Below are 57,671 nucleotides of genomic sequence, written 5' to 3'. Positions count from 1 at the left end.
CTCGATCGTCGAGACGATCTTGTAGCCGCGGGTCTCCAGCTCGTCCTCCGAGACCGGCGACCGGTCGAGGATCTCGCGGCGGACCATGTCGACGAGGTACCCGCGCGGACCGGCGAGGCGGTCGTCCTGCACGTACTCGATCGTCTGCGGGAACACGAGCGCGTCGCGCTCGGCCTGCTGGAGCCGGCCGATCTCGACCATGCCGTCGAGCACGTAGTTCCACCGCTCCTCGGCCCGCGCGGGGTCGTTGCGCGGGTCCCAGTTGTTCGGCGAGGGGATGATCCCGGCGATGAGCGCGGCCTGCGAGACGTCCAGCTCGGCGGCCGGGACCCCGAAGTACTCCTGCGCCGCGCGCTCGATGCCGTACGCGCCGCGGCCGAGGAAGATCGTGTTGAGGTAGTTCTCGAGGATCTCGTCCTTGTCCTGCGCCTGGTCCAGCTTCACGGCCAGGAGCGCCTCGCGGATCTTGCCCCGGTAGTCGTCCACGGTGGCACCGAAGTAGTAGCGCTCCGCGTACTGCTGAGTGATGGTCGAGCCGCCCTGGCGGCTGCCGCCACGCAGGTTGTTCCACAGCGCGCGCGCCATGCCGGTCGGCGAGATACCGGCGTTCTCGTAGAACGTCCGGTCCTCCGCGGCGACGACGGCGTCCTTGACGTGCTGCGGGATGGTGTCGCCCGCGACGATCTCCCGGTTGGCCTCGCCGAACGTGCCGAGCACCGTCTCGCCGTCGGCGTAGTAGACGGTCGTCGTCTGCGCCTGGGCGAACTCGTCGGGCTCGGGGATCTCCGTGGTCGCGTACGCCCACGCGGCGAGGCCGACGAGCAGCGCCAGGCCCAGCAGGACGAGGCCGAGGACGAGCTTCCACGACGGCACCCAGCGCCGCCAGCCGGTCTTGCCGTGGCGCGGGTAGTCGATGAGCCGACGACGGCCCGCGGCCGCGCCGCCTGCGCGACCGCCGCCCGAGCCGCGACCACCGTCACCGGGACCACGCCCGCCGCCACCGCCTCCGCGGCCGCCGCCCGAGCCGCCCGCACCACCGGCACCACCGCCCGTCGTCGGGCGCTGCGGCGCCGCCGCACCGGTCGCGCCCCAGGGCGCGGCCGACGGCGCCGGGCCAGCCTGCCCGCTGCGGACGCTGCGGCGCGGGGGGGTCGCCGGCATGGAGCCCGCGGGGCGGGAGGTGGGGGAGGATCCCGTTGCCACGCTGTGCCTTTCGTCGGACGGGGCCGTGATCGCGGCCACCGGTCAGGGTACGGACGCCCGTCCGGCACGGCGCCCTGAGGGCGGGCCGACGACGTCGATCTGCCGCCCAGTATGGCGAGCGTGCCGTGGACGGACCGTGACGCTACGTGCGGATCCTGGGCAGAACCGCGGTGCGGGCTGGACGTCTGCTGGGTGCGACACCGCCGCCGGGCCCGCTCCGGTGAGCGTCGGGCGGGGATACGACCACCTGGGGCGCCCCCGCGCGGCGCGCCCGCGGCGTAGGTCGCTTGCATGCTGTGACGAACCGACCTAATCTTACGATGTATCAGTTCGATACATCGAGCCGTCCACCGGGGCGGCGCAGACACCATAGCGGGACCGGTCCGGCGCAGCACGCCGCCCGGTCACGGGCCGGGAGAGGCGGAGCGGTGCGCAGTCGGGCGGACGTCCTCGAGCTGGCGATCCTCGGGTCGCTGCACGAGACGCCCATGCACGGCTACGAGCTGCGCAAGCGCCTCAACCTGCTGCTCGGCTCGTTCCGGGCGCTGTCGTACGGCTCGCTGTACCCGGCGCTGAAGTCGCTCGAGGGACGGGCGCTCATCCAGGGCAGCGACGCCTCGCAGACGCCGCCGCCGCACGCCCTGTCGGGCAAGCGCGCGCGGATCGTCTACGAGCTGACGGCGGAGGGCAAGGAGCACTTCGCTGACCTGCTCGCCGAGGCCGGCCCGGCGTCGTGGGAGGACGAGGGGTTCGACGTGCGGTTCGCGTTCTTCGCGCAGACCGACGCCGAGACCCGGCTGCGGATCCTCGAGGGGCGCCGCACGCGGCTCACCGAGCGTCTGGAGAACGTCCGCCAGGCGATGGCGCGCACCCGCGAGCGCCTCGACGAGTACACGCTGGAGCTGCAGCGCCACGGCCTGGAGCAGGTCGAGCGCGAGGTCCGGTGGCTCGACGGACTGATCGACAACGAGCGTGGCCTCGGCCGCGACCGCGACGACGCGCCCCGGCGCGCCGCCGGCACGAGGGCCGCGAACCGGCCCGCCACGCGTGGCCCCCACGGTCGCGCCGACCGAACCGACGGTGGTCGACCGACCACCAACGACACCGCTGACGACGCCCCTGCGCCGCAGCACTGAAGAGATATCGAGGAGCCAGGATGAGTTCGATCCGCGTCGCCATCGTGGGCGTCGGCAACTGCGCCGCGTCGCTGGTGCAGGGCGTCCAGTTCTACGCGGACGCCGACCCGCAGAGCACGGTGCCGGGCCTGATGCACGTGCAGTTCGGCCCGTACCACATCTCTGACATCGAGTTCGTGGCGGCGTTCGACGTCGACGCGAAGAAGGTCGGTTTCGACCTCTCCGAGGCGATCGTCGCCAGCGAGAACAACACCATCAAGATCGCCGATGTCCCGCCGCTCGACGTGACGGTGCAGCGCGGCCCGACGCTCGACGGGATCGGCAAGTACTACGCCGAGACGATCGAGGAGTCCGACGCGCCCGCCGTCGACGTGGTGAAGGCCCTCAAGGACGCGGAGGTCGACGTCCTCATCTGCTACCTGCCCGTGGGGTCGGAGGAGGCCGCGAAGTTCTACGCGCAGTGCGCGATCGACGCCGGCGTCGCCTTCGTGAACGCGCTCCCGGTCTTCATCGCGTCCGACCCTGACTGGGCGGCGAAGTTCGAGGCAGCCGGTGTGCCGATCGTCGGCGACGACATCAAGTCGCAGGTCGGCGCCACGATCACGCACCGGGTGCTCGCGAAGCTCTTCGAGGACCGCGGCGTCGCGCTGGACCGCACCTACCAGCTCAACGTCGGCGGCAACATGGACTTCAAGAACATGCTCGAGCGCGAGCGCCTGCAGTCCAAGAAGGTCTCCAAGACGCAGTCGGTCACCTCGAACCTCGAGGGCTCGCTGGCGAACAAGAAGGAGGACCGCAACGTCCACATCGGCCCGTCGGACTACGTCGCGTGGCTCGACGACCGGAAGTGGGCGTACGTGCGCCTCGAGGGCCGCGCGTTCGGCGAGGTACCCCTGAACCTGGAGTACAAGCTCGAGGTGTGGGACTCCCCGAACTCGGCCGGCATCATCATCGACGCCCTGCGCGCCGCGAAGATCGCCAAGGACCGTGGGATCGGTGGCCCGATCATCTCCGCGTCGACGTACTTCATGAAGTCGCCGCCGGTGCAGATGGAGGACACGAAGGGCCGGGCACAGCTCGAGGCCTTCATCGCCGGTGACACCGAGCGCTGAGCCGGAACGCAGCAGAGGTTGAGGGCGTCGTCGCGCAGCGGCGGCGCCCTCGGCCGTCGCGGAGTGCAGGCTCAGCGCGAGCAAAGGCACCAGCGCTGAGCCGGAACGCAGCAGAGGTTGAGGGCGTCGTCGCGCAGCGGCGGCGCCCTCGGCCGTCGCGGAGTGCAGGCTCAGCGCGAGCAAAGGCACCAACGCTGACTCGAAGCCCTCCCGCCCGCCTCCCCTCGCCTCCCGCCTCCCCTCCCACCTCCCGGCCTCCCGCCGAAGCGTTTGTTGCCGTTGCCGCGACAAAGGCTTCGCCCGACGTTCGCGGCGGCCTTTTGGGTCGCCACCGGGGTCTGTGTAGGACCGCCGGAGCTTTCTTCGTCCACAGGGCTGCTGGGCCGTCTGGCGCTCCGCGGCGCGGCGCGCTCACGCTCGACGGATGAGCACCTCCCGCGATGCCGCTCGAGCCGCCGTGGTCCGCGCGGACCGTCAGGCCGGCGTCCTCCCCACGGCACAGCTGCTCCACCACGGCGCCCTCCGGTCGTGGGTGGCGCACCAGGTCCGGACCGGCCGATGGCAGCGTCTCCACCAGGGTGTCGTCCTCACGCACTCGGGTCCCGTCGGCTGGCACTCGCGCGCGTGGGCAGCCGTGCTCTACGCCGGTGCCGGCGCGGCGGTGTCCCACGAGTCCGCCGCACGGCTGTGGCGCTTCACCTCTCGAGAGCCCCGCACCATCGAGGTGGTCGTCCCCGCGCACCGACGCGTGCGCCCGACTCGCGGCGTCCGGATTCACGTCCGGCAGGTCATGCCCGAGGTCAGCGGAGGGCTGCCCACCGTCACGCGTGCCGACACCACCGTCGACCTGGTGGCGGCGAGCGCGACGGTGGACGACGCCGTCGGATGGCTGGCGCGTGCGGTTCGTGCCGGCGCCCTCGCCGAGGCCGTCGCCGAGGCGGCGCGCCGGCGCAGTCGTTTCCGCCATCGGGGTCTGGTCCTGGACCTCCTCGACGACGGCGTCCTGACGACCGAGTCACCGATGGAGCACCGGTACCACCGCGACGTCGAGCGCGCGCACGGTCTTCCACGCGGGACGCCCCAGGCGCGGCACCGGGTGGGGGGCCGCTGGATCAGGGCCGACCGCTGGTATGCGTTCGGCGTCCGCGTGGAGCTCGACGGCCAGGTCGCCCACCCCGGTGGCCGGACCGACGCCGACGTGTGGCGGGACAACGCCGTCGCGCTCGAACGGACGGAGCTGACGCTGCGCTACCGGTGGCGGCACGTGGCCGTGACGCCGTGCACCACAGCCGCGCAGGTGGCGGCGGCCCTCCGCGGCCGCGGCTGGTCCGGCGTGACCCGTGGCTGCGGGAAGGCCTGCCCCCTCGGGCGGTCGTCGTAGAGCGGGAACCCCCAGCGAGTCACGTTCACCGAAGCGTTCGTCGTCCGTGGTGCGACAAACGCTTCGACGCAGGGAGCGAGACGGGCCGGCGGACGGCGGGGGACGGGGGCGGGAGCGGGGCGGGAGCCCCGGACGGCACCCCGCCGGTAGCCTCGGCGGGTGAGCGTGCTCGGGGACCTGCGGACGGTCGCCGTCCACCGGGGCTTCCGGCGGCTGTTCGCCGTCCGCCTCGTCTCGCAGGCCGGGGACGGCATGTTCCAGGTCGGCCTCGCGACCCTGTTCTTCTTCGCGCCCGAACGGCTCGCGACCGCCGCCGACGTCGCCGCGGCGTTCGCGGTCCTGCTCCTCCCGTTCACGGTCGTGGGTCCGTGGGCCGGCGTGCTGCTGGACCGGTGGCGGCGCCGTCAGGTGCTGCTGGTGGGGAACGCCGTCCGCGTCGTGCTCACCGGCGTCCTCGCCGCGCTCCTCGTGACCGTCGGCGTGGGCCCCGCCGTGTACGTCGTCGCCCTCCTCACCCTGTCGATCAACCGGTTCCTGCTCGCGGCGCTCTCCGCCGGACTCCCACGCGTCGTCCCCCGGGACCAGCTGCTCATGGCCAACGCGATCACCCCGACCCTGGGCGCCGCCGCTGCCGGCGTGGGGGCGGCCCTCGGTCTCGTCGGCCGGCTCGCCCCGACGGGCGAGGCGCGCGACGCCGTCGTCCTCCTCGGTGCCGCGGTGCTCTTCGCCGGGGCATCGGCCCTCGCGCTGCGCCTGCGCGCCGACCAGCTCGGCCCGACGCACCGCGCCGCCGCCGGGGAGCTGTTGTCGCGGGTCCGGGAGGTCGGCCGCGGGCTGGGCCAGGGCATGCGCTACCTGGCGCGCCGCCGCACCCCCGCGACGGCGCTCGGCGTCATGGCGACGCACCGGTTCATCTACGGCGTGACGTTCATCGCGGCCATCCTCATCTCCCGCAACCTCCTCGCCGACCCCGCCGACGCCGACGCCGGCCTCGCCGTGTTCGCCACGGTCCTCGGCGCCACGACGCTCGGCTTCGCGCTCGCCGTCGTCCTCACGCCCCTCGCGCACGAGCGGATGACCCCGGCCACGTGGGTCGTCGTCTGCCTGGGGGTCGGCGCGGCGAGCCAGCTGCTCCTCGCGGCGTCGTACGCGCTCGCCGTCCTCCTCGTCAGCGGCGTCCTGCTGGGGCTCGCGGCCCAGGGCGCGAAGATCGCGGTCGACACGATCGTCCAGCGCGACACGCACGACGACTTCCGCGGCCGCGCCTTCGCCCTCTACGACGTCCTCTACAACGCGGCGTTCGTCGGCGCCGCCGCCCTGGCCGCCGTCGTCCTGCCAGACACCGGGTGGTCGTCCGGGGCGTTCCTCGGGCTGGCGGCGGCGTACGTCGTCGCGGCCGTGCTCTACCGGACCGGCCCGTCCCAGCCGGTGCACCTCGACGACGTGGCCGACCCCGCCGACGACGGCGCCGCCCCGGCCCGCGCCTGACGTGCAGCGGGCCGCCCGGCACCCGCGCGCCCGGGACCGGAGCGGCACGCACACGCCCGCGGGCGCGGCCCGCACCGTGCCCGGTGGGTGATCTACAGCGCGACTCCGTCGTGGGGCTCACTTAAAGTTGAACCATGCAGCAGGACCCCGTCGCCGCCCCCGCAGGCTCTCCGAGGGCGTCGGACCCGCGCGCGAGGAGCGCGCTGCCCGCCCTGGTCCACGACCGCCCCGCCGCGACGCTCCTGGTGGACCTCGACCAGGGCACCGTCGTCTTCGCCAACCTCCTCGCCGTCGAGCTCGCGCCCGACCTGGCGCTCCCGGTGAGCCTCGAGGACTGGTCGCGGAGGGCGTCCCTGCAGACACCGGACGGCACGCTCCTCGAGGACGGTCCCCGCACGCTCAGCCAGATCGCTCACGGCGAGCCGGCTCGCGGCATGCAGGTCGACGCGGAGCGCGCGTCGGACGACTCGGCCGCTCGTGAGGCGCTGTGGATCATGGGCATCCCGCTGTCCGAGGCCCCGGCGCCGCTGTCCCACCAGGCGCTCGTCATCCTCATGCCGCTGCGGCAGGAGGACGCGGTCCGTGCGCTCCAGGACGCCGCGGGCGACCTCCACGCACGCGCCGCCTTCGCCAGCGAGCTGTCGTTCGCCATCTCCGACCCGCGTCTGCCGGACGACCCGCTGGTCTGGGTGAACCCGTCCTTCACGCGGGTGACCGGGTACGCCGCGGCCGACGTCCTCGGCCGGAACTGCCGCTTCCTCCAGGGTCCGGACACGGACCGCGACGTCATCGACCACATGCGGCGGGCGCTGCGCGAGGGCCGCACGGTCGCCGACACGGTGCTCAACTACCGCAAGGACGGCACGCCGTTCTGGAACCAGGTCGTCATCAGCCCGGTCGTCGACAGCAGTGGCAACATCACCCATCACGTCGGCATCCAGGCGGACGTCACCGAGCGCATCCAGATGCAGATCTCCCGCGACGAGGCGCTGGCGGAGGCACGGCAGGTCTCCGAGCGCCTCCAGCTGCTCGCACGCGTCAGCGAGGAGCTCGCGCAGCACCTGGACTACCACGACGCCGTGCGGGCGCTCGCCGAGACCGTGGTGCCGCGGCTCGCCGCGTGGGGCTACGTCACCGTGACCAGCGACCGCGGCAAGCACGAGCGTGTGCACATCGTCCCCCGAGACCCGGCCCGCCGGGAGGACGCGGTGTGGATGGAGGAGAACGGCGCGCTGGACTGGATCCAGAGCTCCAGGGTCCTGGAGCAGGTCATGGCGTCGGAGTCGGCGGATCCCACCACGGCGCTCGACGTCGACGCCGAGGCGGCCCGGAGCAAGACGCCGCCGCAGATCTGGGAGCGCATCGAGCGGCTCGGCCACCTCGGGCAGGTCCTCATCGTGCCGCTGCGCGCGCGGGACCGGGTCATCGGCGCCCTCGTGCTGCTCGACGACCAGTTCTCCGACCAGACCATCGAGACCGCGTCGCACGTCGGGGGCCGTGCCGGCCTCGCCCTCGACAACGTCAGGCTCTACCTGCGCGAGCGAGCCGCCGCCCTCACCCTCCAGCACAGCCTGCTGCCGGTCATCCCCCACGTCCCCGGGCTCGACCTCGCCGCGTCGTACCTGCCGGCGCTGCACCGCGCCGAGGTCGGCGGGGACTGGTACGACGTCCTCCCCCTGCCCGACGGCGCGATCGGCCTCGCCGTCGGCGACGTCGTCGGCCACGACCTGCAGGCCGCCGCGTCGATGGGCCAGCTGCGCTCGGTGCTGCGCTCGTACGCGTGGAGCGGGGAGTCGGCGAGCCGCGTCATGGGTCGCCTCGACGAGCTCGTGCAGGGCCTCGACATGGCGGACATGTCAACGTGCGTCTACCTGCGCCTGGAGGGCTCCCGCCTCACCTACAGCCGCGCCGGCCACCCGCCGCCCCTCCTGCGCCAGCCCGACGGCCGCGTCCGCTACCTCATGGGGGCCCTGAGCACGCCCGTCGGCGTGACGAACCTCGAGGAGGCCCCCCAGGAGGAGCTCGAGCTGCCCCTCGGCGCGACCCTCGTCATCTACACGGACGGTCTCGTCGAGCGCCGGGACCGGTCGCTCCGCACGGGCATCGACGCCCTGGCGGAGACGCTCGCCGCGCTGCCGGAGGGCATGAGCTCCGCCGAGGTCCGCGACGTCCTCGTGGGGGCCATGGTCGGGGAGGACCAGGAGGACGACATCTGCGTCCTCGTCGTCCGTCGCGTCGAGGTGCCGGACCTGACCGACTGACGCGGCCTCGCGCTCGGGCGGGCCCGGGCGGTCGGCCCACACCCCGTGGTCACCCGCCGACGACGGCGTCCTGCCGCACCTCCCAGGCCGCCACGGGACCGGGGACGACGACGAGCAGAGGGTGCGGGTCCGGCAGGTCGACGTCGCGCCACCGCCGCAGGACGTCCGGGGACCGTGCCCGCAGCTTCTCCCGCAGGTGCCACCACTCGTGCCGCAGCTGGCCGGTCGTCACCTCGAGACGCAGGTCGGCGTCCGGCGGCGCGAGCACCTTGGACCGGTCGTACGCGTAGCCGCGCGCGACCGCCTCGTCGACGATGCCGTGCAGGTACGTGGTGATGGGCCCGCCCGGCGGCCACGGCGGGTCGGCGGGCGGAGAGGGCACCCGGAAGCGCTCGAGCTGCGGGTGGCTGCGGTACCCGCGCGTCTTCCCGGTGAGGACCTTCTGCGCCAGCAGACCCTCGCGCCAGCACGCCGTCAGGCCCTGCCGGTCCAGGTATCGGGGGTGCACGGACCAGAGCCTCACCGGACCACCCTCACCGACGACGACGCCCCACGCACCCGCTCGGCCCCGGCCCGCCTCACCGCGGGGTGACGCCTACGACGCGCCCTGCTCCGCCCACCAGTCCCGCAGAGCGCGCTCGACGACGTCCTTGCCCAGGGGGCCCTGCTCCATGCGCAGCTCCATGAGGAAGCGGTAGGCCTTGCCGACCTCCGGCCCCGGCCGAAGCCCGAGGACAGCCATGATCTCCTGCCCGTCGAGGTCGGGACGGATCGAGGCGAGCTCCTCGGCCTCGCGCAGCTCGGCGATGCGGCGCTCGAGGTCGTCGTACGCCGCCGAGAGCCGCGCGGCCTTGCGCCGGTTCCGGGTCGTGCAGTCGGAGCGGGTCAGGCGGTGCAACCGCTCCAGCAGCGGCCCGGCGTCCGTGACGTAGCGCCGCACCGCCGAGTCGGTCCACTGCGCGTCGCCGTAGCCGTGGAAGCGCAGGTGCAGCTCGGTGAGCCGCGCCACGGCCTTGACCGTGTCCTTGTCGAGGTGCAGCGCCCGCAGCCGCTTGGCGACGAGCTTCGCCCCGACGACCTCGTGGTGGTGGAAGCTCACGCCACCGCCCGGCTCGAACCGCCGCGTCGCCGGCTTGCCGATGTCGTGCAGCAGCGCCGCGAGCCGCAGCACGAGGTCCGGCCCCGGCACCGGTCCGGTCGGGGCGTCGTGCGTGCCCGTCTCCAGGGCGATCGCCTGGGCCAGCACCGTGAGCGAGTGCTGGTAGACGTCCTTGTGCCGGTGGTGCTCGTCGATCTCGAGGCGCAGCGCGGGCAGCTCGGGCAGGACGTGGTCCGCCAGCCCGGTGTCGACGAGCACCTCGAGCCCGGGCCGGGGGTCTGGGGCGAGCAGGAGCTTGACGAGCTCGTCGCGCACCCGCTCCGGGGACACGATCGCGATCCGTGACGCCATCTCCTCGATCGCCCGCCGCACGTCGTCGTCGACGGTGAAGCCGAGCTGGGCGGCGAACCGGGCGGCGCGCAGCATGCGCAAGGGGTCGTCGTCGAAGGACTGCGTCGCCGTGACGGGGGTGCGCAGCACGCCGCGGGCGAGGTCGGTGAGCCCGCCGAAGGGGTCGACGAACGTCAGGTCCGGCACGCGCACGGCCATCGCGTTGACCGTGAAGTCCCGGCGCGACAGGTCCCCGTCCAGGTCCTTGCCGAACGCCACCTCCGGCTTGCGCGAGGTCGGGTCGTACGCCTCGGTCCGGTAGGTCGTCACCTCGACGACGACGTCCTCGGCCGCGGGGGCGCCCGACCGGCCGGGGCGCGCGTGCCGCTTCGCGCCGATCGTGCCGAACGCCCGCCCGATGTCCCACGTCGCGTCGCCCCACGCCGCGAGGATCCGCTCGGTGCTGTCGGGGTCCGCCGACGTCGCGAAGTCGAGGTCGGTGCTCGTGCGCCCGAGGAACGCGTCACGCACCGGTCCGCCGACCAGCGCGAGCTCGTGGCCCTCGGCCGCGAACGCGGCGCCCAGCTCGAGCGCGGCCGGCGCCATGCCGGACAGGACCTCCGCCGCGCGGCGCTGGAGGGCCGCGGCGTCAGGTCGGGCGGCGCGCGGCTGGGGCGCGGCGGCGGAGGAGGGGGGCTGCGTGGACACGACACACCAGCGTGCCAGATCCCTGTGACACCGCCGCTCCTGGTCCCTGCCCGGGCGGGCACCGGACCTTCACGGTCCGGTCGTTACAGTGGCCGCATGTCCACCGCCGTGCCTCACCCGCGGCGCGGCGCCGTGCCCACGCCCCCGGGCGGGCACGCCCTGCACATCGACCCGCTCGCGCGGCTGCGCCACGCCACGCCGCTGCCCGTCGTGGACGAGACGTCCGCCGGCGGGCTCGTCGTCTCCACGGTCCACGGCCGGCCCCACGCCGCGGTCATCGCGCGACGCAACCGTGCCGGTCGGCTCGAGTGGTGCCTGCCGAAGGGCCACCTGGAGGGTGACGAGACACCTGCCGAGGCCGCGGTCCGCGAGATCGCGGAGGAGACCGGCATCCACGGCGTCGTCCTCCAGCAGCTGGGCACGATCGACTACTGGTTCACCGGTGACGACCGGCGCGTGCACAAGGTCGTCCACCACTTCCTCCTCAGCGCCACCGGCGGCGACCTCAGCGTCGAGGGCGACCCCGACGGCGAGGCGGAGGACGTCGCGTGGGTCGCCGTCGTCGACCTCGCGGACCGCCTCGCGTACCCGAACGAGCGTCGGCTCGCGATCGCCGCGCACGCGGTGATCGCCCGGGCATGAGCCGCAGCTCCCGGTGGCGCGCCGCGGCGGCCGCCGTCGGGGCGTGCGTGCTCACGGGGCTGACGGCCGCGACCGGCGCGGCGGCGACGGGCGGCATCGCCCCGATCGCCCCGGTCGTCGCGGACGGCGTCCCGGCGGTCTCTCCCGCCACCGCCTCCGTCCCCGCGACGAACCACGCCGACGACGCCGCCCTCCCCGTCACCGTCGAGATCACCGCCGTCACGCCGCAGGTGCTCCGGCCGGGACAGGACCTCACCGTCACCGCACGCCTGACCAACACCTCGCAGGGCGAGGTGGCGCAGCCCCGCGTGTTCCTGCACGTCGACGGCCGGTCCTACATCAGCCGGACGTCGCTGGACGGCTGGCGCACCGCACCGCTCGACGGCGCCCTCGGCGGGATCGTCGCCCAGGGCGACACCGGCGCACCCCTCCCGCCCGGCGCCGCCACGACCGTCACCGTCACCGTCCCCGCCGACGGCCTCGGGCTCGCCCGCGGTGAGCGGGCGTGGGGGCCGCGCGGCCTGGCGGTGCAGGTCGTCGACGCGGCAGACCCCGCCCGCGTCCGCCTGGGGGCCGCCCGGTCCTTCGCGCTCTGGTTCCCCGTCGAGGAGGTGACGGCGACCCGCATGAGCGTGCTCGTGCCGCTCGTCGGGCCCGCCTTCGACCCCTACGACAGCCAGTGGGTGGCGGACCTCGGGGCGCTGACGACCGACGGTCGCCTGGCGCGCGTCCTCGAGGCGACCGAGGAGCAGTCCGACGTCACGTGGGTGCTCGACCCGTGGCTCGCTGAGGCCGCCGCCGTGCGGGCCGAGGAGCCGGCCGCCGGCGACCCGGCCCCCGAGGGGCCCGACGCGGGCACGCCGGAGGGCGACCCCGACGACGACGCCCCGACGGACAGCGCGACGGACAGCGCGGCGGACAGCGCGGCGGACGGCACGGACCCCACGCCGAGCCCGAGCCCCACGCAGGGAGCCGGCCGCAGCATGGGGGCGATGCCAGGCGCCGTCGGCGACGACGACGGCGCGGCGTCCGGCGCGGGCGGGGTGACCGCACCCGAGGCGGTGACCACCTGGGCCACGCGCCTGCTCGACGGCGTCACCGACCGCGACGTGCACCTGCTGCCGTACCTCGACGCCGACGTCGAGGCGCTGGCGCACGCCGGTGCGGAAGACGTCCTGGCGCTCGCCCGCGAGCGAGGCGCCGAGGTCGCCGACGACGTCGGCCTGCCCGCCTCCGGCGCGGGCCTCCTGTCCTGGCCCGCGACGGACCTGCCGGATCTCACGACCGCGTCGTTCGTCCAGGCCGACGGTGCGCGCGCCGTCGTCGTCGGCCCGGGTGAGCTGGCGCCGCCGGCGGTGCTCACGTACACACCGTCCGGTCGGACCACGGTCGACACCGCACGCGGGGAGATCACGGCGCTCGTCGCCGACGAACGCCTGTCCGACGCCCTGCGCACGGGCTCGCTCACCCTCGACGACGACGGCGACGCCCGCGACGACGAGGCGCAGCGCACCCCGGCGACGGCGGCGCAGGACCTCCTGGCCGAGCTGGCCGTCATCACGCGCGAGCGACCGACCGACGGCCGGCACGTGCTGGCCACGCTGCCCCGGGAGTGGTCGCCCGACGTCGCGGTCGTCCAGGCGCAGCTAGGGGCTCTCGCGGACGCCCCGTGGGTACGGATGGAGCCCGTCACCGCGCTCGTGGGTGCGCCGGACACGGACGTGGACCGCGGGACCCTGCCACGTCGGGTGGTCGGCGAGCGCGAGGTCTCCGCGGACCTCCTGGACGCGGTCGCCGAGGCGGTCGCCGACCGTGCGGCTTTGGCGACGATGGTCGACCAGCCCGACCGGCTCGCCGGAGACGGGGCCCTGGAGGTCCTCGCTCCGACGTCGGTGGCGTGGCGCGAGCGGCCGCGGGACCGCGCCGACCTGGCCGACAAGGCGCGCGCCCTGACCGCGGCGCTCGAGGAGGCCGTCGCGGTGGTGCCCGGCAGCGACCTGACGATCATCGCCTCGAGCGCCGGCATCCCGGTCCGGGTGACGAACGCCCTCGACCAGGACGTGTCCGTCGTCGTGGACCTGCGACCGGACAGCGCCCGGCTGCGGTCCGACGGCGGCGTGCCCGTCACGGTCCCGGCGAACGGCGAGGAGGTCGTCCAGGTCCCCGTGCACGCGATCCAGAGCGCCGACGTCGCCGTCGCGGTGGAGGTCCGGACACCCGCCGGGGTCCTCGTCGACGACGACACGGTCATCGCGGTGCGCGTCCGTGCGGACTGGGAGGGCATCGGGACGGCGGGCATCGGTGCGCTGCTCGCGCTGGGTCTCGTGGTGGGTCTGGTCCGATCGATCCGTCGTGGCCGCACCGGCCGACGCGCGCAGCCGCAGCCGTACACCGGCCCCGACGCGCTGTCCCCGGAGCAGGTGGCGGAGCTCGAGGGCGCGACGGGCCGATCCGCAGGCGGCGACGGTCCGTCCACAACTGAGACCGTCCACGACCGTGCTGGCGCGGGCGCCGTCGACCACACTGGTGGCGACGCCGCCGCGGTCCGCGGCGCACCGCACGGCGACGCCCCCGACGGAAGAGGACCCGGATGAGCAGCGACGGCCGCGGCCTGGGCGCGAGCCTGGGGCGGAGCACCGCCGTCATGGCGGCCGGGACGGCGACGTCCCGCGTGTTCGGGCTCCTGCGCGTCGTGGTCCTGGTCGGTGCGATCGGGTCCATCACGATCCCCGCCACGTCCTTCGCAGCGGCGTACTGGCTGCCGACGGCGATCTACATGCTCATCGCCGGCGGCGTGCTCAACGCCGTCCTGGTCCCGCAGATCGTGCGCGCGGAGAAGCAGCCGGGTGGCAAGGCCTACGTCGACCGGCTCCTGACCGTCAGCATCCTGGTCCTGGGTGGCGCGACGGTCCTCCTCATGGTCGCGGCACCGCTCGTCGTGACCGCCGTCGGCGCCAACCGCAGCCCTGAGTACCTGGCTCTGACCACGGCGTTCGCGGTGTGGTCCTTCCCCCAGGTGTTCTTCTACGGTCTCTACACGCTGCTGGGACAGATCCTCAACGCGCGCGGCGTCTTCGGCCCGTACATGTGGGCCCCGGTCCTCAACAACCTCGTGGCGATCGCCGGCCTCCTCGTGTTCATCGGCATCCACGGGCGGTACGAGGCGGGGGCGCCGGTCGAGGCGTACGGCTTCTGGACCACGGGTCCGATGGCGCTCCTCGCCGGGACCGCGACCCTGGGCGTCGTCGTGCAGGCGCTCGTGCTCATCGTGCCGTTGCGCCGCATCGGGTTCACGTTCCGCCCACGACGCGGGTGGCGCGGGGTGGGCCTGGGGTCTGCGGCGCAGGTCGCGGGATGGACCTTCGCCGCGCTCGTGGTCGGGCAGGTCGGCGTGTGGATCGTGACGCGCGTGGGCCTCGAGGCGGCTCAGGTCGCCGAGGAGCAGGGGCTGGGCGCGGTCGCGACGAACAACCAGTACACGATCGCCTTCACGATCTTCATGCTGCCGCACTCCCTGGTGACCGTCTCGCTCGTGACCGCGCTGTACACGCGGCTGGCCAACCACGCCGCCGCCGACGACGTCGCGGGTGTGCGCCGGGACCTCGCCGGCGGCCTGCGGACGGTCGGCATCTTCACGGTGTTCGCGACGGCGCTCATCCTCGTGCTCGCGCTGCCCGTCTCCCGGCTCATCGTCATCAACGACGTGCCCGAGGCCGCCGCCGTCCTCGCCCCGGTGGTCGTCGCGCTCACGCTCGGGCTGGTCGCGCTCGGGGCCTGGGCGCTCGTGCAGCGCGTCTACTACGCCTACGAGGACGCCCGCAGCCTCTTCTGGGTGCAGGTGCCCATGGCGGTCGTCGTCGTCGTGGTGACGCTCGTGGGGCGGCTCGTGCTCGAGCCCGGGTGGTGGACGGCGACCGCGGGCGCGGCGATCGCGGCGTCGTACTGGCTCGGCGCCGTCCGCGGCGGTGTCGCGGTGCGGCACCGGCTCGGCGGCATCGGCGGCGGCGTCGCCCGCACGTACCTACGGTGCGCCGCGGCGGCCGTCGCGGCGGCGGCCGTGGGGTGGCCGCTCAGCCTGCTGTTCGGCGACCTCTCCCGGGCGGGGCTCCTGCGGGCCCTGCTGGCCTGCGTGGTCGTGGGGTCGGTCATGCTCGCGGTCTACGTCGTACTGCTGCGTGTGCTGGGCGTCCGTGACCTCGAGGACCTCCTCGTGCCCCTGCTCCGGCGCGCGCGGGTGGGCCGTACCATGAGCACCGACGACGGCGTCCGCACCGACGGGGTGCAGGTGGCCGCCGCGGCGTCCGACGCCGCTGCGCCGGTCCAGGAGGCGGAGCTGGCCGGGCAGACGGTCGAGACCTCGGCCGATCGACACGGAGGTGGTCTTCTGGAGTCCGCGACCATCGGCCGGGGTGCCCTCGTGGCCGGCCGGTACCGCCTGGAGCACCCAGACCGGTCGGACCTGCCCGGCGTCGAGGTGTGGGCCGGCCGCGACCAGATCCTCGACCGGCCCGTGCGCGTCTCCCTGCTCGTCTCCGGCCGGGTCGCCCAGGCGCAGGACGCGGCCCGCCGCGCCGCCCTGGTCGCCGACCCGCGCCTGCTGCGCGTGCTCGACGTCGGTGAGCACTCCGACGTCGCCTACGTCGTGAGCGAGCCGCCCCGCGGGCGGGACCTGCTGGAGCTGACCGCTCACGGGCCCCTGCCGCCGGACCAGGCGCGCGCCGTCGTCGGGGAGGCCGCCGTGGCCCTCGAGGTGGCGCGCCGGCGAGGCGTGCACCACCTCGCGCTGCGGCCGTCCTGCGTCCACGTCGCCGACGACGGCACGGTGCTCCTCTCCGGGCTCGGCATGGACGGCGAGCTGGCCGGCCACGGCCTCGGCGACGCCCGGTCGACGACCCGCGCGGACACCGTCGGGCTGGTCGGCCTGCTCTACCTGGCGCTGACCGGCCGGTGGCCGGCACCGGCCGGCGTGGAGACCGACGTGCCGACGGCCCCGGTGGTCGCGGGCGCTCCCGTGCCGCCTGCCGACCTCCTGCCGGGTGTGCCGAACGACCTCGACACGCTCTGCACCGTCACTCTCGGCCCGCACGACGACGGCCCGCACAGCCCCGCCGAGCTGGTCCGCGAGCTCGAGCCGTGGGGCGAGGTCGACCCCGGACGCGTCACGGGCGTGTCCGACGACGCGACCGCCTGGCAGCGCCACCTCGGCACTGCGTCCGCGTCTGCGGGCGCGGCCGGCGTCGCCGCCGCCGTGGCCGCGCCGGTCCTGCACGCCCCCGAGGCGCCGGCCCGGACCGCGGCCCCGGCCGGCGCGGCCCCCGCGCAGGTCACGCAGACCGGCGCTCCGGTGACCGAGGCGCAGCCGACCCAGGCGGGCGAGGCGCCCCCGACCGGGGAGGGCGACGCGGCGTCGGCTGACGCGCCGGAGGCTGAGCGCACCAAGGGTGTCGGGGACGAGCGCCACGCCGAGGGCGGCGCGGCTGCCGGTTCATCGGTTGCCGGTGGTCCACCGGCTCCCGTGACGCGGCACCCGGTGCGCGCCACGTTCGACGAGCAGGCGCTCCCCGCAGCCGCGCGCCCGGGCACGCCCCCTCCGGCCATCCCGCCCGCCCAGCGGGTCCGCGCCGGACGTCCGACCCACCGGCCGCCCGCCCGTACCCGCCGCCGCAGCGCGCAGCAGCGTGACGTCGCCCGTCACCGGCGCGTCGTCGGCGTTCGCGCCGGTCGGCGCCTCGGCGGCAGCCGGTGCAGCGCTCGGGTCCGTGGGGACGTCGGGACCGGCAGCTGCGCCCGCGGGCGCGACGGCCCGGCCCTCCGGGCCAGGTCCTCGCGGTCGGGACGGTGCCGGCCGTCCGCCCGTCCAGCGCGAGGAGGTCCCCGTCCAGGTGGGACCGTCCCAGCGCGGTGGCTCCCGGCTCTCCTTCGACCCGACGCCCTGGGTGCTCGTGATCCTCCTGCTGGCGGTGGTCCTGGGCCTGTGGACCGCCTGGCGCACCATCACGTCGCCGTTGCCCCCGGTCGGGGGCGGTGAGGTGATCGACGTCGTGGAGACGCCTGCGGAGCCCGAGGCAGAGGCACCCGCCGAGGAGGCCCCTGCCGAGGGGGCCGAGGGCGGGTCCGCCGAGGCAGAAGCCGGACCTGTTCCTCCGCAGATCGCGTCGGCCCAGCAGCTCGACCCGCCGCCCACGGGCGACAACAACGAGCACCCCGAGGCGGTGCCGCTCGCCCACGACGGTGACCCCAGCACGTTCTGGTACACGCGCTGGTACGCCAGCCCCGACTACGGGATGAAGCCGGGGGTCGGCTACGCGGTGACGCTGGCCCAGCCGACCGCGGTCGCGTCCGTCACGCTGCAGACGTCCGTCAACGGCGGGGTCGTCGAGGTCCGGGCGACGGACCCCAGCACTCCGACGGAGGGTCCCGTCCTGGCGTCCGGGCCGCTCGGTCCCGAGACCGTGCTGACGTTCCCCGAGCCCGTAGAGGCGGCGCACATCGTCCTGTGGTTCCCGCAGCTGCCGCAGGACTCCGACGGCCGCAACCGTGTCGTGCTCAACGAGGTCGTTCTGAACGGGCCGGCGGCCGGCTGAGCCAGCGTGCAGGGCCGTCCGTGACCGTGGGTCGTCCGTCCTGTGTCCGGGCGGTGACCACCCGGGGGCGACGTCCTCGTGGGTGCCCGGCGCGCCCGCTCGTGGAACAGATCGCCCCTAGGATCGGTTCCTGGCTCTCGGAAGCGCAGTGACGTCCGCGGACGTGGCTCCTGGGTCCGGGACCGTCCGGGCGAGGGCCGTCCCCGCGCCACGTGCTGCACCACCCACGAACGAAGGAAGTCAGTGTGAGCGACACCGTCCACGACGTCGTCATCATCGGATCGGGTCCGGCCGGGTACACCGCTGCCGTGTACGCCGCACGGGCCGGCCTCGCGCCCGTCGTCGTCGCCGGCTCGGTGACCGCTGGCGGGGCGCTCATGAACACGACCGAGGTGGAGAACTTCCCCGGGTTCGTCGACGGCATCATGGGCCCCGACCTCATGGAGAACATGAGGAAGCAGGCGGAGCGCTTCGGTGCCGACATCCGGTACGACGACGTCACCGAGGCGGAGCTGGCCGGCCCCGTCAAGACCGTACGAACCGGCAACGGCGACGTGATCCGTGCCCGCGCGGTGGTCCTCGCGACCGGGTCCGCCTACCGGGAGCTCGGCCTGCCGCGGGAGAAGGAGCTGTCCGGGCACGGGGTGTCGTGGTGCGCCACCTGCGACGGGTTCTTCTTCCGGGACCAGGACGTCGCGGTCATCGGCGGCGGGGACTCCGCCGTGGAGGAGGCGACCTTCCTCACCCGGTTCGCACGCAGCGTCACGATCGTCCACCGCCGTGGCGAGCTGCGGGCATCGAAGATCATGGCCGACCGCGCGCACAGCGACCCCAAGATCCGTTTCGCGTGGAACAGCGTCGTGTCGGAGATCCACGGCGACCCCAAGCTCGAGGGCCTCACTCTCACCGACACCGGGACGGGCGAGCAGCGGCGTCTCGACGTGACGGGCATGTTCGTGGCCATCGGGCACGTCCCGCGGTCGGAGCTGGTCAAGGACCAGGTCGCCGTGGACGAGAACGGCTACGTGCTCGTCGGCGGCGAGGGTGCTCGCGGCACCGGGACGACCCTCGAGGGCGTCTTCGCGTGCGGCGACCTCGTCGACCACGTGTACCGCCAGGCGATCACCGCCGCCGGCACGGGCTGCGCCGCCGCGCTCGACGCGCAGCACTACCTCGCCGACCTCGCGGACCTCGCGACCGGCACCCTGACCGAGACGATCGAGGAGACCCTGTGAGCACCGTTCCTGTCACCGACGCCACCTTCGCCAGCGAGGTCCTGCAGTCGGACATCCCCGTCGTGGTCGACTTCTGGGCCACGTGGTGCGGTCCGTGCCGCCAGGTCGCGCCGATCCTCGAGGAGCTGTCGACGACGTACGAGGGCCGCGTCAAGATCGCCAAGCTGGACACGGACGCCAACCCGCAGACCACCGCGGCGTACGGGATCACGTCGATCCCCACCCTGAACATCTACAAGGGCGGGGAGCTCGTGAAGCAGATCGTCGGCGCTCGGCCGAAGCCGGCGCTGACGCAGGAGATCGACGCCGTCCTCGCCTGAGCACGGCCCGTCGCGACGGCCCCCGACCCGCCGGTCGGGGGCCGTCGTCGTCCCGGCGGCGACCGAGCGACGGTCGCCGCCGGAGTCGAGCCGGGGCGTCGTGGCAGACTGCCGCGCATGACTCCCGAGAACGGCGAACCGACGGGGCGGGTGACTCCTGCCCCCGGCAGCGCCGCCCCCACCGCTCGTCCGTCGACGGGTCCGCAGCACCCCCACGGCACTCGGCTCGACTCGTGGATCGGCTCCTACGCCGACCGCACCCACGGGATGCGCGCCTCCGAGATCCGCGCGCTGTTCGCCGTCGCCAACCGTCCCGAGGTGGTGTCGCTCGCCGGTGGCATGCCGTACCTCGCGGGCCTGCCGCTCGAGGCGATCGCCGAGACCACGCAGCGGCTCATCGCCACCCGCGGTGCGACAGCCCTCCAGTACGGCTCGGGCCAGGGTGACGAGCGGCTGCGGGAGCAGGTGCTCGAGGTGATGCGGCTGGAGGGCATCGAGGCGCACTCCGACGACGTCGTCATCACCACCGGCTCTCAACAAGCCCTGGACCTGGTGACCCGCCTCTTCATCAATCCCGGCGACGTCGTCGTCGCGGAGGCGCCGAGCTACGTCGGTGCGCTCGGCGTCTTCCGCGCGTACGAGGCCGACGTCGTCCACGTCCCCCTGGACGAGCACGGCCTCGTCCCCGAGGCGCTCGAGACGACCCTGCGCCGGCTGTCCGCGGAGGGTCGACGGGTCAAGTTCCTCTACACGGTGCCGAACTACCACAACCCCGCCGGGGTGACGCTGTCCCTCGAACGGCGACCGAAGGTCCTGGAGATCGCCCAGCGGTACGGCGTGCTCGTCGTGGAGGACAACCCGTACGGGCTGCTCGGCTTCTCGGGCGACCCCCTGCCTGCCATGCGCTCCCTGGACGACGACGGCGTCATCTACCTCGGCTCGTTCTCGAAGACGTTCGCGCCTGGGTACCGCGTCGGATGGGCCGTCGCGCCGCACGCCGTCCGCGAGAAGCTCGTCCTGGCCAGCGAGTCGGCGATCCTCTGCCCGTCCAACGCCTCCCAGCTCTCGATCTCCACGTACCTGGAGAACCACGACTGGCGGAGCCAGGTGAAGGCGTTCCGCGAGATGTACCGCGAGCGGCGCGACGCGATGATCGGCGCGCTTGCGGAGCACATGCCCGAGGCGTCCTGGACGGTCCCCGACGGCGGCTTCTACACCTGGGTGCGGCTGCCGGACGGGCTCGACGCCCAGGCGATGCTGCCGCGAGCGATCACCGCGCTGGTCGCCTACGTGTCCGGTACCGCCTTCTACGCGGACGGACAGGGCGCGGACCACATGCGCCTGTCGTTCTGCTACCCGACGCCCGACCGGATCCGCGAGGGCGTCCGACGCCTCGCCGGCGTCGTCGAGGCGGAGCGTGAGCTCGTGGAGATCTTCGGTACCGCGGCGGGCCGCGAGGTCCGCATCGTCGAATCGCCCGCCCCCGACCTGACGTGAGAGGAGTGTCGATGTCCGACCGGACACCCGACGTGCTCGTGCTGGCCGGCGGCCTGTCGCACGAGCGCGACGTCTCGCTCCGCAGCGGGCGCCGCGTGGCCGAGGCGCTCCGAGCCGCCGGCGTGGACGTGACCGTGCACGACGTCGACGCGACGCTCCTGCCGACGCTGCGGGAGGTGCGGCCCGGGCTCGTGTGGCCGCTGCTCCACGGCGCCACGGGTGAGGACGGGTCGGTGCGGGACGTCCTGGAGATGCTCGAGCTCCCGTACGTGGGCGCCGGACCCCGGGCCAGCCGCTGCGCGTGGAGCAAGCCGGTCGCCAAGACCCTCGCCGCCCAGGCCGGCGTCGCCACGCCCCGGTTCGTCACTCTGCCGCAGAGCCTCTTCCGTGAGCTCGGAGCCGGGGAGGTCCTCCGGAGCGTCCTGGACGCGCTCGGTCTCCCTCTGGCGGTGAAGCCGTCCCGTGGCGGATCCGCCCTCGGCGTGACCGTCGTCAGGTCCGCCGACGCGCTCCCGCGGGCGATGGTCGGCTGCTTCTCCTACGGCGACACCGCGCTGGTGGAGCAGGCCATCGAGGGCGTCGAGGTCGCGGTGAGCGTCGTCGACACCGGCGACGGCCCGCGCGCCCTGCCGGCCGTGGAGGTGGTCACGGAGGGGCCGTACGACTACGACGCCCGCTACGTCCCGGGCCGGACGGAGTACTTCACGCCCGCACGGCTGGCGACGGACGTCGCCGCACGGGTGGCGGAGGCGGCGGTGACCGTCCACCGCGCGCTGGGGCTCCGTCACCTGTCGCGGACCGACCTCATCGTGGACCGCGACGGCGTGCCGCAGTTCATCGACGTCAACACGGCACCCGGCATGACGGAGACGTCGCTGCTGCCGCAGGCCGCCCTGGCGGACGGGCAGGACCTGGGCAAGCTGTACCGCGCGATCGTGGAGGCCGCCGCCGCCGCGTCCGACTGATCGGGCCGCCCGCTCCCCGAGCGCCGCCCGTCCTGCCTCGAGGTCAGCGCAGGAGGCCGGGATCGTCCGGTGACAGCGTGGCGAGGATGCGGTTGAGGTCGTCGACCGAGGCGAACTCGACGGTGAGCCGTCCCTTGTTCTTGCCGAGCGCGATCTTCACGCGGGTGTCGAATCGATCCGAGAGCCTGCTCGCGAGGTCGTCGAGGGCGAGGTTCCGTCCACCGGCGCGAGGACGCCGCACGGGTGCGCGCCGCTCGGGGTCGCCGCCCAGCGTGACGATCTCCTCCGTGGCGCGGACCGACAGCCCCTCGGCGACGATGCGCTGCGCCAGTCGTTCCATCGCCGCGGCGTCGGGCAGGCCGAGCAGCGCCCGGGCGTGCCCTGCCGAGAGCACGCCGGCCGCCACACGCCGCTGGACAAGCGGCGGGAGCCTGAGCAGGCGCAGGGTGTTGGAGATCTGCGGCCGGGACCGGTGGATCCGGGTGGCGAGCTCCTCGTGGGTGCACCCGAAGTCGTCGAGCAGCTGCTGGTAGGCAGCCGCCTCCTCGAGGGCGTTCAGCTGGCTGCGGTGCAGGTTCTCGAGCAGCGCGTCCCGCAGGAGGTCATGGTCCTCGGTCTCGCGGACGATCGCCGGGATCGTCGGCAGTCCGGCCTTCTGGGTGGCACGCCAGCGACGCTCACCCATGATGAGCTCGTACTGCGCACCGTCCTCGCCCGGTACGGGACGGACGACCACCGGCTGGAGGACCCCGATCTCCCTGATCGAGCCGACCAGCTCGGCGAGCGCGTCCTCGTCGAACACCGTCCGGGGCTGCCGCGGGTTGGGGCGGATCGCCTCGACGGGGACCTCGGCGAAGTGCACCCCGGGCACGGGCACGAGCGATGTGCCGTCGTCCGGAGCGTCGGTGCGCTCGTCCTCCTGCGGTGCCGTCACCACGGTGGGATCCGCCGCAGGCGGCGTGGTGTCCTGCACGGCAGGCATGGGGGTGCCGGCTGGCGTCGACGTGTCGGACGATGCCGACGCCGTCGCGTCGACGGCGGCGTCCTCGGCCGCAGCCACCTCGTCACCCGCAGTCTCCTGCATGCCCCCGGGGGCATCCTCGCGAGCCACGATGCCGTCCCGTGCGGACGCCTCCGTCGCCGTCTCGGCCCCGTCGCGCAGAAGGGCACCGCGCGGCCGCCCCAGACCCGCGAGGTCCGGCTCGGAGCCCTGGTGCGGGACCTCCGGCGGTGCGTTCTCGTCGAGTGCCACGGCCGCTGCGCTACCGGGGAAGAAGACGTCGACCGGCCGGTCGGCTCCGCTGGGTCCGCTGGGGATGAGGGCTCCGAGCCCTCGTCCGAGTCCGCGTCGCTTCTCCGCCATCAGTGCTCCTGGGTGTTCTGCTGGGTCATGGCTCGCTGCGCGATCTCGCGCGCGGCCGCGAGGTACGCGAGGGCGCCGGTGGATCCCGGGTCATAGGTCATCACGGTCTGCGCATGGCTCGGCGCCTCCGAGATCCGCACCGACCGAGGCACCGTGGTCCGGAGGGTCTGGACCGGGAAGTGCTCCCTGACCTCGGCAGCGACCTGCTGCGCGAGGTTCGTCCGCGCGTCGTACATCGTGAGCAGGATCGTGGAGACGTGGAGGTCCCGGTTGAGGTGGTTCTTGATGAGCTGGACGTTCTTGAGCAGCTGGCTCAGGCCCTCGAGGGCGTAGTACTCGCACTGGATGGGGATGAGGACCTCGCGAGCTGCGACGAACGCGTTTACCGTGAGGAGACCGAGGCTCGGTGGGCAGTCGATGAAGACGTAGTCCAGGCGGTTCCCCTCCTGCGCCCGCTGCTCGACGTACGCCGAGATGGCGTTCCCCAGCCGTCCCTCACGCGCCACGAGCGACACCAGCTCGATCTCCGCACCGGAGAGGTCGATGGTCGCCGGCGCGCACTCGAGCCTGGCGATGTCCGGCGACGGCTGGACCACCGCTGCCAGGTCCTCGCCTTCGACCAGCACCTCGTAGACGGACGGGGTGCCGGCGCGGTGCTCGATGCCGAGGGCCGTGGAGGCGTTGCCTTGCGGGTCGTTGTCGACGACGAGGACGTTCAAGCCTGCCTGCGCCAGCGCAGCGGCGATGTTGACGGTGGTGGTCGTCTTGCCGACCCCGCCCTTCTGGTTCGCCACGGTGATGACACGTGTCGAGGGCGGCCTCTCGAACCGACGACCCGAGAGGTCGATCCTTCGGCGGGCGTCTGCTGCGAGCTGAGCGGCGAGCGGAGTGCTGTCGTCGACCTCCGGCAGGCTCTCGATGAGGAGAGCGCGGCGCTCGTCGTCGGAGAGCGCGGCGGTTGTTCCACGTGAAACGCTCCAGGTGGCGTCCTGATCCACTACGTCTCCCGTTCAGTCGAGTGGGTACATCCTGCCATCGACCACAGGCACGCTGCGGCACCGCGCCGTGCGCCGGTGCCCCACCTTCGAGTCACCGCAGACGAGTGCAACGGTGGCCCCGGCAGCGGCACCCGGCCTTGTCCCCACCGCACGACCAGGAACGGGTGCGCGTTTCACGTGGAACGTGGGCATCCTCGGTACGTCACCCGGCTGCACCTCTTCATGCGGTGGCTCTGAACCCAGTCCAGGCGAGACACGAGTGCACCCGCGCGGGCACGTTCGTTGCCGGCTCACACCCGCGCGATGTCGGTTTCACGTGGAACCTCGGCGCCACGCCGCAGGGCCGCCTGAGCGCCGCGCCGGCTCAGCCCGATCTCCTAACCTTTCAGTCGCGTGCGACTCTCAACATGTCCTGGTCGCACATCTGTGATCGGGCGACCGTTTCACGTGGAACAGCGGCCGAATTTCGTCGTGACGGCGTGCGTTGGCTCGGCCCGGGCGCCTGCCGTGGTGCGCTGCGTCGAAGCACGCACACACCCCGTGAACCGAATGCGCAGGCACAGGCGCGCACAGTGTCGGTCAAGGGCCGTGACGCGCACCATGTCGGCTGACGTTCCACGTGAAATGCTGTGGTCCACAAGGCGCCGTGATGCCCCGCGAATCGATGCTTCCGGTCGTGGACCTACGCAACGAAGCGCCCCATCGCAACCACCGTTCGGAGACGTCCGCGTTGGCGGTCGCCCCTCGTTTGTCGGCTGTCTGACGTGGTCGGTGTGCCGGCCGCGCATCCGGCTGTTGCACCAGCCGGCGAACGGATGGCCCGGTCACGGACTGAGTCGAAGGCGCGCCCGGCCGTTTCACGTGAAACGGAGAGACGTCGTGCGGCTCCAGCGGTCTGTGCAGCGGAAGACGACCGCCCAAGAAGACCGGTCGCCCCGTGGTCGCGGCTGGGTGGACGAACACGTAGCGTCACCGTCGACCACCGCCGACCGTGGGAGTCGCATCGGCTCACGTCCGGTGCATGCCGGACTGCCCACTGAGGGTCGCTCTCGAGCAGGCCAGGCCGGCCCATCGGAGGGCAAGGCAGCGGTGACCCTCCGGTGCGCAACGGATCGAGCTCGGCGTTCCACGTGCAACATCGACGTGCGTTCGCGCCGACGTCTGGAAGGAACCGGCTCCGCCTGCACCGTCGCCACACCTGCCCTGTCAACCAGTGTGCCGATGGAGGACCTACGAACTTTCGGAGAGCACTGAGACACAGAGCTCTCCCGTTCCACGTGAAACACCGCTGTAGACCCGGGCGTGCCCACGACGTCGGCTGCTCACGGATTCCGGTGGGTGAAGGAGAACCGCCGAGGACACGCTCCTACGGCCGGCACCCCGGCGGGGCGAAGAGGCGCGGACTTGAGGGCGGCCTCCCCACACATCACGTGTTCCACGCGAAACAGCGCGTACCGCGACACCGTGGACCGTGCCGGAGGCGCTCCGCCCTGAGCCCCGATCCGCAAGCACGGCCCGCTCGGACGTCGTCGGCTGGATGAAGCCGGCTGTTCCTGAGACCGGCGCTGGGCCCGACACCGCAACGGGGGCACGTTCCACGTGAAACATGCGCACGGTGCACGCTGGCGGAGTCCGAAGGCCGCCCCGCGATCAGGAGCGCTGTCGCCGTGCCGAGCGACCGGCCCGCCGGCCCGGGCGCTCCTGTCGTGAGGGGGGACCTCCGCCCGTGACGCGAACGCCAGGAGCGACCTTCCGGACGCGCACCACCGACGTCGCAGGGATCTCGGGCACCGTCGGGGCCATCAGCACCTCGCCGTCGTCGCCGCCGAGCGGGGCGAGAACCGGACGGGCCGCGTCGAGCTCGTCCTGCGCCCGTTCGCCCTTGAGTGCGAGCAACGAACCTCCGACACGACACAGCGGGAGCGCCCAGCCCGCGAGCCTGTCCAGCGGCGCCACGGCTCGAGCGGTGACGACGTCGCCGGACAGCTGACCCGTCAGCTCCTCGGCGCGGCCGCGACGGACCTCGACCTCGGACAGCTCTAGGGCGCCGGCGACCTCTTCGAGCCACACGCAACGCCGCAGCATCGGCTCGACGAGGACGACGTGCAGGTCCGGCCGCAGGCAGGCCAGCACCACTCCGGGCAGTCCTGCACCGCTGCCGAGGTCGACGACCGTCCCGGAGTCCGGCAGGAACGGCGCCACGGCGGCGGAGTTGAGGAGGTGACGCTCCCACAGGCGCGGCACCTCCCGGGGACCGACGAGCCCTCTGACCACCCCCTGGTCGGCCAGCATCCGGGCGTACCGCTCCACAAGAGGCAGCCGGTCGCCCAGCAGCAGACGCACCGACTCCGTGTCAGGGCCGATCGATCCACCGTCGGGTGATCCGGCCGTCATCGACACCGCCCGAGGACGGGCACCGTCACAGCACTCGCCGGGACCGCCACGACGTCAGGACGGACGGACCACGACGTGACGCGACGGCTCCACACCCTCGCTGTCGCTGACGAAGCCGGCGGCGGCCACGACGTCGTGCACGACCTTGCGCTCGAACGGGTTCATCGGCTCCAGCGCCACGGCAGCACCGGTCGACCGGACCTCGGCGATCGCGGTGCGAGCGACCTCCGCGAGCTCGGCGCGCCGTCCGGCCCGATACCCCGCGATGTCGAGCATGAGCCGGCTCCGCTCGCCCGTCTTCGCCTGCACGGCGAGCCGCGTGAGCTCCTGCAGGGCGTCGAGCACCTCGCCATCGGCCCCGACGAGTCGACGCAGGCCGCGCTCGGACCCGCTCTCCGCGACGATCTCCACAGCCGCCCTGCCGTGGTCGACATCGATATCGATGTCTCCGTCCACGTCCGCGATGTCGAGGAGCTCCTCGAGGTAGTCAGCCGCGATCTCGCCCTCCTCCTCGAGGCGACGGAGGTCCGACCCGTCGCGACCCGTCTCTGGAGCGTCCGGTGCGTCACTCATGGTGCTCTCCTGTCCTGCGGTTCCCACCGGGTGCGCATCGATGCTGCGCACCCGGCGGTGTGGATGAGGGGACGACGGTCAGCGCGGGGCGCCAGGACCCGTCGCGCGGGGCTTCTTCTTGCCGCTCTTGCCCGCCGACGTCGCGCCGTTCGCCGAGGGACCCGAGGGGCCTGATGGTGCCGACGTTCCGCTCGCGGGAGGTCTCCGGACGCCGTCGCCGCCGACGTCGGGCGTCCCGGCCTCGCCGGCCACGGACGACGTGGTGTCGTCGTCGGCACCACCCGCCGCCGGTGCGGGCCGTCCGGTGGTCTTCGCCCGGTCCTTGCGCTTCGGCTGCTGGCGCTGCCCCTTCGGCTTCGTGTCGACCACCGCGGGCGTCTCGGTCTCCAGGACCTCGCCGTGGCGGGCGGCCTTCCGTGCGCGACGCTCCTTGAGCATCCGCTCGGCCTCGGACCCCGGCGTCGGGTTGTTCCGGATGACGTAGAACTGCTGGCCCATCGACCAGAGGTTCGTCGTCGTCCAGTACACGAGCACACCGATGGGGAAGTTGACGCCGGAGATGGCGAAGATGAGGGGGAGCAGGTAGAGCAGCATCTTCTGCTGCTGCGCCATAGGGCCCTGCAGGGCGGACGCGGGCATGTTCTTCTGCGTCAGCTGCCGCTGCGTGAAGAACGTTGTCGCCGACATCGCCACGATGAGCAGCACCGTCACGATCTTGACCTTGATGTCGTCCGACCCGAGGAAGGTCTCCGAGATCCGCGCCCCGAAGATCGTGGCGCTCTCGGCCTCCTGGGCGAGCTGCTGGTCGATCGGGCCGATCGAGTCCCGCGCACCGTTCTGGTACGTGCCGTTGGCGACGTTCGGCAGCGTGTAGAGCACGCGGAAGAGCGCGAAGAAGATGGGGGACTGAGCCAGGATCGGCAGGCACGAGGCGAACGGGTTCGTGCCGTGCTTCTTGTACAGCTCCATCGTCTCGCGGGTCATCGCCTCACGGGACGCGGGGTCCGTCTTCCCCTTGTACTTCTTCTGCACCTTCTGCAGCTCCGGAGCGACCAGCTGCATCCCGCGCGAGGCCTTGATCTGCTTGACGAACAGCGGGATGAGGAGGATCCGGATGACGACGACGAGGCCGACGATCGACCCCACCCACGCCGCCCCGGACTCCGACGGCAGCCCGAGCCCGGTGAGGAGCTCGTGGAAGCCGTACATGATCCACGCGACGACCCACTTCAGCGGGTAGAAGATGCTGTCGATCGACATCGGGTGGTGCTCCTAGCGGGTGTGGACGTGCCCGGCGTGCCGGGCGGAGGTCGTCTGGTGTGCGGCGCGCTCACGCGGCGGCGGGACGTCGTCGACGCCGCCCGCCGCCCACGGGTGGCACCGGCCGAGACGGCGGACAGCGAGCCACGAGCCGCGCACGGCACCGTGCCGCTGCACCGCCAGGACGGCGTAGCTCGAGCAGCTCGGGTAGTACCGGCACGTGGGCCCGGTCAGCGGCGAGACGAAGGTCCGGTACACCCACAGCAGTCCGAGCAGGAGGAGCTGGGGCGCGCGTCGGACCAGGGAGGCCCCGCGCAGGACGACGCGCCGCCAGTCGCTCACGGCGTGTCCCGCTGCGTCCGGCGGTCCGCGCGACGCAGGGCGCTGCCGAGCGCCGAGCGCAGGTCCTCGCTCAGCGCGGCGTAGGTGGCGGTCGCCGCCGGCGGGAGCGCACGGACGACGACGTCCGCGCCGTCGGGGATCCGCTCCTGCTGCTCGATCACGGCACCACGCAGACGTCGACGGACACGATTACGCACGACTGCGCCGCCGACAGCCTTGGAGACCACGAAGCCGACATGCGGCTCCGGGTGCAGGGCGTCGACGGCGCAGTGCACGACGAGGGTGTCCCGGCCTGCTCGCGCGCCGGTGCGAATGGTCCGTGCGTACTCCTCGGACCGACGCATCCGCAGCGCGGCGGGCAGCACCGGGGTGGCTCAGGCGGAGAGCTCGGTGCGACCCTTGCGCCGACGTGCGGCGAGGATCGCCCGGCCGGCACGCGTGCGCATGCGCAGGCGGAAGCCGTGGGTCTTGGCCCGGCGCCGGTTGTTCGGCTGGAAGGTGCGCTTCGACACGTCAGACTCCAAGGTTCGTTCACAGGCACCGCCGCGAGGACGGAGGTCGAGGACGTTCCCGCTCCCCGTCCCCACCCGGCGGCGTCCCGCGCGGGGACCCGACCGTGACCGGTGGGTTCCGCGCGGACGAGCGCAGGCAGAAGGAGCCGCGTAGAACGGCTGTGTCACGGTACGCGCCGCGGTGCGCAGGGTCAAACCGCGCCGGGAGCGCGACGCACCTGGGCCGCAGGCCCCGGACGGGGCGTCAGCGCGCCGTGGGAGGGCTCGACGCGACCTCCCATCATGACCCGAACGGCGTATCGCCACCGCGACGACGCGCCGGGCAGGATGTCCGATGTTTGCGGCGCAGCGCGGCGACCCGAAGCACACAGGCTGTGGAGAAGTGTGTGGATCATGGGCCGTCGTGCCAGACTGCGACCCTTGGCACCGGCCTCGACGTCCGCGTCGCAGCAGCCGCCGGGAGGGACTGAGCACACGCATCGCGCATCGGGGAGTCAGCTGGTGGCAGGACAGGACGACTCGATCGCCGAGGTGTGGTCACGCACCGTGGACCACCTCGCCGGCGACGGGATCGCGTCCCAGCAGCAGCTCGCGTTCATCCGTCTCGCGCAGCCCATGGGCCTCCTCGACGGCACCGTGCTCCTCGGCGTCGGCAACGACTTCACCAAGGAGTACCTCGAGACGCGGGCGCGCGGCGAGCTGACCCGCGCGCTGAGTCGGTCTCTCGGGGTCGACGCCCGGTTCGCCGTCATGGTGGACCCCGCCCTGGACGACCACGTCACCGTCAGCCCCAGCACCGACACCGCCGGGCCGACCGACGTGCCCCTGGACGACGCCGACGACGACGCCCGCGTGCTGCGCGCGGTCGAGGACGACCTCGGCCGCTTCGACGACCGGGCCTACTCGGGCCGGCGTCGTGCGGGGCAGGTCACGCCGGTCGAGCCGGCCCGCCTCAACCCGAAGTACCTCTTCGAGACCTTCGTCATCGGGTCCTCCAACCGGTTCGCGCACGCCGCCGCGGTCGCCGTGGCGGAGGCGCCCGCCAAGGCGTACAACCCGTTGTTCATCTACGGCGACTCCGGTCTGGGCAAGACGCACCTGCTCCACGCGATCGGCCACTACGCGCAGTCGCTGTACTCGGGTGTCCGGGTGCGGTACGTGAACTCCGAGGAGTTCACCAACGACTTCATCAACTCCATCGGTGAGGGCAAGGCCGGCGCGTTCCAGCGCCGCTACCGCGAGGTGGACGTCCTGCTCGTCGACGACATCCAGTTCCTGCAGGGCAAGGAACAGACGATGGAGGAGTTCTTCCACACGTTCAACACCCTGCACAACGCGAACAAGCAGGTCGTCATCACCTCCGACCTGCCGCCCAAGCAGCTCAACGGGTTCGAGGACCGGATGCGCTCCCGGTTCGAGTGGGGCCTCATCACCGACGTCCAGCCGCCCGACCTCGAGACCCGCATCGCGATCCTGCGCAAGAAGGCCGCCAACGAACGGCTGCAGGCCCCGGACGAGGTCCTGGAGTACATCGCCTCGAAGATCTCGACGAACATCCGTGAGCTCGAGGGCGCCCTCATCCGCGTCACGGCGTTCGCCAACCTCAACCGGCAGAGCGTGGACCTGGCGCTGGCGGAGATCGTCCTCAAGGACCTCATCACCGACGACGACACGGCGGAGATCACGGCCGCCGCGATCATCGCCCAGACGGCGAACTACTTCGGGCTCACGATCGACGACCTGTGCGGATCCTCCCGCTCACGGGTGCTCGTGACGGCCCGCCAGATCGCGATGTACCTATGCCGCGAGCTCACGGAGATGAGCCTGCCGAAGATCGGGCAGCAGTTCGGGGGCCGGGACCACACCACCGTCATGCACGCCAACCGCAAGATCCGTGAGCTCATGGCCGAGCGTCGGTCGATCTACAACCAGGTCACCGAGCTCACCAACCGGATCAAGCAGCAGCACCGCGGCTGACCGGCTGCCACCCGGCCGCCCGCACGAGCCGCCTCCTTCTGCTCCGTCCGGGTGACGTTCTCGGGCGCTCGAGCCGGCCCCGCACCCTGGGCTCCCGACGACGACGGCGGCCCGGGTCGCCCCGCGCGACCCCGCCTCCGGCCCCCGTGGATCACCCGAAGGGCTCTTCCGGTGCTGTACACACCTGTGGAAAGAGCTGTGGAGGACGGTGGACGACTCGCCACGTCCATGTGGACGCCACCTGTGGTCACCGGGGACGCAGCGTGGACGACACCTCACCGTCCACCGACGCCCAGCCCCCTCGACAGCGCCGTCGACATCGCGTCCACACCACGTTCCTCGACGGGACCTGCACCGACGACCGTCATCCACAGTGTCCACAGGACCGATGATGACGACGACAGATCTCTTCCTCCTCGATCCACACCGCCTTCATGAGGTGCGACCCGGCGGAGCGCCGGGTCGGTCGCACTGCCCGCCGCCGGCCGCTCGTCCCGCCCGGCCGGGACGGCCTCCTCGAGGCACGAGCGTCGCGCCATGACCTCGACGACGAGCGTCCGACCCGCCCGTGCGGTCCGGCGCGGCGCGTCGGTGCACTCGCGTACTGTTCACACGGATCAGAGACGGATCATCGGGTCACCACCGCTGCGGCGGGCGGCGACCGCGTCGACGTCGGGGCCGCACCCAGCGTGCTGCCCCGCGGCCGCGGGACGCCCGCGCCGCGGTGGCCCCGCAGGCGGAGGGATGAGCGATGAGGTTCAGGGTCGACCGCGACGTGCTGGCGGAGGCTGTCACCTGGACCGCCCGGTCCCTGCCGACCCGGCCCCCGGTGCCGGTGCTCGCCGGTGTCCGCCTCGAGGCCGACTCCAGCGGCGTGGTCCAGCTCTCGAGCTTCGACTACGAGGTCTCGGCGCGGTCCGAGATCGCCGCGGACGTCGCCGAGCCCGGCACGGTGCTCGTCTCCGGCCGGCTCCTCGCCGAGATCTCCCGCGCCCTGCCCGCCAAGCCCGTCGACGTCGTGCTCGACGGCACCAAGGTCACGGTCACGTGCGGCGCGAGCCGGTTCTCCCTCCTGACGATGCCGGTCGAGGACTACCCGGCTCTGCCGGCGATGCCGGACGTCGTCGGGAGCATCGCCGGGGACGAGCTGACCGCCGCCGTCGGCCAGGTCACCGTCGCCGCATCCCGGGACGACACGCTCCCGCTGCTCACCGGCGTGCGCGTCGAGATCGAGGGTGAGCGGATCACGATGCTCGCCACCGACCGCTACCGGCTCGCGCTGCGCGAGCTCACCTGGACGCCGTCGTCGCCGGACTACTCGTCCACAGCGCTGGTGCGAGCCCGGACGCTGTCCGACGCCGCGAAGTCGCTCGGCGGGTCCGACCGCGTCGCCGTCGCGCTGTCGACCGGCGCCGGGGTGGACCTCATCGGCTTCGAGGCCGGCGGCCGGCACACGACGTCGCTGCTCGTCGACGGGGAGTACCCCGCGGTGCGTCGGCTGTTCCCGGACGACACCCCCATCCACGCGGTCGTGCCCAAGCAGGTGCTCGTCGAGGCCGCCCGCCGCGTCTCGCTCGTCGCGGAGCGCAACACGCCCATCCGGCTCGCCTTCAGCGAGGGCCAGGTGGTGCTCGACGCCGGGCAGGGTGATGATGCTCAGGCGTCCGAAGCCCTGGAGGCGGCGCTGACCGGGGACGACATCACGGTCGCGTTCAACCCGCAGTTCCTGCTGGACGGGCTGGGTGCGCTCGACACGGAGTTCGTGCGGATGTCCTTCACGCACCCGAACAAGCCGGTCGAGTTCACCGGCCAGGGTTCGCTCGAGGGCGAGGACGACAAGGGGTACCGGTACCTCCTGGTGCCCATCCGCTTCGCCTCGTAGGGAGACACCCACCATGCACCTCGGACTCGTCGGACTCGGCCGGATGGGCGCCAACATGCGCACCCGCATGCGCGAGCGCGGGCTCGAGGTGTCCGGCTACGACCGCAACCCCGAGGTCTCCGACGTCGAGACCCTCGAGGCGCTCGTCGCCGCTCTGCCCGCCCCGCGTGTCGTCTGGGTCATGGTCCCGGCCGGGGACATCACCCGGGGCGTCGTGGAGGAGCTGGCCGGCCTGCTCTCCGAGGGTGACCTCGTCATCGAGGGCGGCAACTCCCACTTCACCGACGACGTCGCCCACGCCGCCCTCCTCGCGGAGCGCGGGATCCGCTACGTCGACGTCGGCGTCTCCGGCGGCGTGTGGGGCCTGGCCAACGGCTACGGCCTCATGGCGGGTGGGGCAGAGGCCGACATCGCGGAGCTCATGCCGGTCTTCGACGCGCTCCGCCCCGACGGCGAGCGGCAGAACGGCTTCGTCCACGCCGGCTCGGTGGGCGCCGGGCACTACGCGAAGATGGTGCACAACGGCATCGAGTACGGCCTGATGCAGGCGTACGCCGAGGGCTACGAGCTCCTCACCGCTCAGGACATCGTCACGGATGTCACCGGCACGCTGCGCGCCTGGACCCAGGGCACCGTCGTGCGGTCCTGGCTGCTGGACCTGCTCGTCGAGGCCCTGGAGCAGGACCCGTCGCTCGCGTCCATCGACGACTTCGTCGAGGACTCCGGCGAGGGTCGCTGGACCGTGGACGAGGCGATCGACCAGGCGGTCCCGCTGCCGGTGATCTCTGCGGCGCTGTTCGCCCGGTTCGCCTCCCGGCAGGTCGACTCGCCGGCGATGAAGGCCGTCGCCGCCCTGCGCCAGCAGTTCGGCGGTCACGCGGTGCGCCCGGCGCAGCCGCCTGCCTGACCGGCGGCCCGGGCGACCCGGGCACCGCCGTCCGACGCCCCCGGCGCGCGCCGCCGGCACCCGACCGAGAGAGCGAGCGTGTACGTCAGCCACCTGTCCCTCACGGACTTCCGGTCCTACGAGCAGGTGGACCTCACGCTGGAGCCGGGCGTCAGCGCGCTCGTCGGCCCGAACGGCCAGGGCAAGACGAACCTCGTGGAGGCCGTCGGGTACGTCGCGACGCTGGGCAGCCACCGCGTCGCGACGGACGCGGCGCTCGTCCGGGCCGGCGCGCCCCGCGCCGTCGTCCGGCTCCGCGCGGTGCGCGGGGACCGCTCGAGCCTCGTGGAGCTCGAGATCAACCCCGGCCGCGCCAACCGCGCCCAGGTCAACCGTGCCCCGGTGCGCCGGGCCCGCGACGTCCTGGGCATCCTGCGCACCGTCCTCTTCGCTCCCGAGGACCTCGCGCTGGTCAAGGGCGACCCGGACGGCCGGCGGCGCTTTCTCGACGAGCTGGTCGTCCAGGTGTCCCCGCGCATGGCGGCGGTGCTGGGCGACTACGACCGCATCCTGCGCCAGCGCGGTGCGCTGCTGAAGTCCGCCGGGGGCGCCCGCCGTGGCCGGCGGTCCGCGGGCGAGGAGGAGACGCCGGACCTGCGCACGCTCGACGTCTGGGACACCAGGCTCGCCCAGCTCGGCGCCCAGGTTCTCGCCGCGCGCATCCGCCTCGTCGACCAGCTGCGCCCGCACGTCGCCGCGGCGTACGAGCAGGTCTCCGAGGGCCAGGGCGCCGCCGTCGTCGGCTACCGGTCCTCGCTCGAGGGCAGCGCGGCCGACGACGACGACCGTGGTCGCCCGAACGGTCCGCTCACCCGCAGCGAGCCGGAGGTCCCGCACCGCGGCGCGTCCACGGAGCTGCTCGAGGCGCAGCTGCTCGAGGCGCTCAGCCGGCTGCGGCGCCAGGAGATCGACCGGGGCGTGAACCTCGTCGGCCCGCACCGCGACGACCTGGTCCTCAGCCTCGGCGGGCTGCCCGCCAAGGGCTTCGCCAGCCACGGGGAGTCCTGGTCGATCGCGCTCGCGCTGCGCCTCGGGTCCTACCAGCTGCTCACCCACGGCACGCCCGACGACGACACGGCCGGGGGCATCTCGTCGTGGGAGGAGGGCAGCGAGCCGGTGCTCGTCCTCGACGACGTGTTCGCCGAGCTCGACGTGCGGCGCCGTCGGCGGCTCGCCGGCCTCGTGACGCGCGCGGAGCAGGTGCTCGTGACGGCGGCCGTGGCGGAGGACGTCCCGGAGGAGCTCGAGGGCGCCCGGTGGGACGTCATGGGCGGGCAGGTGTCCCGTGTCCGCTGACACCGACGACCCGGTGGGGCGCCCCCGGCCGGGACCGGTCGGCGTGGAGAAGCCCGTCCACGAGAGGCTCGGGCTCACGCCGCCCTCGGCGGTGACCCTCGCCGCGCTGAACCGGGCCAGGGCGGCCGCCGAGGCCCGCGGGCTCCGTCCCGGGGCACCGCTGCGCCGTCGGCCCGCGGAGGTCCAGCTGTCCTCGGCGGCGCGGGACGGGCGTGACCCCGCGCTCGTCGGCGACGCGCTGGCCCGGCTGTCGACCGAGCGGGGGTGGTCGGCGGAGCTCTCGGTGGGTGGCGTCGTCGGGCGGTGGCGCGAGGTCGTCGGCGACCACGTCGCGGACCACTGCACCCCGGAGACGTTCGACGACGGGCTGCTCGTGGTGCGCACGGACTCGACCGCCTGGGCGACCCAGGTGCGGCTGCTCGTCCCCCAGCTGCTGCAGCGTCTGGCGGTGGAGCTGGGACCGGACGTGGTCCGTGACGTCAAGGTCCTGGGGCCGTCGGGGACGCACTGGGGGCACGGGCAGCGGCGCGTCGCGGGCCGCGGACCGCGGGACACGTACGGCTGACCGCAGCGGCATGCGGCCCGGGCAGCCCCGGGCACGTCACGGCACGGTGCCCCAGGGCTCGCTGCCGGGGCGGGCGCAGCAGGCCCGAGGAGCGCGCTGTAAGGCCCGCGGGGACGTCCCGCCACCACCGGGTCACCGGTTCGTCCTGATCGTGCTTCCTGGGTGTGCACGGGCCCGTGAGAGGGGCATGACAGGGTAGACTGACACCTGTCATTCCTGGTGCTCCGGAGCGCCGGAGGAGCCGTCCGGCGCCGCGCACCCCGCGTGGCCCGCCGTCGTGCGGCCCGCCGTCCTCCACGCGACCGCCAGGGAGCCTGCGCGACGCGGGATCCCCCGCGCGACCTCGAAGGAGCACCCCGGCCCGTGGCTGACCAGAGCGCGACCACTCCGCCCAGCGAGCCGCTCGACGGCACCTCCGGGAGCAGCACCCCGACCGGCACCACGGACACGAGCACCCCGGTGACGAGCACCACGGCGACGAGCACCCCGGAGACCACGCCCGTCGTCGTCCGCAAGGACAACGGGTACGACGCGAGCAACATCACCGTGCTCGAGGGTCTCGAGGCCGTCCGCAAGCGTCCCGGGATGTACATCGGGTCCACGGGCCCGCGCGGCCTGCACCACCTGGTGTACGAGGTGGTCGACAACTCCGTGGACGAGGCGCTGGCCGGCTACTGCACCCACATCGAGGTCGTCCTCCAGGCCGACGGCGGTGTGCGTGTCTCCGACGACGGACGCGGCATCCCCGTGGCGATCCACCCGACGGAGGGCCGGCCGACGGTCGAGGTCGTCATGACGATCCTGCACGCGGGCGGCAAGTTCGGCGGCGGGGGCTACGCGGTCTCCGGCGGTCTGCACGGCGTCGGCATCTCGGTCGTCAACGCGCTGTCCAGCAAGGTCGTCACCACCGTGAAGCGCGACGGGTACACGTGGCGGCAGTCCTTCGCCGACGGCGGCAAGCCGGTCGGTGAGCTGGAGCAGCTGGAGCCGACGGAGGAGACCGGGACCATGCAGGTCTTCTACGCCGACGACACGATCTTCGAGACGATCGACTACGACTTCGAGACGCTCCGGGCGCGGTTCCAGCAGTACGCGTTCCTCAACAAGGGTCTCCAGATCACGCTCACGGACGAGCGGCCGCAGCACACCGGCACCGAGGACGAGGTCACCGAGCCGGCGAAGGACCAGCCCTCCGACGTCGCCGCCGACAACGGCGGACCGCTGCACCACCGGACCGTCAGCTACCGGTACGACGGCGGGCTCGTCGACTACGTCAAGCACCTCAACGCGGCCAAGAAGGTCGAGATCGTGCACCCGGAGGTCATCGAGATCGAGGCCGAGGACACGGACCGCAAGATCGCGGTGGAGGTCGCGCTGCAGTGGACGGGTGCGTACTCCGAGTCGGTGCACACGTTCGCGAACACCATCAGCACCACGGAGGGCGGGACCCACGAGGAGGGCTTCCGCGCCGCGCTGACGACCTTGGTCAACCGGTACGCGCGCGACAAGAACATCCTCAAGGAGAAGGAGGAGAACCTCACCGGCGACGACGTCCGCGAGGGGCTCACCGCCGTCATCTCCGTCAAGCTCGGCGAGCCGCAGTTCGAGGGCCAGACCAAGACGAAGCTGGGGAACACCGAGGCGAAGACCTTCGTCCAGAGGGTCATGAACGAGCAGCTCACCGACTGGCTCGACTCCCACCCGACCGAGGCGCGGGACGTCATCCGCAAGTCCATCCAGGCAGCGGCGGCCCGGATGGCGGCTCGGAAGGCGCGGGAGGCGACGCGCCGCAAGGGACTCCTGGAGTCCGGCGGCATGCCCGGCAAGCTGCGCGACTGCCAGTCGAACAAGGCCGAGGAGTGCGAGATCTTCATCGTCGAGGGCGACTCGGCGGGCGGCTCGGCCGTCCGTGGGCGGAACCCCCGCACGCAGGCGATCCTCCCGATCCGCGGCAAGATCCTCAACGTCGAGCGCGCCCGGCTGGACCGCGCGCTCGGCAACGCCGAGGTGCAGGCGCTCATCACGGCGTTCGGCACGGGGATCGGCGAGGACTTCGACATCAGCCGGCTGCGGTACCACAAGATCGTCCTCATGGCCGACGCCGACGTCGACGGCCAGCACATCTCCACGCTCCTGCTGACGCTGCTGTTCCGGTACATGCCGGAGCTCATCAAGGAGGGGCACGTCTACCTCGCGCAGCCGCCGCTGTACCGGATCAAGTGGTCCAACGCGCCGCACGACTACGTGTACTCGGACCGCGAGCGGGACGTGTTCCTCTCCGAGGGCATCGCCGCCGGCAAGCGCGTGCCCAAGGAGAACGGCATCCAGCGCTACAAGGGCCTGGGCGAGATGGACTACTCCGAGCTGTGGGACACGACCATGGACCCGGAGCACCGGACCCTGCGGCAGGTGAACCTCGACGACGCCGCCGCGGCGGACGAGATCTTCGCCATCCTCATGGGCGAGGACGTCGAGAGCCGCCGGAGCTTCATCCAGCGCAACGCCAAGGACGTCAGGTTCCTCGACATCTGAGGAGTGAGCGAAGCGAGCCCCGCAAGATGTCGACGACAAGCACAGACATCTGAGGAGTGAGCGAAGCGAGCCCCGCAAGATGTCGACGACAAGCACAGACATCTGAGCTGCACGGGCACAGCGCGAGCGCAGCGAGCACCGACGCACGACCGGACCACCGCAGTCCTGAACAAGGAGCACCGTGACCGACCAGACGCCGCCCACCGGGGACGAGCCGACGCCCGACGAGCTGCCCGCCGAGGTCCTCACCGACCGCATCACCCCGGTCGACCTGCAGCTGGAGATGCAACGGTCGTACCTCGACTACGCGATGTCGGTCATCGTCGGTCGCGCGCTGCCCGACGTGCGGGACGGGCTCAAGCCGGTCCACCGCCGCGTCCTGTACGCCATGTACGACGGCGGCTACCGGCCCGACCGGCAGTTCTCCAAGTGCTCGCGCGTCGTCGGCGACGTCATGGGCAAGTACCACCCGCACGGTGACACCGCGATCTACGACGCGCTCGTCCGCCTCGTGCAGGACTGGTCGCTGCGGTACCCGCTCGTCTGGGGCCAGGGGAACTTCGGCTCCCCGGGCAACGACCCCGCCGCCGCGCCCCGGTACACCGAGTGCAAGATGGCGCCGCTCGCGATGGAGATGGTGCGCGACATCGACCGGGACACGGTCGACTTCCGCGACAACTACGACGGGCACACGCAGGAGCCGACGGTCCTGCCGGCGCGCTTCCCCAACCTGCTCGTCAACGGCAGCGCCGGCATCGCCGTCGGCATGGCGACGAACATCCCGCCGCACAACCTGCGCGAGGTGGCGGAGGGCGTCAAGTGGCACCTCGAGCACCCCGAGGCCAGCAAGGAGGAGCTCCTCGAGGCGCTCATCCAGCGGATCCCCGGCCCGGACTTCCCCACGGGCGCGACCATCCTGGGCCGGCGGGGCATCGAGGACGCGTACCGCACCGGCCGCGGCTCGATCACGATGCGTGCGGTCGTCACGGTGGAGGAGATCCAGAACAGGATCTGCCTCGTGGTGACCGAGCTGCCGTACCAGGTGAACCCGGACAACCTCGCTGCCAAGATCGCCGAGCTCGTCAAGGAGGGCCGCGTCCAGGGGATCGCGGACATCCGCGACGAGACCTCCGGCCGCACCGGGCAGCGCCTCGTCATCGTCCTCAAGCGCGACGCCGTCGCGAAGGTCGTGCTCAACAACCTCTACAAGCACACGCAGCTGCAGGACACGTTCGGCGCGAACATGCTGGCACTCGTCGACGAGGTCCCCCGCACGCTGAGCATCGACGCGTTCGTCCGCCACTGGGTGACCCACCAGCTCGACGTCATCGTGCGGCGGACGGCGTTCCTGCTGCGCGAGGCCCAGGAGAAGGCCCACATCCTGCGCGGCTACCTCAAGGCGCTGGACGCCCTGGACGACGTCATCGCGCTCATCCGTCGGTCGCCGGACGTCGAGGAGGCGCGCCACGGCCTCATGGAGCTGCTCGAGGTCGACGAGGTCCAGGCCACCGCCATCCTCAACCTGCAGCTGCGTCGCCTCGCCGCCCTGGAGCGGCAGAAGATCATCGACGACTACGAGCAGCTCATGCGGGAGATCGAGGACTACAGCGACATCCTCGCCCGCCCGGAGCGGCAGCGGCAGATCGTCGGTGACGAGCTCGACGTCATCGTCACGAAGTTCGGCGACGAGCGGCGCACCACGATCCTGCCCTTCGACGGCGAGGTCTCCATGGAGGACCTCATCCCCGAGGAGGAGGTCGTCGTCACCATCACGCGCGGCGGGTACGCCAAGCGGACGCGCAGCGACCAGTACCGGGTGCAGAAGCGCGGCGGCAAGGGCGTCCGCGGGGCCCAGCTGCGCGCCGACGACGTCGTCGAGCACTTCGGAGTGACGACGACGCACCACTGGCTGCTCTTCTTCACCAACCTCGGCCGCGTCTACCGCGCGAAGGCGTACGAGCTGCCCGAGGGCGGCCGGGACTCCAAGGGTCAGCACGTCGCGAACCTGCTCGCCTTCCAGCCGGGCGAGGAGATCGCGAAGGTCATCGACCTGCGCGACTACGAGCAGGCCGAGTACCTGGTGCTCGCCACGCGGCGTGGCCTGGTTAAGAAGACGCGCCTCGCGGAGTACGACTCCAACCGCTCCGGCGGTCTCATCGCGATCAACCTGCGCGAGGGCGAGGACGGCGCGCGCGACGAGCTCGTCTCGGCGGCGATCGTCGACGACGACGACGAGCTGCTCCTCGTCTCGCGCAAGGGCCAGGCCGTCCGCTTCTTCGCGGACGGCGGCCAGCTGCGCGCGATGGGCCGCGCGACGTCGGGCGTGACGGGGATGCGGTTCCGGGATGGGTCCGGCGACGAGCTGCTGTCGATGGACGTCGTCACCGAGGGGTCGTACCTCATCACCGTCACGGACGGCGGCACGGCGAAGCGTTCCGACATGCACCGCGTCAACCGCGACGGGAACCTCGAGTACCGCCGCACGAGCCGCGGCGGTCTCGGTGTGCGCGCTGCGCGCCTGCCCGACGACCGCGGGTCGCTCGTCGGTGCGCTCATGGCCGACGCCGGCGACGAGGTGCTCGTGGTCATGGAGCGCGGCAAGGTCGTCCGGTCGCTCGTCGGGGAGATTCCGGTGCACGGTCGGGACGCGACGGGCGTCATCCTCGCCAAGCCGGACGCCGGTGACCGGATCCTCGCCGTCGCACGGAACGTGGAGCGGAATCTGGGGACCGATGCCGTTACCGTGGAGGCCGACGGGGCCGCAGAGGCCGCTGTCGAGGACGCGGCACCGGGTGAGGACCAGGCGCTGACAGAGGGAGACCGATGAGCACCGACGGCACGCAGTCGCGCCCCACGACCCAGACCCAGATGGGTCCCGGCGCACCCGGACGCACGTCGGTCCGCACGCCCACCCACCCCGGGGCGCCGGACGCCCGGACCACTGCGGAGCGTCCAGCGGTGCCGCCGCGCGACGCCGACGCCGGGCCGTCGGTCACGGACCGGATCAAGGCGGCGGGTGCCGCGGTCGCCGGCGCCGTCACCCGGGACGACCGGCCGGCGACCTCCCGCCCGGCTCCGGCGCCGGCCCGCGACGACGCACCGCCGAGCACCGCGCCCCGGCGGGTCCGGCTGGCGCTCGCGCGGATCGACCCGTGGTCGGTCATGAAGCTGTCGTTCCTGCTCTCCTTCGCGGTCGGGATCATGATGGTCGTGGCCGCCGCGGTGGTCTGGATGACGCTGGACAGCCAGGGCGTGTTCGCGCAGATCGACCAGACGGTCACCGAGATCACCGGCAACCCCGACTTCTTCCCCATGGAGGAGTACGCCGCGTTCGACCGGGTCATGGCGCTGGCCACGATCATCGCGATCGTCGACGTCGTGCTGCTGACGGCGCTCGCCACGATCGGAGCGTTCCTCTACAACATCGTCGCGGCGCTGGTCGGCGGCATCCACATGACCCTCACGGACGACTGACCGAGTTGGGTCGGACGGACCCGCTGGGGTAGTCTCATGCGGCGCCTGCGGGCGCACGGGCCTATAGCTCAGACGGTTAGAGCGCTTCCCTGATAAGGAAGAGGTCAGAGGTTCAAGTCCTCTTAGGCCCACCCCCGAAGCTCCACCGGAGGACGGATGAAGAAGCTCGTCATCGCTCTGCTCGCGGCCGGGGCTGGTTACCTGGCATGGCGCACGTACGCGGAGGACCGCGACGAGCGTGACCTGTGGACCGAGGTCACCGACGACGTCGCCTGACCCTCCCTCCGGCAGCACGGCACCCTGAGGTGTCCACCCGCGGCTCCGGCCGCACGGGGCCATGGCGCAATTGGTAGCGCACCTGCTTTGCAAGCAGGGGGTTAGGGGTTCGAGTCCCCTTGGCTCCACGGCATACGAGACGGCTCCCGACCACACGGTCGGGAGCCGTCGTCGTCGTGGCCCGCTGTAGATCGACATGCGCGGCTCAGAACCCGGACTTACCGTCACAAGTGCAAGGGAAAGACCGTCACGGCGCGAGGGCTCCCGCCCCCGCCTCTGGTCTCGCACAACAGAGTCCGGATCGATCGACCGGGGCCAGCAGCGCCACAGGGCTCCGGGCGACGGCGTGACACCGACCCACAGCGGAGGTTCATCATGAAGGCACGTCGTTCAGCAGCAGTTGCCGCCACCACCCTGGCTCTGGGCCTCGGCTTCGCCGGCGCCGCCCAGGCGGCGCCGAACAACGCCAACCAGGACGGCCTGGTCAACCTCGCCCTGCAGGACACGGTCGTGCAGGTCCCGGTCGGCATCGCCGCGAACATCTGCGGCGTGACCGCGAACGTCCTCGCGGCATCGAACGTCACCTCGCCGGTCGACTGCACCGCCGAGGGCGTCGCGATGGCGCACCGCGACGGCGGTGGCGACGGCAACAACGCCCGCCAGCGCGGCCTCGTGAACGTGGCCGTCCAGGACACCACCGTGCAGGTGCCGATCGCCGTGGCCGCCAACGTCTGTGGCGTGACGGTCAACGCGATCTCGTCCCTGAACCTCGTGGGTCCGACCACCTGCGACGCCCTGGCCGAGGCCGGCGCGCAGAACTGATCCACTGCGTCCTGACGCCTGACGCCTGACGGCGCCTGAGCGTGACGCGGGAGGCCCCGCCCGGTCGGACCGGGCGGGGCCTCTTCGCGGGTCAGGACGGTGTCACGGCAGATCGCCGTCGAACCCGTTGTTCCAGCCGTCGAGCACGGTGGCGAGGGCGATGTACTGGCTGCCGTCGCACGTCGCCAGGGTGCTGTTCACCGCCGCGATCAGCTGGCTGGTGCTGGCGTACGGCGGGTACTGGTCGCCGTAGTAGCGCTCGTTGAGGAGCGCGGCGCCGGCGGCCCGGAGGAGGATCTCCGCCTTGCCCTTCGTCGTCTCGCCACCCTGGTAGCCGAGTGCCTGGATCAGCGTGTCGGCACCGGACGGCTTGACCTGGTCAAAGTTGCCCTTCGTCCGGATGCAGGCCGGGATGGCGAAGATGCTCTGCACCTTCTGGCTCGGCGTGTAGCCGACCCAGCTCTCAGGGTGGTTCTTCCAGTAGCCCGGCGTACGGCCGTACCACCAGAAGGTGACCGTGGCGTCGTCGGTGTCACTGGCGACGTTGCCCTCGTCGTCGGTGCCGCTCGCCGTCACCACGTCCTTGTGGGTCTGGAACGTGGTGGAGGAGAGGAACTCCGTGAAGGCGCAGCTGTACGCAGTGCCGGCGGGCATCGTCAGCGGGACGTCGCAGGTGCCCTTGCCGTCGAGGGTGCCGAAGACGTCGTCGGTGAGGGTGTCGAGGTAGACGTCCTCGCCGCTGGTGTTCGTGACGTCGACGGTGAAGGTGACGTTCTCGCCGCCGAAGAGCACCGAGGTCGGGTTGGCCGTCTTCGTCACGTCGATCGTCGGGAGGACGTCGGCGTACAGGACGGTGGCCGGATCGGTTGCCGAGTCCTCGTTCCCGTCGTCGTCGGTGACGGTGACGCTGCCGAGGTTGGTGTACTCGCTGGGGTAGTCCCCGGCGGGGATGGTCCCCGTGGCGGTGAAGCTGCACGAGGCACCGGCGGCCAGGAGCGTGGTGACCGTGCAGTCGGCGTCGCCGGAGAGAGGCCCGATCTTGTCGTCGGTCAGGACGGTGATGGTGGCGGCTTCAGCGGAGTTGTTGGTGACGACGTAGGTGTACGTCACCGTTCCTCCGGTCTCCGGCACCGTCGCCGAGCCGGCCAGCTTGGTGAGGCTGACGTCCGGCAGCACGTCCTGGTAGGTGACGGTCTCGTCGTCGGTGTCCGTGGCCGTGGTGTTGTCGTTGTCGACGGCGACCGCGGTGAAGACGTCGACGTGGTCCGGTCCGGAGTAGTCGCCCTCGACCCACTGGGTGAGGGTGAACTCGCAGGAGGCGCCGGCGGCCAGGACCGTCCCGACGGTGCAGTCGGCGTCACCGCTGAGCGGTCCGTAGATGCTGTCGCTGAGGGCGGTGATGGTGACCGGCTCCTCGGAGCTGGTGTTGGTCACGACGAAGGTGAAGGTGACGTTGCCGCCGGTCTCCGGGACGGAGGTCGGGTCGGCGGTCTTGGTGACGTCGATGGTCGGCAGCACGTTGGTGAAGTCGACCGTGGCGTCGTCGGTGTCCGTGGCCGTGGTGTTGTCGTTGTCCGCCGAGACCGCGGTGAAGACGTCGACGTGGTCCGGGCCGGAGTAGTCGCCCTCGACCCACTGGGTCAGGGTGAACTCACACGATGCGCCCGCGGCCAGGACTGTGCCCACCGCGCAGTCGGCGTCCCCGTCAAGGAGCCCGTAGACGTCGTCCTCCAGAGAGGTGATGGTGACGGGTTCCTCGGTGCTGGTGTTCTTGACCACGAAGGTGAAGGTGACGTTCCCGCCGGTCTCCGGGACGGAGGTCGGGTCGGCCGTCTTGGTCACCTCGATCGCCGGGGCGACGTCGGTGAAGTCGACGGCGGCTTCGTCGTGGTCGGTGGCTTCGGAACCGTCGTTGTCGACGGCGGTGCCGGTGAACACGTTGACGTGGTCCGGTCCGGAGTAGTCGCCCTCGACCCACTGGGTCAGGGTGAACTCGCAGGAGGCGCCTGCGGCCAGGACCGTCCCGACGGTGCAGTCGGCGTCACCGCTGAGCGGTCCGTAGATGCTGTCGCTGAGGGCGGTGATGGTGACCGGCTCCTCGGAGCTGGTGTTGGTCACCGCGAAGGTGAAGGTGACGTTGCCGCCGGTCTCCGGGACGGAGGTCGGGTTCGCGGTCTTGGTCACCTCGATCTCGGGGGCGACGTCGGTGAAGTCCACCGTCGCGTCGTCGGTGGCGGTCGCTTGGGTGGTGTCGTTGTCCACGGCGATGGCTGTGAACTCGTTCACGTGGTCCGGGCCGGAGTAGTCGCCCTCGACCCACTCGGTGAGGGTGAACGCGCAGGAGGCGCCTGCGGCCAGGACGGTGTCGACGGCGCAGTCGGCGTCGCCGTCAAGGAGCCCGTAGATGTCGTCGTCCAGGGAGGTGATGGTGACGGGTTCCTCGGTGCTGGTGTTCTTGACCACGAAGGTGAAGGTGACGTCGGCGCCGGTCTCCGGGACGGAGGTCGGGTCGGCCGTCTTGGTCACCTCGATCGCCGGGGCGACGTCGGTGAAGTCGACGGCGGCTTCGTCGTGGTCGGTGGCTTCGGAACCGTCGTTGTCGACGGCGGTGCCGGTGAACACGTTGACGTGGTCGGGGCCGGAGTAGTCGCCCTCGACCCACTGGGTCAGGGTGAACTCACACGATGCGCCCGCGGCCAGGACTGTGCCCACCGCGCAGTCGGCGTCGCCGTCAAGGAGCCCGTAGACGTCGTCCTCCAGGGAGGTGATGGTGACGGGTTCCTCGGTGCTGGTGTTCTTGACCACGAAGGTGAAGGTGACGTCGGCGCCGGTCTCCGGGACGGAGGTCGGGTCGGCGGTCTTGGTCACGTCGATGGTCGGCAGCACGTTGGTGAAGTCGACGGTGGCGTCGTCACTGGCCCTAGCCTCGGTGTTGTCGTTGTCGACCGCGACCGCGGTGAAGACGTCGACGTGGTCCGGTCCGGAGTAGTCGCCCTCGACCCACGCGGTCAGCGTGAAGTCACAGGACGCGCCGGCGGCTAGGACGGTCCCGACGGCGCAGTCCGCGTCGCCCGCAAGGGTGCCGTAGACGCTGTCGCTCAGGGACGTGATGGTGACCGCCTCGAGGCTGGTGTTCAGCACCGTGAACGCGAAGCTCACGTCGCCGCCCGTCTCCGGGACGGCGCTCGGGGTGGCGTCCTTGGTCACCGAGATGGTCGGGGCCACGTCGGAGAACGTGACGGTCTCGTCGTCGTCGTCCGTGGTGGTTGTGGTGTCGTCGTCGACCGCGGTGGCCGTGACGACGTTGTCGTGGTCGGTCAGGGAGTCGGAGCTGAGCGGCTCGGTGATCTCGCAGCTGTAGGTGCCTCCGATGAGGATCGTCTGCGGGACCACACACGTGCCCTGGCCGTCGAGGTCGCCGAAGACGGTGTCTTCGAGCGAGGTGAGCGAGACGTCCTCGTGCCCGATGTTCTCCACGAGGAACGTGAAGGTGACGTCCCCGCCGGTCTCCGGGACGGAGGCTGGGGAGGCGGTCTTGGTGATTCGGATCTCCGGCGGGACGTTCTGGAACGTCACGGTCTCGCTGTCGTCGTCCGTCGCCGGCGTCCCGTCGTCGTCGACCGCGGTGGCGGTGGCGACGTCGTAGTGCGCGCTGAGCGAGTCGGAGGCGAGTGCCTTCGTGATCGAGCAGCTGTAGCTGCCGCCCACGAGGATGGCCTGCGGCACCGTGCAGTCACCCTGGCCGGCCAGGTCGCCGAAGACGGAGTCGGTCAGGGACGTCAGCATGACGTCCTCCTGCCCGATGTTCTCCACGAGGAACGTGAAGGTGACGTTGCCGCCGGTCTCCGGGACGGAGGTCGGGTCGGCGGTCTTCGTGATCCGGATCGCCGGTGCGACGTCGTCGAAGGTGACGGTCTCGTCGTCGGTGTCACTCGCTGGGGTTCCGTCGTCATCGGTCACCACGATGGACGCCACGTTCGTGTGGTCCGTCAGGGAGTCGGACGACAGGAACACCGTGATCGAGCAGCTGTAGCTGCCGTTGATCGCGATCAGGCCGCCGGTGACGCACGAGCCCTGGCCGTTGAGGTCACCGAAGACACTGTCGGTGAGGGACGTCAAGGTGGCGTCCTCGTCCCCGATGTTCTCCACCAGGAAGGTGAAGGTCACGTCACCGCCCGTCTCAGGGACGTGGGTCGGGTTCGCCGTCTTCGTGATGCGGATCATCGGCGCGACGTCGGTGAAGATCACCGTCTCGTCGTCCGTGTCCGTGGCTGGGGTGTCGTCGTCGTCGACCGCGGTGGCCGTGACGACGTTGGAGTGCGCGGTCAGCGAGTCGGAGGACAGGAACACCGAGTAGGTGCACGCGTAGCTGCCACCGATGAGGATCTGCTGCGGGACGTCGCACGTGCCCTGGCCGTCGAGGTCACCGAATCGGCTGTCGCTCAGGGACGTCAGGGTGACGTCCTCCTGCCCCACGTTCTCGACCTCGAAGGTGAAGACGACGTTGCCGCCGGTCTCGGGGACGGACGTGGGAGACGCCGTCTTGGTGACCTGGATCGCCGGTGCCACGTCGGTGAAGGTCACCGTCGCGTCGTCGGTGTCTGTCGCCTCCGTGCCGTCGTCGTCCTCAGCCGTGGCGGTCACCACGTTGGTGTGCGGCGCGAGGCTGTCGGACGCGAGGGCGGTCGTGTACGTGCAGGTGTACGCGCCGCCGATGAGGATCGTGGCGGGAAGCTCACACGTGCCCTTCCCGTCGAGCTCGCCGAACCGGTCGTCGGACAGGCTGGTCAGCGTCACGTCCTCCGGGCCGGTGTTGGTCACCACGAACGTGTAGGTGACGTCTCCACCTGTCTCCAGGACGGTGGTCGGGGACGCGGTCTTGTCGACCGTGATGGTCGGCGCGACGTCGGTGAAGCTCACCGTCGCGTCGTCCGTGCCGGTGCCCGTGGTGCCCTCGTTGTCCTTGACGACGGCGGTGACCGTGTTGCTGTGGTCCGGTCCGCCGAAGTCACCCGCGATCGATCGGACGAGGGAGAACTCGCAGAAGGCGTCGGGTGCCAGCTCGGTACCCACCATGCAGTCCGCGTCACCCGTGAGCGTGCCGAAGTCGGTGTCGTCGAGAGAGTCGATCCACACCGGCTCGTCGGACGTGTTCGTCACGACGAACGTGAACGTCACGTCCTCGCCGGTCTCGGGAACCTCCGAGACGCTGGGCGTCTTGGTGATGACGACCGTCGGCGCCACGTCGGCGAAGTCCACCGTCGCGTCGTCGTCGTCACTCGCCGTGCTGCCCTCGTCGTCGGCGACGGTGGCGGTGAAGACGTTCGTGTGCGGCGCGGCCACGTCGCCGGAGAGCCGATGCGTCTCCGTGAAGGTGCACGTCTCACCCGGGTCGAGAACCGTGCCGACCTGGCAGGTCTCGTTGCCGTCGATCTCGATGAACACGTCGTCCTCGAGAGCCGTGATGGTCACCGGCTCGAAGGACGTGTTGGTGACCGAGAAGGTGAACGACACCAGGCCGCCGTTCTCCGGTACGGAGAGCGGGAGAGCCGCCTTGTCCACCCGGACCGTCGGCGGGACGTCGGTGTAGGTGACCGTCTCGTCGTCGGTGGCGACGTCGGTGTTGCCGTCGCCGTCCGTGACCGTGACGGAGCCGATGTTGGTGTATCCGCCCGGGGCGTCGCCCGGTGGGACGGTGCCCGTGGCGGTGAAGGTGCAGGACGCGCGGCCGAGCAGGACGGTGCCGACCTGGCAGTCGTCGTCGCCGACCAGCGGATCGATCCTGTCGTCGGCCAGGACGGTGATGGTCGCGGCCTCGGCCGAGCTGTTGGTGACGACGTAGGTGTAGACCACCTCGACGTCACCGCTCTCCGGGACCGTGGTCGGGTCCGCCGTCTTGGTCAGGCTGACGTCCGGCAGGACGTCGGTGTACATGACCGTCGCGTTGTCGGTACCCGTGTCGGTGTTGCCGTCGTCGTCCGCGACGGTGACCGTGCCGACGTTGGTGTACCCCATCGGGAAGTCACCCGGAGGGATCGTGGCCCCTGCCGTGAAGGAGCAGGAGGCGCCTCCGGCGAGGACCGTGCCGACCTGGCAGTCGGCGTCACCGGTCAGGGTGCCCAGCCTGTCGTCGCTCAGCCCGGTGATGGTCGCGGCTTCGGCCGAGCTGTTCGTGACGACGTAGGTGTAGGTCACCTCGCCGCCCGTCTCCGCGACGGAGGCGGGGTCGACGTCCTTGGTGAGCGTGACGTCGGGGAGCACGTCGGTGTACGTGACGGTCTCGTCGTCGGTGTCGCTGGTGTCGTTGCCCTGGGGGTCCTCGACCCAGGCCGTGAACGTGTTCCCGTGGGAGCCGGGCACGTCACCGGCGGGGATGGCGAAGGTCGATGTGAAGGAGCACGACGCGCCGGCGGCCAGCTCGGTCCCGACGGTGCAGTCGCCGTCGCCGACCAGCTCGCCGAACACGCTGTCGTCGAGGCTGGTGATGGTGACCGGCTCGGCGCTGTCGTTCTGCACCGAGAACGTGAAGTCGACGTTCCCGCCGGTCTCGGGGACGGAGGTGGGGTTCGCACTCTTCGTCACCGTGACGGCGGGGAGGAGGTCGAGCACGACGTCCGCCGAGTCGGAGTCCGTCACCTGGGTTCCGGCGCCCGTGCCGGTGGCCGTGGCGGTGTTCGTGAAGCTCGCCGTGGGCGTCATCGAGCAGGGGTAGGAATGCGTCGCGCCGACGGCGAGCGCGCCGATGGTGGCCGCGCAGCTCGGCGAGTTCGGGTCCGTGACCGTGACGTCGGTCAGCTGGACGTTGCCCGTGTTCGTGACCGTGATCGTGAAGGTGGCGTCGTCCCCCTCCGTCACCGTCTGGGAGTCCGGGGTCTTCTCGATGTCGATGGCCGGCGCCGCACTCACGACGACGCTCGCCGTGTCGGTCCGGGAGATCGTCCCGCCGCCGAGCAGGACGTTGACCTCGCCGGTCACCGTGGCGGTGTTCGTCACGGTGCCCGGGGGCGCGGATGCCGGGACGGTCACGAGTGCCTCACCGGAGGCGGACCCACCCGCGGCCAGGTCGTCGGCGAAGCCGTCACCGTCCTCGTCCGTGAGCCCGAGCGTCAGCATGACGTCGAAGTCGTCGGCCGTGCCGGACGTCGCGTTGTCGTCGCGCACGACCAGGTCGTACAGCGGCGCGGTCCCGGGGACCGCACTGCTGGTGAAGCCTGTTGCGTTCCGGATGGCGTAGCAGTACCGCACCACGTCACCGGCCGCGACGGTGAGGCTCTCGACGCCGGGACAGGCTGCCCCCTCGGTCGTCACCGTCTTCTGGATGACCAGCTCGGGGTACTGCAGGTCGCCGATCTGCTTGAACGGGATGGTCTGCGCGCCGCCGGGGATGGTCTGCGGCGGGGTCACCGCGGAGGTGTCGTCGATGTACGTCAGCTCAGCCGTGGCCAGGTCGCCCTGGAGGTTGCCCGTCGGGCTCGTGCCGCCGCCCTGGCAGTACAGCTGGGTGTCGAGGCGCAGGATGACGACCTCACCGGCCTCGAGGTCCGTGACCTCGACCGTGCCGGTGAGGGTCGACCCGCGCTCGAACATCGGGCCGGAACCGTGCTCGTAGACGAGCGTCGCGACGCTGTCGCCGTCGTCGACGACGATCCCGTCCTCGTCGGCGAACCCGTCGTCGACGGTGTTCTCACCCGGGATGAGGTCCTGGATCGTCCCGTAGTTGATGCCCGCGTACGTGATGTCCCCGATGGCGACACCGGACTGCCCGGTGGTGTCCATCGTGAAGGAGTACGTGAGCTCGATCGTCTGCGCGTCGTCGGCGGCAGCGGTGTCGTCCACGACGATCTTGGTGAAGTACGTGACGATGTCGCCGCAGGCGTAGTCCCCGCCCTCGAGGGACTCGACGACGTCCTTGTCGACGCCGATCGTCCCGTCGTCGAACGCCCCGCCACCGGTGATGTAGTTGTAGGAGTAGGGCGCCGCCGCGGCGAAGTCGAGCGAGAAGTCGCCCACCGCCGCCACCGCCGGCAGCGCGGCCGGCCCCACGAGGTTCACGGCGAAGGCGCCCGCGGTCACGATGACCGCCGAGCGCCTCGGGACGTGCCGTCGTCGTCGCTCCGTCGTCAGCGAGCGGTGGGAACCACGCGTGGAGCGGGTCGGGACCATGACGCACCTCCGTCGGCGGTCGACGACGGACGGGGGCGTCCGCCGCACACGTCTTCACGCTAGGAGGGCGTGTTGTCCGCTTAGCCCGAATGGGACGGCAGGGCGTTGAGATCTCTCAACGCCCGCGCCCCGGGGGTCGCCCCGCCGTCCGAACGGGTGATACCGGGTCGAATGCGACCACTTCGCCCTCCGGTCGACGGGCCAGGGAGGACGATGGTCGAGGGGCCCCACCCCAGGAGGTGGCATGACGACGACGTCCCCCGGCGTCCTGGTCGCCCACAGCGATCCTGCAGTGCTGCGACGGCTCTGCGCGGCGCTGCCTGCGGAGGTCCGGCTCGTCGGAACGGCCGGATCCACGGCGAGCGCCCTCGCCCTCGCCGGGAGGTCGCCGGTCGACGTCGCCGTCGTCGGCTGCCACACCGTGGGCGACATGGCCGGTGTCGTCCGTGACCTCGGTGCGACGGGGTGCGACGTGGTCCTCGTCGTGGAGGACGCCGACGACCCGCTGTGCGCGGACCTGGTCCTGCTCGGGGCGAGCGGCGTCGTCCCGCTCGACGAGGTGGACACCCTCCCCGCCTGCCTCCACGCCGTCCTCCGGGGCGAGCCGGCTCTCCCCAGGCGGATGGTGGGCCGGCTCCTGGAGGAGTACCGCCTCCGCGACCGCGCTCGCACCGCCGGACCGGCGTCTCTGCTCACCGAGCGTGAGGCGGAGGTGGTGGAGCTGCTGCGCCGTGGTCACCGCACCCAGGAGATCGCCGACAGGCTCGTCATCGCGCCCGTCACGGTGCGGACCCACATCGCGTCGGCGATCCACAAGCTGCACGTCCACACCCGGGCGGAGGCGGTACGCGCGGTCACGGCCGGCGCGCCCGCGGCCGGAGCCGGACGCTCCCCTCGCCGACCGGACTGACCCTCGCGCCCTCAGCGGTCCCGGGACCGCCCCGTCCGCCACCGAGAGACCCGGCTCACGACGACCGTCGACAGACGCCAGTACGCGAGCCCGACGGCGAACGACGCCAGCACCCCCAGCACCGGGTAGTCGTCCTCCAGCGGCGGGTAGACCATCCAGTGCGTCACGTAGACGTACAGCGACCCCGCCGCGAGCACGCCGGCCACCCGGGCGAGGGCCCGCGGGAACGGCACGCTCGACACCCACACGAGCAGGGCGAGCGCGACGACGACGAGGCCCTCCCGCAGCGGGCTCTCGAAGAACCCCGGCACGGTGACCAGGGCCGCCGCCGTCACGGCCACGCGCTGCCAGACGTCACCCGCGCGCGCGGCGGCCCAGCCGAGGGCGAACAGCCACAGCAGGTTCTGCGGTGTCTGGATGTCCGGCCCGCTGTCCAGGACCAGCACGTCGTAACGGAACAGCATCCCCGCACCCAGCACCACGCCGACGCTCGCGAACGGCCATCGCCGCTCCGCACGGTCCAGAGCCGGCACGCAGAGCAGCACCGTCACTCCGACGACGAGCCACACGACGGCCTCGAGGAACCAGAAGTGCCAGGCGGTCCCCCACCGGTCCGGTCCCAGGACGTTGGTGAGCATGAGCGCCGTCGTCGGCGAGTACGCACCGGTCAGCGCCCCCGCGACCGCGATCCACAGGATGCTCGGCACGAGCAGCCGCGCGAGGCTCGCGCCGACACGCCTGACCCGCGTCCGCCGGTCCACGGCGGACAGCTGGAAGCGCGCGAAGTTGTAGCCCGCGACGCCCATGAGCAGGTGCGCCCCGCCCGGCACGAAGAGCACGTTCGAGTGTGTCATGACGACCAGGAGGATGCCGACGGCGCGCAGGGCCACGCTCGTCTCCAGCCGGCCTGCGGTCCACGGCCGCGCCCGTGACGGTGGGGCCGCGTCGGCGGCGAGCTCGCGCACCGGCGTCACGTGCCACCCCGGCGGCAGCGCACCCAGCCGCTCCTCCAGCCGGACGGACATCTCCACGTAGGACAGGGAGTCCCCGCCCAGGCTGACGAACGTGCTGTCCGGCGTGACGTCCGGCCGCTCGAGCAGCTCGGCGTACAGCGCGCACAGGCCCCCGACGGACGTCGGGGCCGCGGCGTCGTCGGCCCGGCTCCCCCGCGCCGACGGCGCCCCGGCTGCACCCTCGTCCCGTCGGGTCGCCCCGGCCGCACCCTCGCGCCGCCGGGCCGCGAGGTCACGCACGGCGCCGAGGTCCACCTTGCCGCTCGTCAGCCGGGGCAGCGCCTCCACGACGACGACGTCGATCACCGTCCCCGGGACGCCGCACGCGCCGGCGAGCCGCCGCCGGACGGCCTCGACCGCCCCGACGCCGACGAGACCCGCACGGTCGAGCCCCTCCCGCTCGACGACGACCACCAGCACGTCGTCGTCCCCCGCACAGGCGGCCACGAGGCCCGCGTCCGCGAGGCGTGACTCGAGGACCCCGAGGTCGATCCGCAGCCCGAACACCTTGACGAACCGGCTGCGGCGTCCGACGACCTCGAGCACGCCGTCGCGGCGACGTCCGAGGTCCCCGGTGCGCAGCTCGGTGAGGGTCCGTCCGAGGCCGAGGTCCGCCGGGGACTCCGCGTAGCCGAGCATGACGTTCGGCCCGCGGTAGACGAGCTCTCCGGCGTCGGGGTCGTCGGCGGTCTCCGGCACGGGCTCGACCCGCAGGTCGCCACCCGGAACGGGCAGGCCGATCGCGCCCGGGTGCGCGGCGGTGAGGTGCGGCGGCAGGACCGCCATCCGCGCGGTCGCCTCGGTCTGCCCGTACATGACGACGAGGTCCCAGCCCGCGCGCCGGCCGGTCTGGTGCCACCGCAGGACGGCCTCAGGCGCGAGCCGGCCGCCGGCCTGGGTGATCCGGCGCAGGGACGACACGTCGTTCCCCGTGAAACCGGTGCGGGTCAGCAGCTCGAACGTGTGCGGCACCCCGGCGACGCCGGTGACGCCCTCCGCTCGCACGAGGTCCCAGAAGCACGTGTCCACCACGGACAGCCGGGTCAGGACGACCGCGCCACCCACGTGCAGGTGGCTGTGCAGGACGGACAGACCGTACGTGTAGTGCAGGGGGAGGCTCGTCACCGCGCGGTCGTCCGCGTCCAGCCCGAGCGACGCCGCGATCGCGGCTGCGTTGCTGTCGAGGTTGTCGCGCGACAGGCGCACGAGCTTGGGCGAGCCCGTCGACCCCGAGGTGCTCAGGAGCAACGTCAGGTCCGGGTGGAGCTCGTGCGCCGTCCCGTCCCGCCGCTCGTCGGCCGGCGCCCCCGGACGGAGCACGACGTCCGGGTCGTACGCCATCACCAGACCGTCGACGACGACGTCGTCGTCTGCCGTGAGCAGGACGACGTGGCCGCCCCGCAGGGCGCCGAGGTAGTCGACGACGGACGACGCCGTCGCGGTGATCGCCACGAGGACGAGACGGCGCGTGCGACCGAGCGCCTCGGCCCGCTCCTGCACGAGGCGGTCCAGGTCCTCGAACGTGATCCGTCGGCCGTCCTCGACGAGCGCCGTCGTGGCGCCGTGGCGCGCGAGGTCGGCGACAAGCCCGGGAACCGGGCGAGGAGGGGCCGCCGTGCGTCCCCCGGCGGCCACTGGCGGGAGCAGCACGCCGCGGAGCCTACAGGAAGGCAAGCCTTACCTACGGTGCTGTCCCGCATGCTGCGACGCGGGGATGCAGCCGAGCACGTCGTGGCCGACGGTCGAGGAACATCACCCCGACCACCGAGGAGGCCGCATGACGAACGTCGCGATCATCTACTACTCCAGCACGGGCAACCTGCACGAGATGGCGCTGCGCCTGGAGAAGGCGGCGGGCAGCGAGGGCGCCGACGTGCGGCGCCGCCACGTCGCGGAGATCGCCCCGGACGCCGCCATCGACAGCAACCCGCGGTGGCGCGAGCACGTCGACGCGATCGCCGAGGAGCCGAGGGCCACCGGGGACGACATGGAGTGGGCCGACGTCGTGCTGCTCGGCTCGCCCACCCGCTTCGGCAACGTCACGAGCCAGCTCCAGCAGTTCCTCGACACCCTCGGCCCGCTGTGGGCGCAGGGGACGCTCGCGGACAAGGTCTACGCGGGCTTCACGTCCTCGCAGACCGCGCACGGTGGTCAGGAGTCCACCCTGCTGGCGATGTACCACGGTGTCGCCCACTTCGGCGGGATCCTCGTCACCCCCGGCTACACGGACCCGCTGAAGTTCGTGGACGGCAACCCGTACGGCGTCTCGCACGTCTCCGGCGCGGACAACGACGACCCGATCGGCGACGGCGTCCTGGACGCGCTGGACCACCTGGCCGCGCGCACCATCCGGATCTCCCGTCGGCTGACGGTCGAGGGCTGAGCCCTCGGCGTCACGACGACGGAGGGGCCCGGCGCGATGCCGGGCCCCTCCGTGTGCTGCCTGCGGCGCGCCGCGACGGCTCAGGCCTTGTGCTTGCCGTTCTCCGCGCCCTCGTCCGCACCGGCGTCCGACGGCGTCTCGTCCAGCTGCGTCCCGATCGAGTCGGCGACGTCTGCAGGCGTCACGTCGGTCTCGCCCGCCGTGCCCGTGGTGCCGGCCGTCTCGATCGCCTGCGTCGCCGTGGCGTCGTCGGCGTCCGGCTCCTCGGTCCGACGGCGGGTCCGCGCCGACGTGCCGCCGGCCTCCTTGGCCTTCTCCGTCGCCTCGCGCGTCCGGGCGACCGCCTCGCCGGCGGCCTCACCGACCGCCTCCGCCGCGTCCTCCATCTCGTGCCGCACGTCCTCGACCACGCCCTGGAACTCCTGACGGCGCGCGGTGCCGGCGGACGGGGTGGCCTGCCACGGGTCCTCGGCCCACGGGTCGGTGGTGGGCGTGCTCCGCCGCCACGCCTGGTAGCCGGCGGCGCCGGCGCCGGCGATCGCCAGGAACAGGAGGACGTTGCGGCCCTTGTGCGACTTCTTGGTCTCCACGTGCGCGAGCTCGGTGAGCTTCGCCGCGGTGACGTCGTGCGCCCTGTCGGCGCCGGCGGCCGTGGCGGCCGCTGCGGCGGCGACCGCGGCGACGACCTTGGGCAGCAGGTCCTCGACGAGCTTGTCGTGCGCCGTGTCGACGACGGGCGCCGCCTTGCGGGCCGCCGCCTCGACGTGCGGGGCGGCACGGTGCCGGCCCTCGGCGAGGGCCTTCTCCAGCCGGGGCCGCGCCCAGTCCACGCCGTGCTCGACGTGGGGCGACGCCCACTCGCGGGCGACGCCCGCCTGCAGACGCGCCTGCTCGGCGAGCTGGGCCGCCGTGAGGTTCGCCCGCGCTCCGGCGTCCGCGAGCACAGCCTGGAGCTCGGCAGCCTGGCTCTTGAGCCGCTCCGCGTCGACGGTCGTGCGAGCTGCTCTGATGCGGTCGAACATCTGGTGCTCCTCTGTGGACGGCGTTCGTTCGGTCGGCCCACCGGCGTGCTGCCGGCTCCCCTTCACGTACGTCGGGCCTGCGGGACTCCTGACCATGCTGCCACCCCTGCCCCGGCGTCGCGCGTCCTTCGGGTTCCTTCACGTCCCCCGCACATCGCGCCCGGGACGAGCGCACAAGCAGGTACGCGGGCGGGCGGCGCCGCCGGCTGAGGGCCCTCCGTCGCGTGTCGGCCCTCCGTGGGAGGATGACCGCATGTTCGCGACCCTGCACACCTCCGCCGGTGACATCCGCATCGAGCTCTACCCGAACCACGCGCCCAAGACGGTCCGCAACTTCGTGGGCCTCGCCACGGGCTCGAAGGAGTGGAAGGACCCGCGCACGGACGAGGACCGCTCCGAGCCGCTGTACGACGGCACGATCTTCCACCGCGTCATCGAGGGCTTCATGATCCAGGGCGGCGACCCGCTCGGCACGGGCACGGGTGGCCCCGGCTACACCTTCGACGACGAGATCCACCCCGAGCTGACGTTCTCCGAGCCGTACCTGCTCGCCATGGCGAACGCGGGCAAGCGCCGCGACCCCGTGACCGGTCAGGTCGGGGGCACGAACGGCTCGCAGTTCTTCATCTCCGTCGCCGCGACGTCGTGGCTCAACGGCAAGCACACGATCTTCGGCAAGGTCGCCGACGACGCGAGCCGTGCCGTCGTGGACGCTATCGCCACCGCGCAGACGCGTCCGGGCGACCGGCCGGTCGAGGACATCACCATCACGTCGGTGACCGTCGAGGACTGAGGACCGCGACAGTCCACCGGGCCGGGCACCCCGTACGGGTGCCCGGCCCGACGCACACCGGCCAGGAGCAGCGATGAGCAACCCCGTCCCGCCCCCGACCTGACCGGTCACGGGGTCGCGGCGCTTGCCCGCGTTCGCCATGGCGAGCAGGTACGGCTCGGGGAACGTCAGCTCGGGGGGGATCTCGTCGTCGGAGGTGTAGCCGGGGCCACCC

General features: G+C 72.3%; 40 protein-coding genes, 2 tRNA genes and 1 pseudogene (1 of these 43 running past the window's edge). 28 read left to right on the top strand and 15 right to left on the bottom strand.

Translation table 11 applies throughout. The features are described 5' to 3' along the window. A protein-coding gene (locus tag LG379_RS00215; RefSeq protein ID WP_225752593.1) for a transglycosylase domain-containing protein crosses the window boundary here: on the bottom strand, positions 1-1,161 show its start. Its footprint begins 1,551 nt before the window's first position; 1,161 of the gene's 2,712 nt are visible here — the first part of the coding sequence; its start codon is at positions 1,159-1,161; the stop codon falls past the left edge of the window. Positions 1,162-1,631: 470 nt separating this feature from the next. Between LG379_RS00215 and LG379_RS00210 the strand changes: the two genes are divergently transcribed. The 5 genes from LG379_RS00210 to LG379_RS00190 all read left to right on the top strand — a co-directional run bounded on the left by LG379_RS00210 (position 1,632) and on the right by LG379_RS00190 (position 8,581). Continuing rightward, positions 1,632-2,339: a PadR family transcriptional regulator gene (locus tag LG379_RS00210; protein WP_225752592.1), complete on the top strand. Its 708-nt coding sequence runs from the start codon at positions 1,632-1,634 to the stop codon at positions 2,337-2,339. A gap of 20 nt (positions 2,340-2,359) precedes the next feature. Next, positions 2,360-3,451, top strand: a complete 1,092-nt coding sequence (locus LG379_RS00205; RefSeq protein ID WP_225752591.1) for an inositol-3-phosphate synthase — start codon at positions 2,360-2,362, stop codon at positions 3,449-3,451. A 424-nt stretch (positions 3,452-3,875) separates the two neighbouring features. Further along, a complete protein-coding gene (locus LG379_RS00200; protein WP_225752590.1) occupies positions 3,876-4,832 on the top strand; it encodes a hypothetical protein in 957 nt (318 codons plus the stop codon). A gap of 159 nt (positions 4,833-4,991) precedes the next feature. Continuing rightward, positions 4,992-6,320: an MFS transporter gene (locus tag LG379_RS00195; RefSeq protein WP_225752589.1), complete on the top strand. Its 1,329-nt coding sequence runs from the start codon at positions 4,992-4,994 to the stop codon at positions 6,318-6,320. Between the two features lie 134 nt (positions 6,321-6,454). After that, positions 6,455-8,581 (top strand): SpoIIE family protein phosphatase, encoded by a 2,127-nt coding sequence (locus LG379_RS00190; RefSeq protein WP_225752588.1) that lies wholly within the window; start codon positions 6,455-6,457, stop codon positions 8,579-8,581. 49 nt (positions 8,582-8,630) lie between these two features. Here the strand turns inward: LG379_RS00190 and LG379_RS00185 are convergent, their stop codons facing one another. Together LG379_RS00185 and LG379_RS00180 are read right to left on the bottom strand one after the other, a co-directional pair. After that, complete coding sequence (locus LG379_RS00185; protein WP_225752587.1) at positions 8,631-9,104, bottom strand: pyrimidine dimer DNA glycosylase/endonuclease V; 474 nt, start codon at positions 9,102-9,104, stop codon at positions 8,631-8,633. Between the two features lie 72 nt (positions 9,105-9,176). Continuing rightward, positions 9,177-10,616: a CCA tRNA nucleotidyltransferase gene (locus LG379_RS00180; protein WP_255632881.1), complete on the bottom strand. Its 1,440-nt coding sequence runs from the start codon at positions 10,614-10,616 to the stop codon at positions 9,177-9,179. A gap of 198 nt (positions 10,617-10,814) precedes the next feature. On the opposite strand from LG379_RS00180, the gene LG379_RS00175 reads away from it, so the two are divergent. The 8 genes from LG379_RS00175 (at position 10,815) to LG379_RS00140 (ending at position 21,961) form a co-directional block, all read left to right on the top strand. Next, the gene (locus LG379_RS00175) at positions 10,815-11,360 is read left to right on the top strand and encodes an NUDIX hydrolase (protein ID WP_225752585.1); all 546 of its coding nucleotides are present in this window, start codon (positions 10,815-10,817) and stop codon (positions 11,358-11,360) included. Further along, positions 11,357-13,954 carry a DUF6049 family protein gene (locus tag LG379_RS00170; protein WP_225752584.1) on the top strand — a complete coding sequence of 866 codons (2,598 nt, stop codon included), beginning with the start codon at positions 11,357-11,359 and terminating at the stop codon, positions 13,952-13,954. Before LG379_RS00175 ends, LG379_RS00170 begins: the two co-directional genes overlap by 4 nt. Continuing rightward, entirely contained in the window at positions 13,951-17,388 is a 3,438-nt protein-coding gene (locus LG379_RS00165; RefSeq protein WP_225752583.1) for a lipid II flippase MurJ, read from the top strand. The genes LG379_RS00170 and LG379_RS00165 overlap by 4 nt, the downstream gene beginning before the upstream one ends. A 13-nt stretch (positions 17,389-17,401) precedes the next feature. Next, complete coding sequence (locus tag LG379_RS00160) at positions 17,402-17,944, top strand: hypothetical protein (protein WP_225752582.1); 543 nt, start codon at positions 17,402-17,404, stop codon at positions 17,942-17,944. 245 nt (positions 17,945-18,189) lie between these two features. Next, positions 18,190-19,179: a thioredoxin-disulfide reductase gene (gene trxB / locus LG379_RS00155; protein ID WP_225752581.1), complete on the top strand. Its 990-nt coding sequence runs from the start codon at positions 18,190-18,192 to the stop codon at positions 19,177-19,179. Then, positions 19,176-19,499, top strand: a complete 324-nt coding sequence (trxA, locus tag LG379_RS00150; RefSeq protein ID WP_225752580.1) for a thioredoxin — start codon at positions 19,176-19,178, stop codon at positions 19,497-19,499. The genes trxB and trxA overlap by 4 nt, the downstream gene beginning before the upstream one ends. Before the next feature lie 117 nt (positions 19,500-19,616). After that, on the top strand, positions 19,617-20,996 hold the full coding sequence (locus LG379_RS00145; protein WP_225752579.1) for a PLP-dependent aminotransferase family protein: 1,380 nt from the start codon (positions 19,617-19,619) through the stop codon (positions 20,994-20,996). 11 nt (positions 20,997-21,007) lie between these two features. Continuing rightward, entirely contained in the window at positions 21,008-21,961 is a 954-nt protein-coding gene (locus LG379_RS00140; RefSeq protein ID WP_225752578.1) for a D-alanine--D-alanine ligase, read from the top strand. Positions 21,962-22,004: 43 nt separating this feature from the next. On the opposite strand, the gene LG379_RS00135 is transcribed toward LG379_RS00140, so the two are convergent. The 8 genes from LG379_RS00135 to rpmH all read right to left on the bottom strand — a co-directional run bounded on the left by LG379_RS00135 (position 22,005) and on the right by rpmH (position 29,403). Beyond that, entirely contained in the window at positions 22,005-23,324 is a 1,320-nt protein-coding gene (locus LG379_RS00135; protein WP_225752577.1) for a ParB/RepB/Spo0J family partition protein, read from the bottom strand. Beyond that, on the bottom strand, positions 23,324-24,322 hold the full coding sequence (locus LG379_RS00130) for a ParA family protein (RefSeq protein ID WP_304522410.1): 999 nt from the start codon (positions 24,320-24,322) through the stop codon (positions 23,324-23,326). The genes LG379_RS00135 and LG379_RS00130 overlap by 1 nt, the downstream gene beginning before the upstream one ends. Before the next feature lie 1,650 nt (positions 24,323-25,972). Continuing rightward, positions 25,973-26,665, bottom strand: coding sequence for a 16S rRNA (guanine(527)-N(7))-methyltransferase RsmG (gene rsmG, locus LG379_RS00125; RefSeq protein WP_225752576.1), 693 nt, complete (start codon positions 26,663-26,665; stop codon positions 25,973-25,975). A gap of 105 nt (positions 26,666-26,770) precedes the next feature. Continuing rightward, positions 26,771-27,289, bottom strand: coding sequence for a R3H domain-containing nucleic acid-binding protein (locus tag LG379_RS00120; protein ID WP_225752575.1), 519 nt, complete (start codon positions 27,287-27,289; stop codon positions 26,771-26,773). A 78-nt stretch (positions 27,290-27,367) separates the two neighbouring features. Then, positions 27,368-28,549, bottom strand: coding sequence for a membrane protein insertase YidC (yidC, locus tag LG379_RS00115; RefSeq protein ID WP_225752574.1), 1,182 nt, complete (start codon positions 28,547-28,549; stop codon positions 27,368-27,370). Positions 28,550-28,561: 12 nt separating this feature from the next. Further along, entirely contained in the window at positions 28,562-28,891 is a 330-nt protein-coding gene (gene yidD, locus LG379_RS00110; RefSeq protein WP_370634402.1) for a membrane protein insertion efficiency factor YidD, read from the bottom strand. Continuing rightward, positions 28,888-29,256: a ribonuclease P protein component gene (gene rnpA, locus LG379_RS00105; protein WP_225752573.1), complete on the bottom strand. Its 369-nt coding sequence runs from the start codon at positions 29,254-29,256 to the stop codon at positions 28,888-28,890. Before rnpA ends, yidD begins: the two co-directional genes overlap by 4 nt. A gap of 9 nt (positions 29,257-29,265) precedes the next feature. Beyond that, positions 29,266-29,403 carry a 50S ribosomal protein L34 gene (gene rpmH / locus LG379_RS00100; protein ID WP_034225701.1) on the bottom strand — a complete coding sequence of 46 codons (138 nt, stop codon included), beginning with the start codon at positions 29,401-29,403 and terminating at the stop codon, positions 29,266-29,268. A gap of 501 nt (positions 29,404-29,904) precedes the next feature. Here rpmH and dnaA point away from each other — a divergent pair. The 12 genes from dnaA to LG379_RS00040 all read left to right on the top strand — a co-directional run bounded on the left by dnaA (position 29,905) and on the right by LG379_RS00040 (position 43,173). After that, entirely contained in the window at positions 29,905-31,380 is a 1,476-nt protein-coding gene (gene dnaA / locus LG379_RS00095) for a chromosomal replication initiator protein DnaA (RefSeq protein WP_225752572.1), read from the top strand. A gap of 751 nt (positions 31,381-32,131) precedes the next feature. Next, positions 32,132-33,262, top strand: a complete 1,131-nt coding sequence (gene dnaN, locus LG379_RS00090) for a DNA polymerase III subunit beta (RefSeq protein WP_225752571.1) — start codon at positions 32,132-32,134, stop codon at positions 33,260-33,262. A gap of 13 nt (positions 33,263-33,275) precedes the next feature. Continuing rightward, on the top strand, positions 33,276-34,169 hold the full coding sequence (gene gnd / locus LG379_RS00085; RefSeq protein ID WP_225752570.1) for a phosphogluconate dehydrogenase (NAD(+)-dependent, decarboxylating): 894 nt from the start codon (positions 33,276-33,278) through the stop codon (positions 34,167-34,169). A gap of 78 nt (positions 34,170-34,247) precedes the next feature. Further along, a complete protein-coding gene (gene recF / locus LG379_RS00080; RefSeq protein WP_225752569.1) occupies positions 34,248-35,504 on the top strand; it encodes a DNA replication/repair protein RecF in 1,257 nt (418 codons plus the stop codon). After that, entirely contained in the window at positions 35,494-36,069 is a 576-nt protein-coding gene (locus LG379_RS00075; protein ID WP_225752568.1) for a DUF721 domain-containing protein, read from the top strand. The genes recF and LG379_RS00075 overlap by 11 nt, the downstream gene beginning before the upstream one ends. Positions 36,070-36,615: 546 nt before the next feature. Then, positions 36,616-38,601, top strand: coding sequence for a DNA topoisomerase (ATP-hydrolyzing) subunit B (gyrB, locus tag LG379_RS00070; RefSeq protein WP_370634422.1), 1,986 nt, complete (start codon positions 36,616-36,618; stop codon positions 38,599-38,601). 181 nt (positions 38,602-38,782) lie between these two features. After that, positions 38,783-41,428: a DNA gyrase subunit A gene (gene gyrA, locus LG379_RS00065; RefSeq protein ID WP_225752567.1), complete on the top strand. Its 2,646-nt coding sequence runs from the start codon at positions 38,783-38,785 to the stop codon at positions 41,426-41,428. Further along, complete coding sequence (locus LG379_RS00060) at positions 41,425-42,075, top strand: DUF3566 domain-containing protein (RefSeq protein WP_225752566.1); 651 nt, start codon at positions 41,425-41,427, stop codon at positions 42,073-42,075. The genes gyrA and LG379_RS00060 overlap by 4 nt, the downstream gene beginning before the upstream one ends. 57 nt (positions 42,076-42,132) lie before the next feature. After that, positions 42,133-42,206, top strand: a tRNA-Ile gene (locus LG379_RS00055). Positions 42,207-42,231: 25 nt separating this feature from the next. After that, positions 42,232-42,351, top strand: coding sequence for a DLW-39 family protein (locus LG379_RS00050; RefSeq protein ID WP_225752565.1), 120 nt, complete (start codon positions 42,232-42,234; stop codon positions 42,349-42,351). Positions 42,352-42,406: 55 nt separating this feature from the next. Further along, positions 42,407-42,479 (top strand) — tRNA-Ala (locus LG379_RS00045). Between the two features lie 247 nt (positions 42,480-42,726). Continuing rightward, positions 42,727-43,173 (top strand): hypothetical protein, encoded by a 447-nt coding sequence (locus tag LG379_RS00040; RefSeq protein ID WP_225752564.1) that lies wholly within the window; start codon positions 42,727-42,729, stop codon positions 43,171-43,173. Positions 43,174-43,275: 102 nt separating this feature from the next. Here LG379_RS00040 and LG379_RS00035 read toward each other — a convergent pair whose 3' ends face one another. Next, positions 43,276-51,336, bottom strand: a complete 8,061-nt coding sequence (locus tag LG379_RS00035) for a DUF11 domain-containing protein (protein ID WP_225752563.1) — start codon at positions 51,334-51,336, stop codon at positions 43,276-43,278. Positions 51,337-51,580: 244 nt separating this feature from the next. Here LG379_RS00035 and LG379_RS00030 point away from each other — a divergent pair, with 244 nt between their 5' ends. Next, the gene (locus LG379_RS00030; RefSeq protein WP_225752562.1) at positions 51,581-52,246 is read left to right on the top strand and encodes a response regulator transcription factor; all 666 of its coding nucleotides are present in this window, start codon (positions 51,581-51,583) and stop codon (positions 52,244-52,246) included. A gap of 11 nt (positions 52,247-52,257) precedes the next feature. On the opposite strand, the gene LG379_RS00025 is transcribed toward LG379_RS00030, so the two are convergent. Beyond that, the gene (locus LG379_RS00025) at positions 52,258-54,909 is read right to left on the bottom strand and encodes an AMP-binding protein (RefSeq protein WP_225752561.1); all 2,652 of its coding nucleotides are present in this window, start codon (positions 54,907-54,909) and stop codon (positions 52,258-52,260) included. Between the two features lie 127 nt (positions 54,910-55,036). On the opposite strand from LG379_RS00025, the gene LG379_RS00020 reads away from it, so the two are divergent. Further along, positions 55,037-55,642, top strand: a complete 606-nt coding sequence (locus LG379_RS00020) for a flavodoxin family protein (RefSeq protein WP_225752560.1) — start codon at positions 55,037-55,039, stop codon at positions 55,640-55,642. 80 nt (positions 55,643-55,722) lie between these two features. On the opposite strand, the gene LG379_RS00015 is transcribed toward LG379_RS00020, so the two are convergent. Further along, positions 55,723-56,664 carry a hypothetical protein gene (locus LG379_RS00015; protein ID WP_225752559.1) on the bottom strand — a complete coding sequence of 314 codons (942 nt, stop codon included), beginning with the start codon at positions 56,662-56,664 and terminating at the stop codon, positions 55,723-55,725. Between the two features lie 253 nt (positions 56,665-56,917). Here LG379_RS00015 and LG379_RS00010 point away from each other — a divergent pair, with 253 nt between their 5' ends. Then, a complete protein-coding gene (locus LG379_RS00010) occupies positions 56,918-57,457 on the top strand; it encodes a peptidylprolyl isomerase (protein WP_225752558.1) in 540 nt (179 codons plus the stop codon). A gap of 81 nt (positions 57,458-57,538) precedes the next feature. On the opposite strand, the pseudogene LG379_RS00005 reads toward LG379_RS00010, so the two are convergent. Continuing rightward, positions 57,539-57,671 (bottom strand): annotated as a pseudogene (locus tag LG379_RS00005) (peptidylprolyl isomerase); the annotation flags it as partial.

It is taken from the genome of Actinotalea sp. Marseille-Q4924, from assembly GCF_916618755.1.
Classification (GTDB): domain Bacteria; phylum Actinomycetota; class Actinomycetes; order Actinomycetales; family Cellulomonadaceae; genus Actinotalea.
This window is presented reverse-complemented; position numbering and strand designations above follow the sequence as displayed.

Excerpts from the sequence above, each read along its gene's own strand:
- gnd (WP_225752570.1), top strand. The coding sequence starts at position 33,276 with ATGCACCTCGGACTCGTCGGACTCGGCCGGATGGGCGCCAACATGCGC.
- LG379_RS00135 (WP_225752577.1), bottom strand. The coding sequence starts at position 23,324 with ATGGCGGAGAAGCGACGCGGACTCGGACGAGGGCTCGGAGCCCTCATC.
- LG379_RS00170 (WP_225752584.1), top strand. The coding sequence starts at position 11,357 with ATGAGCCGCAGCTCCCGGTGGCGCGCCGCGGCGGCCGCCGTCGGGGCG.
- LG379_RS00205 (WP_225752591.1), top strand. The coding sequence starts at position 2,360 with ATGAGTTCGATCCGCGTCGCCATCGTGGGCGTCGGCAACTGCGCCGCG.
- LG379_RS00180 (WP_255632881.1), bottom strand. The coding sequence starts at position 10,616 with ATGGCGCCGGCCGCGCTCGAGCTGGGCGCCGCGTTCGCGGCCGAGGGC.
- dnaN (WP_225752571.1), top strand. The coding sequence starts at position 32,132 with ATGAGGTTCAGGGTCGACCGCGACGTGCTGGCGGAGGCTGTCACCTGG.
- LG379_RS00035 (WP_225752563.1), bottom strand. The coding sequence starts at position 51,336 with ATGGTCCCGACCCGCTCCACGCGTGGTTCCCACCGCTCGCTGACGACG.
- LG379_RS00120 (WP_225752575.1), bottom strand. The coding sequence starts at position 27,289 with ATGAGTGACGCACCGGACGCTCCAGAGACGGGTCGCGACGGGTCGGAC.
- LG379_RS00040 (WP_225752564.1), top strand. The coding sequence starts at position 42,727 with ATGAAGGCACGTCGTTCAGCAGCAGTTGCCGCCACCACCCTGGCTCTG.
- LG379_RS00200 (WP_225752590.1), top strand. The coding sequence starts at position 3,876 with ATGAGCACCTCCCGCGATGCCGCTCGAGCCGCCGTGGTCCGCGCGGAC.
- LG379_RS00165 (WP_225752583.1), top strand. The coding sequence starts at position 13,951 with ATGAGCAGCGACGGCCGCGGCCTGGGCGCGAGCCTGGGGCGGAGCACC.
- LG379_RS00060 (WP_225752566.1), top strand. The coding sequence starts at position 41,425 with ATGAGCACCGACGGCACGCAGTCGCGCCCCACGACCCAGACCCAGATG.
- LG379_RS00140 (WP_225752578.1), top strand. The coding sequence starts at position 21,008 with ATGTCCGACCGGACACCCGACGTGCTCGTGCTGGCCGGCGGCCTGTCG.
- LG379_RS00015 (WP_225752559.1), bottom strand. The coding sequence starts at position 56,664 with ATGTTCGACCGCATCAGAGCAGCTCGCACGACCGTCGACGCGGAGCGG.
- LG379_RS00145 (WP_225752579.1), top strand. The coding sequence starts at position 19,617 with ATGACTCCCGAGAACGGCGAACCGACGGGGCGGGTGACTCCTGCCCCC.
- LG379_RS00050 (WP_225752565.1), top strand. The coding sequence starts at position 42,232 with ATGAAGAAGCTCGTCATCGCTCTGCTCGCGGCCGGGGCTGGTTACCTG.
- LG379_RS00190 (WP_225752588.1), top strand. The coding sequence starts at position 6,455 with ATGCAGCAGGACCCCGTCGCCGCCCCCGCAGGCTCTCCGAGGGCGTCG.
- LG379_RS00020 (WP_225752560.1), top strand. The coding sequence starts at position 55,037 with ATGACGAACGTCGCGATCATCTACTACTCCAGCACGGGCAACCTGCAC.
- LG379_RS00175 (WP_225752585.1), top strand. The coding sequence starts at position 10,815 with ATGTCCACCGCCGTGCCTCACCCGCGGCGCGGCGCCGTGCCCACGCCC.
- yidC (WP_225752574.1), bottom strand. The coding sequence starts at position 28,549 with ATGTCGATCGACAGCATCTTCTACCCGCTGAAGTGGGTCGTCGCGTGG.
- LG379_RS00010 (WP_225752558.1), top strand. The coding sequence starts at position 56,918 with ATGTTCGCGACCCTGCACACCTCCGCCGGTGACATCCGCATCGAGCTC.
- LG379_RS00030 (WP_225752562.1), top strand. The coding sequence starts at position 51,581 with ATGACGACGACGTCCCCCGGCGTCCTGGTCGCCCACAGCGATCCTGCA.